General features: G+C 53.9%; 54 protein-coding genes (1 of these 54 cut by a window edge). 21 read left to right on the top strand and 33 right to left on the bottom strand.

Going from position 1 to position 57,262, the window contains the following annotated elements; genetic code table 11:
* From LWH94_RS12765 to LWH94_RS19620, 8 genes are all read right to left on the bottom strand, one after another.
* On the bottom strand, positions 1 to 615 hold the 5' portion of the coding sequence (locus LWH94_RS12765; protein WP_232902455.1) for a hypothetical protein. The gene continues 48 nt to the left of window position 1, outside the view; 615 of the gene's 663 nt are visible here — the first part of the coding sequence; the start codon lies at positions 613 to 615; its stop codon lies off the left edge, out of view.
* Positions 615 to 3,770, bottom strand: coding sequence for a type I restriction endonuclease subunit R (locus LWH94_RS12760; RefSeq protein WP_232902454.1), 3,156 nt, complete (start codon positions 3,768 to 3,770; stop codon positions 615 to 617). Before LWH94_RS12760 ends, LWH94_RS12765 begins: the two co-directional genes overlap by 1 nt.
* Positions 3,771 to 3,780: 10 nt before the next feature.
* Positions 3,781 to 4,788, bottom strand: coding sequence for a virulence protein RhuM/Fic/DOC family protein (gene rhuM, locus LWH94_RS12755; RefSeq protein ID WP_232902453.1), 1,008 nt, complete (start codon positions 4,786 to 4,788; stop codon positions 3,781 to 3,783).
* 76 nt (positions 4,789 to 4,864) lie between these two features.
* Positions 4,865 to 5,920 carry a restriction endonuclease gene (locus LWH94_RS12750; protein ID WP_232902452.1) on the bottom strand — a complete coding sequence of 352 codons (1,056 nt, stop codon included), beginning with the start codon at positions 5,918 to 5,920 and terminating at the stop codon, positions 4,865 to 4,867.
* Entirely contained in the window at positions 5,920 to 7,374 is a 1,455-nt protein-coding gene (locus LWH94_RS12745; protein ID WP_232902451.1) for a restriction endonuclease subunit S, read from the bottom strand. The genes LWH94_RS12750 and LWH94_RS12745 overlap by 1 nt, the downstream gene beginning before the upstream one ends.
* Positions 7,364 to 9,076 (bottom strand): class I SAM-dependent DNA methyltransferase, encoded by a 1,713-nt coding sequence (locus tag LWH94_RS12740; protein WP_232902450.1) that lies wholly within the window; start codon positions 9,074 to 9,076, stop codon positions 7,364 to 7,366. Before LWH94_RS12740 ends, LWH94_RS12745 begins: the two co-directional genes overlap by 11 nt.
* Before the next feature lie 115 nt (positions 9,077 to 9,191).
* Entirely contained in the window at positions 9,192 to 9,401 is a 210-nt protein-coding gene (locus LWH94_RS12735; protein WP_232902449.1) for a hypothetical protein, read from the bottom strand.
* Between the two features lie 94 nt (positions 9,402 to 9,495).
* The gene (locus LWH94_RS19620) at positions 9,496 to 9,630 is read right to left on the bottom strand and encodes a zinc ribbon-containing protein (RefSeq protein ID WP_232902448.1); all 135 of its coding nucleotides are present in this window, start codon (positions 9,628 to 9,630) and stop codon (positions 9,496 to 9,498) included.
* A gap of 598 nt (positions 9,631 to 10,228) precedes the next feature.
* Between LWH94_RS19620 and LWH94_RS12725 the strand changes: the two genes are divergently transcribed.
* The 5 genes from LWH94_RS12725 (at position 10,229) to LWH94_RS12705 (ending at position 15,374) form a co-directional block, all read left to right on the top strand.
* A complete protein-coding gene (locus tag LWH94_RS12725) occupies positions 10,229 to 11,482 on the top strand; it encodes a tyrosine-type recombinase/integrase (RefSeq protein ID WP_232902447.1) in 1,254 nt (417 codons plus the stop codon).
* Between the two features lie 296 nt (positions 11,483 to 11,778).
* On the top strand, positions 11,779 to 12,003 hold the full coding sequence (locus LWH94_RS12720) for a hypothetical protein (RefSeq protein ID WP_041656101.1): 225 nt from the start codon (positions 11,779 to 11,781) through the stop codon (positions 12,001 to 12,003).
* Positions 11,996 to 13,501 (top strand): YfjI family protein, encoded by a 1,506-nt coding sequence (locus tag LWH94_RS12715; RefSeq protein WP_232902446.1) that lies wholly within the window; start codon positions 11,996 to 11,998, stop codon positions 13,499 to 13,501. The genes LWH94_RS12720 and LWH94_RS12715 overlap by 8 nt, the downstream gene beginning before the upstream one ends.
* A 330-nt stretch (positions 13,502 to 13,831) precedes the next feature.
* The gene (mobV, locus tag LWH94_RS12710; RefSeq protein WP_011783949.1) at positions 13,832 to 14,986 is read left to right on the top strand and encodes a MobV family relaxase; all 1,155 of its coding nucleotides are present in this window, start codon (positions 13,832 to 13,834) and stop codon (positions 14,984 to 14,986) included.
* 148 nt (positions 14,987 to 15,134) lie between these two features.
* Entirely contained in the window at positions 15,135 to 15,374 is a 240-nt protein-coding gene (locus LWH94_RS12705; RefSeq protein ID WP_011783950.1) for a hypothetical protein, read from the top strand.
* Between the two features lie 39 nt (positions 15,375 to 15,413).
* Here LWH94_RS12705 and LWH94_RS12700 read toward each other — a convergent pair whose 3' ends face one another.
* The 5 genes from LWH94_RS12700 to LWH94_RS12680 form a co-directional block, all read right to left on the bottom strand.
* A complete protein-coding gene (locus tag LWH94_RS12700; protein WP_232902445.1) occupies positions 15,414 to 15,881 on the bottom strand; it encodes a nucleotidyltransferase domain-containing protein in 468 nt (155 codons plus the stop codon).
* A 4-nt stretch (positions 15,882 to 15,885) separates the two neighbouring features.
* Positions 15,886 to 16,125, bottom strand: coding sequence for a hypothetical protein (locus LWH94_RS12695; protein WP_232902444.1), 240 nt, complete (start codon positions 16,123 to 16,125; stop codon positions 15,886 to 15,888).
* A 76-nt stretch (positions 16,126 to 16,201) separates the two neighbouring features.
* Positions 16,202 to 16,525 (bottom strand): HipA N-terminal domain-containing protein, encoded by a 324-nt coding sequence (locus LWH94_RS12690; RefSeq protein WP_041656104.1) that lies wholly within the window; start codon positions 16,523 to 16,525, stop codon positions 16,202 to 16,204.
* A gap of 21 nt (positions 16,526 to 16,546) precedes the next feature.
* A complete protein-coding gene (locus tag LWH94_RS12685; RefSeq protein WP_011783954.1) occupies positions 16,547 to 17,152 on the bottom strand; it encodes a 3'-5' exonuclease in 606 nt (201 codons plus the stop codon).
* On the bottom strand, positions 17,149 to 17,838 hold the full coding sequence (locus LWH94_RS12680) for a metallophosphoesterase (protein ID WP_011783955.1): 690 nt from the start codon (positions 17,836 to 17,838) through the stop codon (positions 17,149 to 17,151). Before LWH94_RS12680 ends, LWH94_RS12685 begins: the two co-directional genes overlap by 4 nt.
* Before the next feature lie 222 nt (positions 17,839 to 18,060).
* Between LWH94_RS12680 and LWH94_RS12675 the strand changes: the two genes are divergently transcribed.
* Positions 18,061 to 18,420, top strand: a complete 360-nt coding sequence (locus LWH94_RS12675) for a hypothetical protein (protein ID WP_049756844.1) — start codon at positions 18,061 to 18,063, stop codon at positions 18,418 to 18,420.
* Between the two features lie 737 nt (positions 18,421 to 19,157).
* Here LWH94_RS12675 and LWH94_RS12670 read toward each other — a convergent pair.
* Positions 19,158 to 19,457 (bottom strand): type II toxin-antitoxin system TacA family antitoxin, encoded by a 300-nt coding sequence (locus LWH94_RS12670; protein WP_232902443.1) that lies wholly within the window; start codon positions 19,455 to 19,457, stop codon positions 19,158 to 19,160.
* A gap of 305 nt (positions 19,458 to 19,762) precedes the next feature.
* Here LWH94_RS12670 and LWH94_RS12665 point away from each other — a divergent pair, with 305 nt between their 5' ends.
* The 12 genes from LWH94_RS12665 (at position 19,763) to LWH94_RS12610 (ending at position 32,718) form a co-directional block, all read left to right on the top strand.
* Entirely contained in the window at positions 19,763 to 20,326 is a 564-nt protein-coding gene (locus tag LWH94_RS12665) for a recombinase family protein (RefSeq protein WP_232902442.1), read from the top strand.
* Positions 20,327 to 20,368: 42 nt separating this feature from the next.
* Positions 20,369 to 22,354, top strand: a complete 1,986-nt coding sequence (locus LWH94_RS12660) for a type I restriction-modification system subunit M (RefSeq protein ID WP_232902441.1) — start codon at positions 20,369 to 20,371, stop codon at positions 22,352 to 22,354.
* Positions 22,351 to 23,667, top strand: a complete 1,317-nt coding sequence (locus tag LWH94_RS12655) for a restriction endonuclease subunit S (RefSeq protein ID WP_232902440.1) — start codon at positions 22,351 to 22,353, stop codon at positions 23,665 to 23,667. Before LWH94_RS12660 ends, LWH94_RS12655 begins: the two co-directional genes overlap by 4 nt.
* Positions 23,664 to 24,605: a GIY-YIG nuclease family protein gene (locus LWH94_RS12650; RefSeq protein WP_232902439.1), complete on the top strand. Its 942-nt coding sequence runs from the start codon at positions 23,664 to 23,666 to the stop codon at positions 24,603 to 24,605. The genes LWH94_RS12655 and LWH94_RS12650 overlap by 4 nt, the downstream gene beginning before the upstream one ends.
* 31 nt (positions 24,606 to 24,636) lie before the next feature.
* On the top strand, positions 24,637 to 25,464 hold the full coding sequence (locus LWH94_RS12645; protein WP_232902438.1) for a hypothetical protein: 828 nt from the start codon (positions 24,637 to 24,639) through the stop codon (positions 25,462 to 25,464).
* 45 nt (positions 25,465 to 25,509) lie between these two features.
* A complete protein-coding gene (locus LWH94_RS12640; protein WP_232902437.1) occupies positions 25,510 to 28,698 on the top strand; it encodes a type I restriction endonuclease subunit R in 3,189 nt (1,062 codons plus the stop codon).
* 25 nt (positions 28,699 to 28,723) lie between these two features.
* Complete coding sequence (locus tag LWH94_RS12635) at positions 28,724 to 29,536, top strand: hypothetical protein (RefSeq protein ID WP_232902436.1); 813 nt, start codon at positions 28,724 to 28,726, stop codon at positions 29,534 to 29,536.
* Between the two features lie 457 nt (positions 29,537 to 29,993).
* A complete protein-coding gene (locus LWH94_RS12630) occupies positions 29,994 to 30,281 on the top strand; it encodes a hypothetical protein (protein ID WP_232902435.1) in 288 nt (95 codons plus the stop codon).
* Entirely contained in the window at positions 30,281 to 31,171 is an 891-nt protein-coding gene (locus LWH94_RS12625) for a TIR domain-containing protein (protein WP_232902473.1), read from the top strand. The genes LWH94_RS12630 and LWH94_RS12625 overlap by 1 nt, the downstream gene beginning before the upstream one ends.
* 114 nt (positions 31,172 to 31,285) lie before the next feature.
* Positions 31,286 to 31,447, top strand: coding sequence for a hypothetical protein (locus LWH94_RS12620; protein WP_232902434.1), 162 nt, complete (start codon positions 31,286 to 31,288; stop codon positions 31,445 to 31,447).
* Entirely contained in the window at positions 31,447 to 31,878 is a 432-nt protein-coding gene (locus LWH94_RS12615) for a hypothetical protein (protein ID WP_232902433.1), read from the top strand. Before LWH94_RS12620 ends, LWH94_RS12615 begins: the two co-directional genes overlap by 1 nt.
* Positions 31,879 to 32,118: 240 nt before the next feature.
* Complete coding sequence (locus LWH94_RS12610) at positions 32,119 to 32,718, top strand: HNH endonuclease family protein (protein ID WP_332875493.1); 600 nt, start codon at positions 32,119 to 32,121, stop codon at positions 32,716 to 32,718.
* 432 nt (positions 32,719 to 33,150) lie between these two features.
* Here LWH94_RS12610 and LWH94_RS12605 read toward each other — a convergent pair whose 3' ends face one another.
* From LWH94_RS12605 to gmtZ, 17 genes are all read right to left on the bottom strand, one after another.
* The gene (locus LWH94_RS12605) at positions 33,151 to 33,999 is read right to left on the bottom strand and encodes an EamA family transporter (RefSeq protein ID WP_232902432.1); all 849 of its coding nucleotides are present in this window, start codon (positions 33,997 to 33,999) and stop codon (positions 33,151 to 33,153) included.
* Entirely contained in the window at positions 33,996 to 34,781 is a 786-nt protein-coding gene (gene phnP, locus LWH94_RS12600) for a phosphonate metabolism protein PhnP (protein WP_232902431.1), read from the bottom strand. Before phnP ends, LWH94_RS12605 begins: the two co-directional genes overlap by 4 nt.
* Positions 34,772 to 35,341 carry a phosphonate metabolism protein/1,5-bisphosphokinase (PRPP-forming) PhnN gene (gene phnN, locus LWH94_RS12595; protein WP_011783450.1) on the bottom strand — a complete coding sequence of 190 codons (570 nt, stop codon included), beginning with the start codon at positions 35,339 to 35,341 and terminating at the stop codon, positions 34,772 to 34,774. The genes phnP and phnN overlap by 10 nt, the downstream gene beginning before the upstream one ends.
* Entirely contained in the window at positions 35,326 to 36,474 is a 1,149-nt protein-coding gene (locus tag LWH94_RS12590; RefSeq protein ID WP_011783451.1) for an alpha-D-ribose 1-methylphosphonate 5-triphosphate diphosphatase, read from the bottom strand. Before LWH94_RS12590 ends, phnN begins: the two co-directional genes overlap by 16 nt.
* A complete protein-coding gene (phnL, locus tag LWH94_RS12585) occupies positions 36,471 to 37,232 on the bottom strand; it encodes a phosphonate C-P lyase system protein PhnL (protein ID WP_011783452.1) in 762 nt (253 codons plus the stop codon). The genes LWH94_RS12590 and phnL overlap by 4 nt, the downstream gene beginning before the upstream one ends.
* 11 nt (positions 37,233 to 37,243) lie before the next feature.
* Positions 37,244 to 38,074: an ATP-binding cassette domain-containing protein gene (locus tag LWH94_RS12580; protein WP_011783453.1), complete on the bottom strand. Its 831-nt coding sequence runs from the start codon at positions 38,072 to 38,074 to the stop codon at positions 37,244 to 37,246.
* Positions 38,071 to 38,970 carry an alpha-D-ribose 1-methylphosphonate 5-phosphate C-P-lyase PhnJ gene (locus LWH94_RS12575; protein WP_011783454.1) on the bottom strand — a complete coding sequence of 300 codons (900 nt, stop codon included), beginning with the start codon at positions 38,968 to 38,970 and terminating at the stop codon, positions 38,071 to 38,073. Before LWH94_RS12575 ends, LWH94_RS12580 begins: the two co-directional genes overlap by 4 nt.
* Positions 38,960 to 40,099 (bottom strand): carbon-phosphorus lyase complex subunit PhnI, encoded by a 1,140-nt coding sequence (locus LWH94_RS12570; protein ID WP_011783455.1) that lies wholly within the window; start codon positions 40,097 to 40,099, stop codon positions 38,960 to 38,962. The genes LWH94_RS12575 and LWH94_RS12570 overlap by 11 nt, the downstream gene beginning before the upstream one ends.
* Positions 40,099 to 40,680 (bottom strand): phosphonate C-P lyase system protein PhnH, encoded by a 582-nt coding sequence (phnH, locus tag LWH94_RS12565; RefSeq protein ID WP_049756840.1) that lies wholly within the window; start codon positions 40,678 to 40,680, stop codon positions 40,099 to 40,101. Before phnH ends, LWH94_RS12570 begins: the two co-directional genes overlap by 1 nt.
* Positions 40,670 to 41,161, bottom strand: coding sequence for a phosphonate C-P lyase system protein PhnG (phnG, locus tag LWH94_RS12560; protein WP_011783457.1), 492 nt, complete (start codon positions 41,159 to 41,161; stop codon positions 40,670 to 40,672). Before phnG ends, phnH begins: the two co-directional genes overlap by 11 nt.
* A 64-nt stretch (positions 41,162 to 41,225) precedes the next feature.
* Positions 41,226 to 42,251, bottom strand: coding sequence for a phosphonate ABC transporter, permease protein PhnE (phnE, locus tag LWH94_RS12555; protein WP_011783458.1), 1,026 nt, complete (start codon positions 42,249 to 42,251; stop codon positions 41,226 to 41,228).
* Positions 42,251 to 43,072 carry a phosphonate ABC transporter ATP-binding protein gene (gene phnC, locus LWH94_RS12550; RefSeq protein WP_011783459.1) on the bottom strand — a complete coding sequence of 274 codons (822 nt, stop codon included), beginning with the start codon at positions 43,070 to 43,072 and terminating at the stop codon, positions 42,251 to 42,253. Before phnC ends, phnE begins: the two co-directional genes overlap by 1 nt.
* Positions 43,073 to 43,124: 52 nt before the next feature.
* Entirely contained in the window at positions 43,125 to 44,072 is a 948-nt protein-coding gene (locus LWH94_RS12545) for a phosphate/phosphite/phosphonate ABC transporter substrate-binding protein (protein WP_232902430.1), read from the bottom strand.
* A gap of 52 nt (positions 44,073 to 44,124) precedes the next feature.
* Positions 44,125 to 44,853: a phosphonate metabolism transcriptional regulator PhnF gene (gene phnF / locus LWH94_RS12540; RefSeq protein WP_232902429.1), complete on the bottom strand. Its 729-nt coding sequence runs from the start codon at positions 44,851 to 44,853 to the stop codon at positions 44,125 to 44,127.
* Positions 44,854 to 45,171: 318 nt separating this feature from the next.
* Complete coding sequence (locus LWH94_RS12535) at positions 45,172 to 45,438, bottom strand: hypothetical protein (protein ID WP_011783462.1); 267 nt, start codon at positions 45,436 to 45,438, stop codon at positions 45,172 to 45,174.
* Positions 45,431 to 46,066, bottom strand: coding sequence for a gamma-mobile-trio protein GmtX (gene gmtX / locus LWH94_RS12530; protein WP_011783463.1), 636 nt, complete (start codon positions 46,064 to 46,066; stop codon positions 45,431 to 45,433). The genes LWH94_RS12535 and gmtX overlap by 8 nt, the downstream gene beginning before the upstream one ends.
* Complete coding sequence (gene gmtZ, locus LWH94_RS12525) at positions 46,059 to 49,880, bottom strand: gamma-mobile-trio integrase GmtZ (protein ID WP_011783464.1); 3,822 nt, start codon at positions 49,878 to 49,880, stop codon at positions 46,059 to 46,061. The genes gmtX and gmtZ overlap by 8 nt, the downstream gene beginning before the upstream one ends.
* A gap of 229 nt (positions 49,881 to 50,109) precedes the next feature.
* On the opposite strand from gmtZ, the gene istA reads away from it, so the two are divergent.
* Both istA and istB read left to right on the top strand, forming a co-directional pair.
* On the top strand, positions 50,110 to 51,615 hold the full coding sequence (gene istA, locus LWH94_RS12520; protein ID WP_023011525.1) for an IS21 family transposase: 1,506 nt from the start codon (positions 50,110 to 50,112) through the stop codon (positions 51,613 to 51,615).
* Positions 51,602 to 52,342, top strand: a complete 741-nt coding sequence (gene istB / locus LWH94_RS12515; protein ID WP_011783606.1) for an IS21-like element helper ATPase IstB — start codon at positions 51,602 to 51,604, stop codon at positions 52,340 to 52,342. The genes istA and istB overlap by 14 nt, the downstream gene beginning before the upstream one ends.
* Before the next feature lies 1 nt (position 52,343).
* Here istB and gmtY read toward each other — a convergent pair whose 3' ends face one another.
* Positions 52,344 to 53,684, bottom strand: a complete 1,341-nt coding sequence (gene gmtY / locus LWH94_RS12510) for a gamma-mobile-trio recombinase GmtY (protein WP_232902428.1) — start codon at positions 53,682 to 53,684, stop codon at positions 52,344 to 52,346.
* 220 nt (positions 53,685 to 53,904) lie between these two features.
* On the opposite strand from gmtY, the gene LWH94_RS19615 reads away from it, so the two are divergent.
* The gene (locus LWH94_RS19615) at positions 53,905 to 54,666 is read left to right on the top strand and encodes an SOS response-associated peptidase (RefSeq protein ID WP_220269783.1); all 762 of its coding nucleotides are present in this window, start codon (positions 53,905 to 53,907) and stop codon (positions 54,664 to 54,666) included.
* 819 nt (positions 54,667 to 55,485) lie between these two features.
* Here LWH94_RS19615 and LWH94_RS12505 read toward each other — a convergent pair.
* A complete protein-coding gene (locus LWH94_RS12505) occupies positions 55,486 to 56,439 on the bottom strand; it encodes a DNA-binding protein (RefSeq protein WP_114435609.1) in 954 nt (317 codons plus the stop codon).
* Between the last annotated feature and the right edge of the window lie 823 nt (positions 56,440 to 57,262).

The raw sequence follows: 57,262 nt of genomic DNA, 5'->3' as shown, positions 1-57,262 counted from the left end.
GAATCGTTGCTTGCTGCTGAGCCCGTCCTGTTTTCGGTTCCACCACGCACAGGCTGGATGGTGTACGCCAACGGAGCTCTGGCTGAGATGCTTGCCCACGGTTCGCTTGGCTTTGGTTGAAACGAAAACGATGTGGTCGGGCTGTATGGCATCAATCACTTGGTTGATGGTCTCAACCGCCACTTCAACGTCCTGCTTCTTCTGCTTTATTGTGTCCCCGGTTTTCGCTGGCCGTTGGAACGCATTCATAAAGGCCACCTGGCGGAAAACACTGTCGTTAGCCGGCAAGCCCGCTTTGAGCAAGGCCGATTCGATGTTTCGGTAGATGGCGTGGCCCTTAGCCGTCCAGCCTTTCAGCGGCTTGGTCAGAATCCGCCTGGTGCGCATCCACTTCTGTTCTTCTGGCGTCAGAACATCCTCACGCCCCTTGTACCAGCTCGCTGGATCCCTATGCACGGTACTCTCTGGGGGCAGATAGTGGCTCTCAGCAATCAACAGAATCCTGGGGCCATTACGCCCATAGTCCGAGCCAACAAAGGGCTTCAGCGCCGGATAGCGCTGGTAGATCTCGATCTTGTCCAGCTGGTCGTCGTATGCCTCGGTGTAGTAATTCATTACTTCGTCCAGTGGTTAGATAGGGCTTCGGCTTGCTCCATAATCAATTCTATCGCCGCTGGCGCCTTATCCGGCGGATACTTGTATCTCTGCAACGTCCGCCGCACCAGAATCCTCAGTTTAGCCCGAACACTTTCCCGCACCTGCCAGTCCACGGTGGTGGATTTGCGCAGTTTGTCGGTGATCTCCACGGCGATCTTCTTCAGGATCTCGTCGCCCAGCTCACGCACGGCACTCTCATTGCTGGCCAGGGCATCGTAGAAGGCCACTTCGTCCGGGTTCAGGCCGAGGGCCGCGTCCCGCTCCATTTCGGCCTGGAACTGCTTGGCCATAGCGATCAGCTCTTCGATTACCTGTGCTGTTTCAATGCCACGGTTGTTGTACTTGCGCAGCGTCTCCTGCAGGCGGTCGGCGTATTTCTTTTCCTGCACCACGTTGTTGCGGGTCTTGGCCTTGATGTCGTCCTTGAGCAGTTTCTCCAGCAGCTCCACGGCGAAGTTCTTGTAGGGCATTTGCCGAACGTCTTCCAGGAACTCGTCTGAGAGCAGGCCGATGTTTGGTTTGTCCAGGCCGCACAGGGCGAAGACATCGGTTACCCCTTCGGCTACCAGTGCGTTGTCCAGGATCTGCTTCAGCGCCGTGTTTTTCTCTTCCTCGGTCAGCTTCTTGTCCACGCTGGTGAACTTGGTAATCGCGGTTTTCACCTGTGACAGGAAGGCCACTTCTTTCTGCAGGGTCTGGGCTTCGTCCAGGGTGGCGCACAGCGAGAACGCTTTGTTCATGGCCAGCACGGTATCCAGGAAGCGCTTCTTGCCGTCTTCCAGGCTGAGCACGTAGTTGGCGGTGGGCACCAGAAACTTGTGGGCCTCGGTTTCAAAACCGCTATAGCTGAAGCCTGTGCCTTTGGGGCCGGGGGCGAACATGCCGTGGATGATGTCCAGCTTTTCCAGCAGGATGGCGTAGGCTTCTTCCGCACTGTGGGTAGGTGAGCCCTTGCCTTTGGCGTCGGTATAGGTTTTCAGGGCCTGTTTAAGCTCGTTGGCAATGCCGATGTAATCCACCACCAGCCCGCCGGGCTTGTCCTTGAATACGCGGTTTACCCGGGCAATGGCCTGCATGAGGTTATGGCCCTTCATGGGCTTGTCCACATACATGGTGTGACAGCAGGGCGCGTCGAAGCCGGTCAGCCACATATCCCGCACGATCACCAGCTTGAGCGGGTCATTGATGTCCTTGAAGCGTTTTTCAAACCGCTTCTTGGTCTGTTTGTTGTGGATGTGCGGTTGCAGCAGGGCCCGGTCAGAGGCTGAGCCGGTCATCACCACCTTGATGGCGCCTTTCTCCGGGTCATCGTCGTGCCATTCAGGGCGCAGGGTGACAATCTCGTTATACAGATGAACCGCAATCTCCCGGCTCATGGCCACAATCATGGCCTTGCCATCGATGGTGCTGGAGCGGGTTTCAAAGTGGTTAACCAGGTCTTCCGCCACCTGCTTCAGGCGCGGGCCGGCCCCGACCAGTTTCTCCAGCCGGCTCCATTCGCCTTTGGTTTTCTCGCGGCTGCCAACGTCTTCGTCGTCTTCAACCACTTCCTCCACCTGATCGGACAGCTCTTCGATCTGCTCGCGGTTGATGTCCAGCTTAGCCAGGCGGGATTCGTAGAAGATGGGCACGGTTGCTCCATCGTCCACCGCATCCTGGATGTCGTAGATGGACACGTAATCGCCGAACACGGCGCGGGTGTCTTTGTCTTCGCTTTCGATGGGGGTGCCGGTAAAGCCAATAAACGAGGCGTTGGGCAGGGCATCCCGCATGTGGCGGGCGTAGCCGAACTTGTAGGTGCCGTCTTTTTTCAGGGTGGCTTTCAGGCCGTACTGGCTGCGGTGGGCTTCATCCGAGATCACCACAATGTTGTGGCGGTCGTTCAGCACCGGGTGGCCGGATTCATCGTTCAGCAGGGCGAACTTTTGCACCGTGGTGAAGATGATACCGCCGGACTCCCGTTCCGACAGCAGGCGCCGTAGTGTATCCCGGTCATCGGCCTGCACCGGTTCTTGCTTCAGCAATTCCCGAGCGGCGCTGAAGGTGGCGAACAGCTGGCCGTCCAGATCGTTGCGGTCGGTGACCACGATCAGAGTCGGGTTGTTCATCTCCGGCTGTTGCAGCAGCTTGCCGGCGTAACAGCACATGGAAATGCTCTTGCCGGAACCCTGGGTGTGCCACACCACGCCGGCTTTCTTGCTGCCCGGCAAAACCTGATCGCCGTAGGTGGCGCGTTTCTCGCCAATCCCATGCTGGCTCATATCCTGTGCAGCAATCACCGTGGCCTTCACGGCTTCACGCACCGCATGGAACTGGTGGTAACCGGCAATCTTCTTGATCAGCTTGTCGGAATCCGTTTCGAAGATCACGAAGTAGCGGATGTAATCCAGGAAGAGCTCCCGGTCGAAGAAGCCTCGCACCATGGTTTCCAGCTGCCATTCCAGCAGCGGCTTGTCGTCTTCATGCCTGAGGGTGCGCCAGGGCATATAGCGCTCCCAATTCGCGGTCAGGGAGCCGACTCTTGCCTTAAATCCATCGCTGATGATAGCGGCTTCATTGTAAGCGAAAAGATCAGCCAGTTCGTTCTTGTAAGTCTGGATCTGGTTGAAGGCATCTAAAATGTCAGCCTTCTCACTTACTGGGTTCTTCAACTCCAATACCGCCAGTGGCAGGCCGTTGATAAAGCAAATCACATCCGGCCGGCGGAGCTGTTTGGAGCCTTCAAGGGTGAACTGGTTGATGGCCCGGAACCGGTTGGCGGCGAGATCACCAAAATCCACTAGAAAGGCCTGGTCGTGAACCACCTTGTCGTCGTGCTTGTACTCAACCGGTACGCCGTCCAGCAGCAGGCGGTGGAAGGCCCGGTTACTGATCACCACATCCAGGCTTTCGGGTTTGCGCACCACGGCTACGGCTTGTTCAACAGCGCTTTGGGGCAGGTGAGGGTTGACACGCTGTATCGCCGCTTCAAGATCCGCCAGCAACAATACCTGACGGTAATCGGCCCGCTCCGGGGCTTCACCATCCGACGCCAGGTCTGGCCCGTGGGCGATCTCCCAGCCACCTTCGGCGAACCATTGCAGGCATTGTTGTTCCAGCTGATCTTCCGTCATAAACCAGTCCTTATTCCCCAATGGGCTCCTTCAGCAGCAGAAAATGCTCAATCAGTCGGATCATCAGGGTTTTCTGATCCGGCAGGCTTTCCGCTACCAGCAGGGCCAACGCCACCAGGGTGTTGTCATTAATCAGTTGTTCTACCGGCCGCGCCAGCAAAGCGGCGTTGCGGCGCAGGTACCATAAAAACAGAAACGAGCCGCAGCGCTTGTTGCCATCGGCCAGCGGGTGGTTCTTGATCACGAAGTAGAGCAGGTGAGCGGCACGGGTAGCCACGTTCGGGTAAAAGAGCTCGTCACCAAAGCCCTGTTCGATAGTGGCCAACGCGGAAGCCAGGCCATCTCCGCGTAACTGGCCGAACAGCTCGGTGGCTTCGCCCTTGGCCATAAGCGTTTGCTTCAGCTCGCCAATGGCTTTCAGGGCCTCGTCCAGTTCCAGCGGTTGCATGTCTGGCTGCTTGATACCCACCTCAGCCAGCTGCTGCTCGTCGTAGCCTTGGAGCAGGCTCCAGGAGCGGGCGTAATCGCTGATCACGCGGGCGACGGCTTCGCCTTCGTTGGATACCAGGCCCTGATTGGTGAGGGTACGGCTCAGCAGGTCAACGGCCTGTTCGAACTCGATGCCGCGCTCGGCCAGGCGGCGTTGATTGAGGGTGTAGCCCTGAACCAGGTGGTCTTTGAGAACCTGAGTTGCCCACTGGCGAAACTGGGTGGCGCGCTTGGAGCTGACCCGGTAGCCCACTGAAATAATGGCATCCAGGTTGTAATGTTTGATGCGCCGCCGCACCTGGCGCTTGCCTTCTTGGCGAACTACTAAGAATTCCTTAGTAGTTGCCGACTCGTCCAATTCATCGTCCTTGAAGATGTTTTGAAGGTGCATCAGCACGTTCTCAGGGCTGGTATCGAAGAGCTGGCCCATCTGAGCCTGGCTCAACCAGACTGTTTCCTGCTCCAGCGCCACTTCCAGCTGCGCTTGGCCATCCGTTGAGGTGAAGATTCGTACCTGTTGTTCAGTCATGACAGTTCCTTGTCGTTATCAGCTAACGGTTGAGAAGCCGGAAGCCCGGAGCATTCCATTGTGATTGAGCCAGGCATCAGTCATCCGCCGCAACCACCGTCCAGACTCGCTTTAGTGGCAGCTGGGCTTTTAGCTCATCGTCCAGCTTGTCATATACCGCGAACAGCTCATTCAGCAAGTCATCCTGAGACCATAACCGCAGACGGAAAAAGCTGCTGGCCATGTCCTTCTGCACATTCTGTTTGAACCCGCCCCAAGCGACAAACAGACCGTGGTCTGCGTTGAATTTGGACATGGCACCCAAGAGCTTGTCCACAGTGGGTCTGTCCACCGTTCCAGTGCCGGACTTCACCTCCACGCAGATGGTTTGGCTGCCAAAGCCCATCATGCCGTTGGAGGCTAGAATATCGGCACCCCCGTCTGCACCTTCGGGACTCTGCCAGATGGTGTAGCCTTGCGCCTTGAGTATTGCTCCGACCAATCGGGTCAACTCGTGGCCTTTGAACTTCTGCTCAATCAAGCTGACCACCTGTTGCTTGGCCAGGTCTGCCAGGTTGAAGTCAAAACCGTCATCACCGGATACATCATCGGCATCGTGGTTAGTAGATTGGCCGGTATGCTGAATCACTGACTTGGTGTTCTCAGCCTGCCAACCAGCCTTGTGCATGGCCTGCAGGCGTAGAAGGGCGTTGTTTCGCCGGATGCGGCAGATGGTCATGAACGCGCCGAAGCTGTACAGCAGATCTTGCCCAAAGTGAGAGCGGGGAATCTCCTGCCCAAACCACTCGACGGATCGCCAGTGGAAGAAAGGATCCGGGCCTTTGGCGTTATGAAGGTAGTCCCCTGTTATCTTCCCGACATACACCACAGGCTGCTTCTTGGAGGGGAGCACCACCCAGTCGCCGGCTTGCATGGTTTTGACGAACGGCCAGATTTGGCTGCTGTGGTTCTGTAATCGCTTGAGCTTTTCGTTCGGGTAAGTCTGCTCAAGGAGTTCCAGGAGGGACTGCCGGTTATCCAGTTTCGACAGATCCTCTCCAAGCTCATCCCAGGTCAGGTAGATTCGGCCCTCGTCGAGGAACTTTTGCTCGAACTCGCCGTGAGATCCTGCTCGGGTTAACCACAGTTCCATTAGTTGATTTCCTCTTGCGGCATCAGTTCTTCTTCCATCAGTTGATCCTCTGCATCAATGACAGAGAGTTCGCCGGAGAGGAGTTTGGGAAGCAAGGAATCCCGGAGTTTTGCTAGGGTGTCCGCCCCCCGGAGGTTATTCTCAATGGCTTTGTAGAGCGAGGATGCTTGTTTTGAGTAAACCGAAATCAGTGGTTCTGGAGGCTTCACAACCGGGATGATTTTGAAGTTCTTTTTACTAATCTCTGCGAAGGTGGTGCCGCTGGCCCGGCTTTTGATTTCGTCCATGTAAGCTGCGCACCACTGAATGACGAATTCGGGGCTTAATGCCTTTTCGCATTTCATCGCAATATAGCCTTGGTTTACTGCTACAGGTATCTTGGCCAGAGCCAGATAGCCAACCGGTGCCCGTGATGACATCAGTACGGTATCGACTGGCAACAGGCCAGAGCTAATCTTCGCAAGACCTGCTTCAGTTACTTTGCGTTCGGTTTCGACCAGTACCTTGTCTGAGAGATTTGATAGGTCTTTCGGGGAAGTCCAGTTGATCTCGCCGTTTTCCCAGAAGTCTGGGTTTTTGGTGGATGGAGTGCCACCGCCTACAACCGTTACCTCATCGCCAATTTGACTAACACTCCACCCCTCCGGAATCTCCCCCAACTCACTATCCTGCATAGCCGACGGAAACAGCTCGGCGGTGGCGCGTAGCTCGGCGTATTGCTCGGGCTGTTCGGTCTGGAGGCGGGTTAGCTCCGCTTCGTCTTTGCCGGAAATGGCCTGCATGGTGGCGAGCAGGGTGTCTTCTTCGCTGCCGCCGGCTTCCAGTGCGGCGATCTTGGCTTTGACCGGCTCGAAATCGACAAACCAGCTTTTGAAAATGGCCTGGGCCATCTGTTCGAGGGTTTGGTTGATTTGGTGGTTTAGACTGAGTTTGTTAGAGAGCGAGCTGATGATAGCCTCAATTCGGTTCTGAACTGATAGCGGGACTTTTGGCAGCTGGAACTTCTTCAAATCGCGGGCCGGAAGCTGCGGAACCGCTGATCCAGACGTGAGATTCGTTATCTGATTTTGAATGACCGGGGATGTCAGGACGTAGTATAAGAAGCGAGTGTTCCATGCCTCATGGTTCGCCCGAAAAATCATCATGCCAGAATTGATCCGTACGAGAGGATGGCTTACGGAAGAATCATAGTAAGCAACATTTCCTATTGTACCTCTGGTGGTCATGACAATGTCGCCACGCTCAAGCGTACCGGCGCGGAGCAAGTCATGACGTTCTTTTCCGATGAAAACAGGGTCCGAGAACTGAAATCCAGATGAGGTTACGTTTTTGGCTGATAGGAACAAGCAGTGCCCGCTAGCACTAAAGTCAGCTTGTTTGGGGTAGTTTTTCCCGCGGTCACCATCTATGAGGCGTATTTCAGCTTCCTCTAACGTCCATGTCTCAAAGCTCATACCCCAGCCCCCCAAGATTCTGTTTGATCTCAGCCTCTAACCGGTCACTCTCAGCAAACTGTTCCCGCAGCTGTCCAGTCAATCGCGCCATCTTCTCTGCAAACGGCTCCCCATCCTCTTCCTGCTCCTGAGCACCCACATAACGCCCCGGCGTCAGTACAAAGTCGTGCTTTTTGATTTCGTCCAGGCTGGCGGATTTGCAGAAACCGGCGACATCCTCGTAGCCCTCACCACGCTGCCAGGCATGGAAGGTGTCAGCGATTTTGGCGATGTCCTCATTGGTGAAGTCTCGCAGTACCCGATCCCGCATAAAGCCGAGGTTGCGGCCATCGATGAACAGGAACTCTTCCCGGCGGTCGCGCTTCTTCTCGTTGCGCACCATGCCGTTGGCTTTGTCCCGGGTCAGGAGCCAGATACAGGCGGGGATCTGGGTGTTGGTGAACAGCTGGCCGGGCAGGGCGACCATGCATTCCACCAGGTCTTCTTCCACCAGCCGCTTGCGGATTTCGCCTTCGTTGTTGGTGTTGGAGCTCATGGAGCCGTTGGCCAGCAACAGGGCCATGCTACCTGTCGGTGCCAGGTGGTGGAGCATGTGCTGCATCCAGCCGAAGTTGGCGTTGCCCTTGGGCGGGGTGCCGTACTTCCAGCGCACGTCGTCGGCCAGGGATTCGCTCCACCAGTCTTTGATGTTGAACGGTGGGTTCGCCATCACAAAGTCGGCGCGCAGGTCTGGGTGCTGGTCGTCCAGGAAGGTGTCGGCGTTTTTCTTGCCGAAGTTGAAGTCGATGCCCCGGATGGCCATGTTCATGGCGGCCAGCTTCCAGGTGGTGGGGTTGGACTCCTGGCCGTACACGGAGATGTGCTTTTTCTGCTCGCTGGCGTCGTAGTGCTGTTCGCTGGCGTGTTCTTCGATGAACTTGTCGCTCGAGACAAAGAACCCGCCGGAACCCATGGCTGGGTCGTATACGCGGCCGGAGTAGGGCTGCAACATTTCGACAATCAGGGTGACGATGCTCTTGGGAGTGTAATATTGGCCACCCTGTTTGCCCTCGGCCAGCGCGAACTGACCGAGGAAGTATTCGTAAACATGGCCGAGGATGTCTTTGCTGTGCAGGCTCAGCTTCTCGCCCTCGAATACCGGCCGGGTGAAGGAAGTGTCGGAGAAGGTGTTGATCAGGCCCAGCAGCTTGTCGTTGTCCAACTGGTACTGGCTGATGCGGTTGAGAATGCCCTTGAGCTTGGCGTTGCTCTTCTCGATCTCTTCCAGGGCGTTGTCGATCAGCCAGGACACAGAGCGCAACTTAACGTCGTTACCGGCATCGTCCTGCCAGAGCACGGTGCCCACGGGCAGCACGGCTTTCTCTTTCAGGGTGCTCCAGCGGGCCGGTTTGGGTACCCAGAACACGTTGGCTTCGCGGTAGTAATCTAATACTTCCAGCTCTTCCAGCAGGGCTTGCTGGTAGTCCTCGTCGCCGTCGTAGTCTTCCGGCGGCAGGTAGTAGATGTCGTCGTTCTCATCCTTGAACCGCTCCAGCAATTCTTCCTGGCGCTCCTCGAAGGCATCGGAGACGTATTTCAGGAAGATCAGGCCCAGCACCACGTGCTTGTAGTTGGCGGCATCCAGGTTGGCGCGCAGCTTGTCAGCGGCTTTCCAGAGCTTGTCGTCCAGGGCTTTGAGGAATTGCTGTTCCGTGTTGTTCATTGCTCGGTTGTTCCCTATGAGAAGTAACTGCTATCTATCGCAAAGCAGAGTGTCTCGCCAGAAGTGTCTGCTGAATGGTCGCAGGCCGTTAACGTATTTACGTCCTCTGTCGACGCTACTCGGATTCGCGAATAGAAGTGATGCTAAATCCAGCTGCTTTAAGCCTATAAACAGTAGGCTCATCCCAGTCACGACCTACAAATGGAAGCAGGCGCCCACCAACTAGCTCATCTTGAATGAGAACGGCTGCGATTTCGGAGTCTGGTGGCTCGGTTCCTCGTAACGTTTTGAAGAACGTGTGTTCTTTTTCGTCCTTGTCTTGCACGATAATTTTCTATGTTTTCTCATTTTTCATATCTAAAACTCCCAGGATGATTATCTACAAGGCTGCCAGATAGTCTGGCAGCCTCAAGCAACTGTTAAGGTGTGTACTCTGTTTCATGGCATCTGGGGCATGGCGGCAAGGTATCAGAGCTATCATCGAGCGTGACCAATTCACCACAGTTGTCGCAGGTGTACGTGCCCTTTCCAGGTTTTTCTCCAGTAGTCGACATATTGTTCTCCTATGCAGATTTCCCATTGGAGGACAGCACTCACTGAGTGGGAGTCTCAGCAAGATCCCCGTGATTCAACTTTAATAAATTATAAAGGCAGAGAGCGACAGCATGTGTCGGCTCGTGTCCTTGGTTGTTCCTAGGAGTGCGGAGCAATGCCAAAGGTGCATTGCTTGCTAACCACTCGATATAAGATTGTTTTACGTTACTTGGTGGGGTTAGGCAAGGCTGCGGGAACCTGTGCCCAAACCCGCTATGTGGGGAAACAGGGCAAAGGTCACAAAAAAGATTGGATGCTAATCTATGAAAAAATGGTGGGCACTGTCAGGGCACCATTTGGGCACAGACCAAAAAAAAGGACCTGCGTTTTCACGCAAGTCCTTGATATTCATGGCGCGCCCGAGAGGATTCGAACCTCTGACCTCTGCCTCCGGAGGGCAACGCTCCTATATCAACTTATATGCCTAGATATGCGAAAATAGCATTTAAAACAAATAGTTGTGTGTTTTCGTTGTCTCTCGTTGTCTATTGGAATATCGGTCTATACACTCAATTTGTGGTTACAAGTGTGGTTACAATTTGAGTGGAGGATATTCCGTTGCTCACGACCGATCGCCAGATTGCATCACTGAAACCCAGGGAGACCGTTTACTGGGAGTCGGTGAAATCCCCGCATGGTGGGGGGCTTGCTATCAGAATCTCCGTTCGTGGAACAAAAACTTGGTCATACCGTTTTAGGTTTCGCGGCAAGCAGGATGCTGTTTCTTTGGGACGCTACCCTACAACTTCTCTGCTACAAGCACGAGATGTCCATGGTGAGGCCTGTGCGTTGCTTGCCAAAGGGATTAATCCAAAGAAGGCTTTCAAGGAAAGTAAGAAGGTCGCTGAACAAACTTGGACCGGCCAAGAATTGTTTGACGATTGGATTCGTGTGTACTCGAGTACACCTTCTACACGCACGAAACGAACTCCCTCAGAACAGGTTGTACGGCAAACAACATGGCGCTGGAATAAATACCTACGGCGAACACTTGGCCAAATTCTGATTCCTACAATTACGAAGCAGGCAGCAGCTTCGCTTATCTCCGCAGTATCCGAACTGAATAGTCGTGAACAGGCTAGGAAGTGTTTAACGATACTTAACGGTATGTTTGAGCTCGCAGTTGCCAAAGGGTTGATTGATGAGAATCCCTGCTACGGCCTGCAACCGGCCAAACTGGGAGCGTCGAAGGGATCGCCACGTAGTCGCGTTCTGACACCGTCGGAAATAAAGTGGTTTTGGGAGGCGCTTGAGGACAGTTCCTTGGACACCTCCGTTCGCGCCGCACTGAAAGCGATTCTGCTGACTGGGCTGCGCAGGGGAGAAATATGCCAAGCAAAATGGTCAGATATTGACTTCAACACAAACGTTTGGAACTTGCCTCCAGAGATTACCAAGAGTCGCCGAAAGCACACCGTACCAATCTCCACAGCGCTTAAGAACCTGCTCCAATCGCTTGATATGGACGGTACCTACGTTTTCAGGAGTACCAGGGCACCTTGGCAACCCATTGGTTCAAACTCGCTCACAACCGCTATTGCTCGCTTGCAGGGCATAAAAACCCAACAGGTCAACGAGAAGGCGCCATTGTTTGGTTTAGAACGGTTCTCGGTCCACGATTTGAGGCGAACTGTGGCAACAGGTTTAGGAGAGTACTGCGAGACTCCGCCTCACGTGATAAGACGCATTCTGAATCATCTGAGTGATGATCGCCTGGAGGACATATATCAACGAGCAACACTATTTGACGAGCAGGCGAAAGCCTTGGAGCGTTGGAGCACGTGGGTGATGGAGACAGTAGAAGAAGGTTAAGGAGCCGGCTGTTTTTGCGAGTGTGTCCATCGCCGAAAACTGCCAATTTGGTCTGGTAAGATCTCAATAGATCTCGGGATACATCCGAGGCAAGAGAGGGAAGCTTGGCGCCATGGTTGGAGCCTCAACGCCAAGCTTCCATGTGTCAGCCAGTAAGCCGGCCTGAGCCAATTAGAATCTTGGTGCTGCAACACCATTACCTAAGAAGCTCTGGGACACTTTAAGCTTCAGGATGCCGTTGTGCAACGTCAGCGAGTGCCCAGTCGGTTTCTGGTATTTCAAACCAGGAACTATCCATGACCGATAATGTTATTTCTTTGGAACACCGTTTTTTGAATGAGCGTCAGGCTGCCGAATACTTAGGATTCAGCCCTTTAACGCTAAGGCAGAGTAGGTGGAATAATGAGTTGGCCGGCCTGCCGGCTCCGCAGCATGTCTATTTTGGACGCAATGTCCGTTACAAGTTTTCTGTTCTCCAGCAGTGGGCTATGGATGCTCAAAAAGGAGAGCTAAATGGCTGACAGTCCTCAGATTAATCGTTCTGCAGCGCCTTCCTCCAACGATGGGATTTTGCTAGATCCGACAAAAGATCTGGAATACCCGATTGACGCACTGGGAGAAGTGCTCGGGGAAGTCGCCGCTTCATTAGCCGGTGTTGTTATGGTGCCGCGGGGGATTGCTGCTCAATCAGTCCTGGCATCCGCAACGCTCGCTGGTCAGCCCCTTGTTGACGTCGCCCGTGGAAAAGCATTCCGGAGTCCTATATCACTTTTTTTCCTCTCGGTGGCTGATTCAGGTGATCGAAAATCTACGGTCGATAAGCTCGCCCTGCTTCCTGTTCATGAATGGCAAGAAGCGAGAGCTCGAGAGCTAAAGGCCCAAGAGCCGCATTACAGGGCCGGTAGAGAAGCCTGGGAGGCAAGCTATAAGGCACTTAAGCAGAAACATTCAAAAGCCGTTGAAGAATCTACAGGGAAAGACTTTGAGGCATTCGCGAAAGCTCTCACTGCGATGGAATTAAATCGTCCATCCCCAGCTCCAATCCCACACATTCTGATTCAAGAGCCAAATGCGGAAGGCCTATACGCGCATCTTCGCGATGGGATGCCAACGGCGGGGATATTCACCGATGAGGGTATAGGTTTCTTTGGAGGCCATGGGATGACCGACGAGAGCCGGGGGAGAATGCTAGCGATAATGTCTGCGCTATGGGGCGGAGATCCGGTAACGCGAACGCGTGCAAATGCTTTGGAGTCCGGCCAGCTCCGGAACAGGCGTTTGTCGGCCCATTTAATGTTGCAGCCTGTTGTGGCAGCTAAAGTCCTCTCTGACCCGTTATTAGACGGCCAGGGTTTTTTGGCACGTTTCCTCATATGCCATGAACAAAGTATTGCTGGTAGCAGGTTTGTGGATGAGCACAGTTTGAGTCGTGATATCCGATGTATTCCGGAGTATCAGCGATACAGCAAGCGGCTGTTAGAGCTCTTGAATACGCCAATTTCGATATGCCCCCATACGGGAGGAGTATTACCGGAGGTGCGAGAGATATCTGGTCCTGCTTTGCAAGAGTGGGTAAGGCATTACAACCGTATTGAGGCGGAAATTGGTCCGGGCGGGACGTTTTCGGGCATTGCGCGAGTCGCTAGCAAGGCGCCAGAAATGGCTGCACGAATTGCTGCCACGTTATCTCTATTTGATGGGGAGCCTGAAATTAACTCTGATCATGTCATGCGGGCCTTTACGCTCATTGATTACTACCTGTGGTCGGCCGCCTCCAGGGAGGAGAGTGTTTTCTTCGGACGACGAGCGGCTATGGCAGGAGAGCTCCTTGACTGGATCAAAGGTAAGCAGGGAGGGCAGATAGCGTCTGATGATTTTAAGAGGGTGCCTCGCAGGCTTTGTCATCGAAAAGCCGACGACCTGAGGAGGACTCTGGCCTATCTAGTTGATGAAGGCTATTTGAAAGTTGTTAGACGAGGGCGAAGCGATCGGCCTGTTGAGTGGGCTCTGATTAGTTGATCCCCAGTACGCCAGTGTGAGCGGCGGAAATGGCGGAATTGGCGGATCACCTTGAAAATCAGAAGGTTAAATGGCGGATCGGTTGGCGGAGTTTGGCGGATAGAGTCTATGCAATGTTCCGCCATGGCCCGCCATTCCCCCGCCAGGGGTTTCGTGCGGCAGCACGCTGATTTTTAAAGAATTTTATAGTTCTCCGCCACTTCCGCCATTTCCGCCATTGCATACTGGTTGAGTTTATAGGGACTCAGGCAACGTGCTGAGTTCGTTCTCCCATAAAGACATAAGTGTACTCACTACACCTATGTCAGGACCTGGGCCAGGTAACCCATTATGAATGTGGCAATTCTTAGACTGAAGAAACTCAAAAGGGCTAATGTCGCTGGCAGTAGCGCTCATGTGATGAGGGAGATCAGCACCCCGAATGCTGATCCTCAAAGGAGTCGGTTCAATCAGATTCTGAAAGGAAGAGGAAAAACGCCTGCCCAACAAATTTTGAGTCTGGTGTCGAAGATTTCGGATCAAAGATCTTTGTCTGGGAAGAAGCGTCTTCGGAGCGACGCCGTATGGGCTGTGGAGTTCGTGATGACCGTCGAACAAAGTCATTGGCGGGGTAAGGATGGGGGTTATGTAAAGGATTGGGCTAAGCGTTCCCTATCATTTCTCAACTCAAAGTATGGTGAAGCTCGCATAGTGAGTGCTGTACTTCATTTAGATGAGACCAGTCCCCATATTCACGCCTACATGGTTCCAGTATCGAAGGACAGTGACGGTATCCATACGTTATCGGCGAAAAGGTTCTTCGATGGGCGAGGCAAATTGGCCAAGCTCCAGGATGAATATGCGGAGTTCATGAGTTCATTCGACTCAAGTTTGCAGAGAGGCTTGAAGAAATCGCGAGCCCGGCATTCTGAGCTGAGGACATGGTACTCCAGATTGCCCACTGAAATTAAACGAGAGGAAATACGCCTTCCTAGTTTCAGAGTTAGGTGTCCGCCACCTGCCATCACGCAAACCGCGCGCAGAGCGTGGGCTGACGAGGAAACAGCGCGTTTGAGAAAGGCGCTATTGAGTTCTTTACATCGACTTATTCAAGCGCGGAGAGAGGCACTCTTTGTTGCACAGCAATTCCAACTTCGATATCAAACGGAGTTACAGCGCACGAAAGCATTCCGAGATATACGACTGGATCCAAATGGATTGAGAAAATGGGTGTTGGAGTATGATCAATACTTGGCTCAGCTCTCAACGCTGCGAGGAGTGGCAGAGCACTTTGAGCAACTTTATGTTGAAACGATCGATGAACTGGATGAGATGGAAACCTTGAATTCAAGGTACGGAAGGGTAATTGAAGTGATGTGCCATCGTCTTGATATCTCCCTGGAAGATTTGGAGTATCGGCTGGATCGGAGTGAAACTAAATCGAGAATATTTGCACAGTTAGAAGAGATGGTTGTTGTTGACGCTGATGGCCTGAAGAATGATTGATTTGTTGATTATTCGGCCCTCGCGTGAACTAGCCCGATGTTTTATTTCCGTGTAGGCGATGATCTTGGGTTTTGGAGTAATGATGTTGCCCAAAATGGAGATATAATCGTTGACACAGTGATAGGAGAGCCAGAGGGGGGAGCTAGCTATGGCTACAGTAAAGCGTCTAACTGAAAAAGAGTTGCTGGATAGTTTAGATGCATATACATCTCATGCTGACGAGTTGGCTGAACCGCTTCCTCAGGAGTTTGCTCCCCTCGAGCGCCTCAAGGGATCAGTAAAACATTATGAGCGACCAACTGATCCTGTGTGGGATGAGTTTTTTGACTCTGATGAGAGGGCAACGGATGACTTTATGTCGGATCGAGAGCAGCCTGAGCCAGATTGAAAGCAACATCTGATGTGGACCCTGGGTGAATTTTTGAAATCAAACGCTCCAAAGAACAATACCCTCACGGACAATGTTCTGAAGTAGAGCTGGATTAGAGTAGTTTTTCGGGTTATTCCACTCGCTCTCCCATATCGGCAGAGGCTGGATCAAAACGCCGGTCTCAACGAGCACATCAAACGCCACGCTTGCCATATCCAGCTTCGTCACCACGAAATCAACAGGCGATCCACTTAGGATAACTGCCAAGTCAGCATCACTCTCTGGCTTATAATTGCCACGTGCACGACTGCCATACAAGATTAGTTGAACTACCCCGAAACGATCAGCCAATTTTTCCGAAAAAGCTAGCGCCGCCTCCTGTATATTCGCCTGGCCGGCCAAAGTAGGTTGCTCCAAACCAACAGACCTCAACTGGTCCCACTCTCTCATGGCATCCGGCATCGGGGCACTTGGTTTACAGTGGGTCAGCAATTTTCGGAGGTGATAGCGCTTTCGTTTTTCCATGGCTTTACCGTCTGTCTCCCCTGCGCCCCCGGATCACTACAGCGTTTGGTGCACCGATTATCTGCTTTGCGAATCTGTTAGACTTCTGATACTCGCCATCCCATTCCTGAGCATGTCGGTACTGAACAACCTGTTCCATTGTAAGCTCGACGATGTCGTCGAATCCGGTTTCGTACCCCTCTACCAGAACTGGTGTTTCCGGTGGCAGTTCTTTCAGTTGCTCAATGAGCTCTTCCGCTGTCATTCCGACTCCCCGTTCAAATTTGAACAGATCAAAGACCTATCGCAATAGGCTCGTTCTCTGACGTTCTTCCTGGGTTTCAATCCGTTGGTTCAATGGTTACTGCGCCCGCGAGGTCTCTGCCATTGTTAATCAACAAAGTGAACTCGTCGGAGGGATCAATTCGCTGCTCAAAAGCCTGAATACGTCTCAACCAACCTTCGGAGCAAAGTCCGCTGAAGTAGGCAGGGAGCCCTTCCGATTCAAAAGGTTCCGAACGAAGAGGGAGGCTAAGGCTCAGCGGCTTTCCGAATTCGAGGTAGTTTGAGTCGTATTGAAATAGAACTCTATTTCCATGTCGCTCTAGGTGGCCTACGCGCTTGCCGTGCATAAAAACGATTGCTTTGTGTTTGACTCGATGCATAGATAACGCTACTCCCTGTATTTAAGGTAGGTCTGGATTCGCCAATAATTCTGCCTCAAGCGACCAATCCATAAATGGCAGAAGTCGGACGATGTTTCGGGCATCGTCGACGCCCCTGTGGTGACTTCCCTCAAAGGTTAGATCGTGAAAAGCTAGGGCGTTGGCAAGACCATTCTTTTGTTTCTGTCCGGTAGTGCGCCGCCAAATGCGCTTTAGGTTCAGATGAGGATATCGACTCATTGCTGGACGTGAGCCTGTTTGCTGGTTTTGGGCTTCTACATGCCGACGATCGTAGTTTCCCCAACTGCACCAGATGAACTCATCAGAAAGCTCACCCAGCCATTTGTTCAGCGCTTCAATAGCTTCAGGGTAGGTTGGGGCTTCATCAACCATTGATTGAGTAATTCCCGTCAAAGCTGTGCAGAAATCGCTAAGTTGAGGGAAACGGGTTGGCTTGACCAAGAAGCTAGCGCTTTTGAGTAGCTGCCCGTCTCGTGTCGCGAGTGCGCATCCGATTTCAATGATCTCCATGCTGTCTACATCTTGACGTTTCCCCTCGGGATTCAGATCCTCCCAGCAGGTTGATTCAAGGTCGACCACAAGTAGAGCTAGCGACTTGTCTCTCATGTACGTTTCATCCATTTAAAAATTTCAGCGGCTGGAATGAGGGTGATATTTCCAGTTTGCTCAAGGGTGTCTATCCAGAATTGATTCCCCCGTCGAACGATCTCATTCATACCTATGTGGCCCGATACAACCGCAGTCACGCCTTTGATGATTTGTGCCGGACCCTGAGCTCGATTCCAGGGCCAGGTACAATCAACGGCAAATCTTTCCGTAACTGAGGCGCGCTGCGCGTCTAGCCAGTCGTCTGAGGGACTCTGAGCATGGACCAGTCCCAAAGTACCTTGCTCACATTCCAAAGTGATGGTCAGTGGAAAGCTCTTGATGCAGAGCTGAGCTAATCTGCGGTACTCCTCAAACGCCAGTTGATCGGACCATTGACCTCCCATCGACAAGTGCCTTTGCCTATGCCGAGGACTCCACGCGCCGGCTGCGAAGGTCAGCTCATGGTTGCCCATGACGCTGTAGACGTTGCTGGTGAATAGTGCCCAGTTTAAAAGCTCTTTGGATTGGGGGCCCCGGTCTACTAAGTCGCCCAGCAGAAACACGCGATCAAGGAAGGGGTTAAACCCATTTTGCTCCATGGTATATAGCAATTCTTCATATTGGCCATGAATGTCTCCGCATAGCCAGTCTTTACCCTGGAGATTTTGTTGGATCGAAAGGTGGGCGGTTAATTCATTGATCATGACTCAAAACTCAAATCGTTTCTAAAGTTAGAATAACTCGTATGGAGTCACTGGTGGGGATGTAAGAACCATAATCTAATTAATTTTTGGCTTAATTATCAAATGGCCTATTATTTTTTTAAGATATTTTTGAAAACTGACAAAAACTTGTGAAAAGTGGTTTTTTTGATGGCTTTATTTCTTTCCTTGATGAAAGTGGGTTGGAATTCGAGGGTGAAATGAATGAGACAATGCCCCGAGCGTTCTAAGGAAGAAATTGGATTAGATGTCGCATTGAAAATTCTGGCCGAATGGGGATGTTCGGAGGACCAGAAGCTCAAGGTTCTTGGGGTTGGGGATAAAGAATCTGTTTCAGAGGAACTATCCTCAGATCAGGTATTGAGGATTAGTCACGTACTGAATATCCATGCCGCCCTTCGCCTACAGTTCGAAAATCCGGCCAATATATATGGGTTTATGTCGCTGGCTAACGATCATAGCCTATTTGGAGGTAAGTCGCCTCTGGAGGTGCTCATTACTGACGGCAGCCTGGATGTTATGCAGCGGATACAAAACTACATAGAGTTGGGCGCTGGGTGGTGAGTTGATGCGGGAAGTGGTTTTTCGTGCCTGGTGTTTTTCTTTCCTTGCTTTTAAATGGGGGGTTGTATTGCAGATATCCTGGTAGGTGAGCGCTGGTAGATCGCCGAACCATTGCTCTTTCCGTCATTCGGGCCTTCGGCCCGAGCTTTCCTTCACAGCCAGGCAAAGCCTGACTGCTCAGCAACGAGCTCAGCCATAGGCTGAGCTCTCAGCTACCGGCCAAATCCTCAGAGCTTCTGTTGAGAGGTGAGCAAGGAAAGAACCATGTTGAGCAAGGAAAGAACCATGTTGAGCAAGGTAAAAACCATTTCCATAATGTTGGATGGACTAGACGGTTAGGTGAGGGGCTTTTGAGAGGGTAATTTGCCGCTACTAATTGCCACAGACTTAGCATTAATGGTTTTTTGGATGACCAAAAGCCTTACAATGGTTTTTTGAGATGGTTTCTTTCTTACATTGCAGGAAATTATCAATTCTGGATTCGGAAGTAAGAACACTGAGATTTCAGCGTTAATAGTTTCGCAACAGGTTCAGCCATAAAAAAAGCCGCTCGAAAGCGGCAATTACGTTGTTCTGGATGAACGTGGAAATTCTTCCATAGTCGCAGAGTGAATGCAAATAGTCGTTTGCTACGGTGTTTGGTGAGAGGCGTAACTTTACGCGATCAATATTTATCGATTAGCCATAGAGTGACATTGAGTTCAGACGGACCTCTGTAGTCTAGAGAACGAAAGTGTTTAACGGCTATCTTTTGTTCTATATTGATGTGCAACCTGGCGATGTTTGAGTGCCGCTTTCCGAAGCTCAAGCGAGGCCGGTTTTGGATTTTCCAAATGTTGCAGTATTCGATCAGCCGTCTGATTTGAAACCGAGATATGAAGAGCTTCGATTTCGACAGCTAAAGCTTCTTTTGTTGCAGCCTGAATTAGAAATTGTTCCAGCGTGCTACCAGCTAGCTCGGCGGCGCGGTCAATGAGTGTTTGCGTTTCCTCATCGATATGTATAACCAGGGAAGCGCTATTTTGGTGTTTATCCATCGTATTTTTAACCGGTTCAACGTGAGCACTTTGATTAGAAGCCAAGCCAAAGTTCAGACAATATGCCCTATAGACTAGCTCAATGCTGACAAACTGCTACACCGCTCAATCTTCGCCCACCACATAAAGCCCAGGCCTGAAAGGCAAGATGGGCCACCTTAGTGGCCCCCTATGACGTCCAACGATAGTTAAAAAAACGGTCGTTTGTTGGACGCCTAGCCCCTTCGTACGAAAACCTGCAGTTTTTTGTTGTTTTGTGTCCAGAAATCACGTACAAAAAACTATGATTAGAAAAGGTGCGTTTAATGATCATAGGCTATGCGCGTGTCAGTACCCAGGATCAGAATCCTGAGTTCCAGGTGGATGCCCTGGAAAAAGCTGGGTGTGAGCAAATCTTTCAGGAAAAGTTTACCGGTAAGCTGCGTGAGCGACCTGAGTTGTCGCAGTGCCTTCGTACCCTCCGAAAAGGGGACATTCTCGTCGTCTGGAAGCTGGATCGGCTGGCACGCTCACTGAAGGACCTGGTTGAGATCGTTCAGGATCTGAATGATCGAGAAGTTGGCTTCAAATCGCTTACCGAAGCAATCGACACAACCAGCTCAGGCGGACGCCTGGTGTTCCATATCTTCGGCGCATTGGCTGAGTTCGAGCATGATCTGATTAGAGAGCGCACAAAGGCTGGTCTTGAGGCAGCTAGGGCGAGGGGGCGCAAAGGCGGCCGGAAACTATCTATGTCTGATTCGGACGTCCGTAAAGCAGCGGCCATGCTCTCCGACCCTCAAATCACGAAAACAGAAGTTGCGGCTCACTTCGGTGTGACTCGAACGACGTTGAACGCCTCACTTAAAAGAATTGGATTGGCTGCCTGAGATAGTCGCAGCCCGACAACATGCTGTAATGGAGCTCCACGGATGACCGACGACCAAACCAACCACTCCCAAACCGCCGCTTTTATCTGGTCGGTTGCCGACCTTCTGCGCGGTGATTTCAAGCAGAGCCAGTATGGGCGCGTGATTCTGCCGTTTACCCTACTGCGCCGCCTGGAGTGCGTATTGGAGCCAACCAAAGCTCAGGTATTGTCAGCAGCCCAAGAACATCAGGCCAAGCCGGATGCGGTTCGCGAGAAACTCTTGCTTCGAGCCGCTGGCCAGCAGTTCTTCAATGCTTCTCCGTTAAGCCTGGCTACCCTGTCTGACAGCCAAACCGCTGACGACCTGATGAGCTATGTTCAGTCGTTCAGCCAGGATGCCCGGGAGATTTTCGAGCATTTCCATTTCGAAGACTTCGTACAACAACTCAGTGCCAACAACTTGCTCTACCAGGTGGTGCAGCGGTTTGCCAGCATTGACCTGAGCCCGGTAACCATCAGCAATTTCGGTATGGGGATCATCTTTGAGGAGTTGATCCGGAAATTTGCGGAGAGCTCTAATGAAACGGCCGGGGAACACTTCACGCCACGGGATATCGTGCATCTGACCACTTCCCTTGTCCTGACCGGACAGGAGAGTCGGCTAACGCCTAATAGCATTGTGACCATTTACGATCCTACAGCTGGAACGGGCGGGTTCTTGTCCGAAGGCGACGAGTACATTCAGCAGATCAGCGAGAGTGTCACCGTCTCGCTACACGGCCAGGAATTGAACCCGGAGTCCTACGCCATCTGTAAGGCCGACATGCTGATCAAAGGACAGGAAGTCAGCAACATCAAGCTAGGCAACACGCTGTCGGATGATCAGCTGGCTACTAACAAGTTTGACCTGATGCTCAGTAACCCGCCGTTTGGCGTGGAATGGAAAAAGGTTCAGAAGCAGGTCACTGATGAGCACAAGCATCGAGGTTTTGATGGTCGTTTTGGGCCTGGGCTACCCCGCGTGTCCGATGGCTCCCTACTATTCCTGATGCACCTGGTCAGCAAAATGCGGGATGCCCGTGAGGGCGGTTCCAGGATCGGCATCATTCTCAATGGTAGCCCGCTGTTTACGGGTGGTGCTGGCAGTGGCGAATCCGAAATCCGGCGCTATCTGCTGCAGAACGACATGGTCGAGGCCATCGTGGCCCTGCCCACGGATATGTTCTACAACACCGGCATCTCCACCTATGTGTGGGTGCTTTCCAATAACAAGCCGGCTGAACGCAAAGGCAAGGTCCAGCTGATCGATGCTACCGATCGGGCGACTAAGATGCGTAAGTCCCTCGGCAGTAAGCGCCAGTTTGTCAGCGAGTCCGACCAGGACGAGATCGTGAGGATGTATGGGGACTTTCAGGAAACCAAAAAGAGCAAGATTTTCCCCATCGAAGCCTTTGGTTACCGGCGCATCACGGTTGAGCGTCCGCTGAAGCTTAACTTCCAAACCTCGGAAGACCGCATTGAGCGGATTGCGGACGAAAAAGCCATCCAGAAAATGGATCAGGAAGACCAAGACAAGATCCTCGCTGCCTGTCGTGCTATGGATGCCGAGACGGTCTACCGGAATCGCAAGCAGTTCCAGAAGGCTTTGAAGACCTCACTCACTGACCACCAGGTGTATCTGAGTGCGCCACAACTGAAAGCTTTGCTCAATGCCCTGAGTGAACGCGATCCAGAAGCGGATATCTGCATGGACAGCAAAGGCAATCCAGAAGCCGACACCGGCCTTCGGGACTATGAGAACGTGCCCCTCTCAGAGTCCGTGTACGACTACTTTGAACGGGAAGTGAAACCACATGTTCCCGACGCCTGGATTGATGAGTCCAAGCGCGACGAGAAGGATGGCGAAGTGGGCATTGTTGGTTTCGAGATTCCGTTCAACCGGCACTTCTATGAATTTACGCCGCCGCGTCCTTTGGAAGAAATCGATGCTGACCTGAAGCAATGTACCGACCGGATCAAGCAGATGATTGAGGAGCTGTCGGCATGAGTTTTGATAAGTATCCGGCTTACAAGAGTTCGAGTCTCAAATGGCTTGGAGACATCCCGGAAAGCTGGGAACTAAAGCGCCTAAAACACCTCTTTTCTCTTGTAAAACGTCCGGTACAAGAGGGAAATGGCATCGTAACCTGCTTCAGGGACGGGACTGTAACCCTACGTTCGAAGCGAAGAACCGAAGGCTTCACCAACGCGGTTCAAGAAATTGGCTACCAGAGGGTTTGTGCAGGAGACCTAGTAATCCATGCGATGGATGCTTTTGCCGGCGCTATCGGCGTCTCCGACTCTGACGGCAAATCATCACCTGTGTATTCTGTATGCGTTCCCAAATCACAACAAACCGTCCTGACAGAATACTACGGCAAGCTGTTGAGAAATATGGCGTTGTCAGGGTTTGTTGCATCTCTTGCGAAAGGCATTCGGGAAAGATCGACGGACTTTCGTTGGTCAGATGCTGGTGAGATCTTTTTACCGGTTCCTTCGATACATGAACAAACCCAAATCGCCCGCTTCCTAGACCACGAAACCGCCAAAATCGACGCCCTGATCCGCGAGCAGGAGCGCCTGATAGAACTGCTTCAGGAAAAGCGCCAGGCGGTGATTTCCCATGCGGTGACCAAGGGGCTGGATCCGGATGTGCCGATGAAGGTCTCCGGGGTGGAGTGGCTTGGGGAAGTGCCGGCACATTGGAATGTGATGCCTCTAAAATGGCGTGCCATTTCTCGAAGTGGTGATGGGTTAGCTTCGCAAACGATCGAGAGCGCAGAATCTCCTGAAAAAAGTATCCCGGTAATTGGTGGGAACGGGGTTATGGGCTACATCAGTGAAGCAAATTTACAGCCTCCCGCGATTGTTCTTGGAAGGGTGGGAGCACTGTGTGGCAATGTTCACACAATAACCGAACCTGCTTGGGTTACTGATAATGCTCTGATAATTCAGTTTGACGATTGGGCTTTTGATGGCTCTTATTTGAGCAACCTTCTTCGCGCCCGCAACCTCAATGAAATAGCTGATAGAACAGCTCAGCCTTTGATAACTGGAAGCAAAGTCCGCGACCAATTTATTGTCATCCCTCCGCTGTCAGAGCAAAAAGCGATCAATGTATGGTTGGAGGATAATAAGAAACGGTTTGACAATCTATTATCGGAATCTGATCGGCTCATCTCGGTTCTAAAAGAACGTCGCGCCGCCCTAATCTCCGCTGCCGTCACCGGAAAAATCGACGTCCGCAACTGGCAACCACCGTCAGATGAAAGTGCTTTTGATGAAGATGTACGTCAAGCCGGGATGGAGGTTACCGCATGAGCCACGGACGCGGCATCCGTCTGTTCCTGGTTGATGGCACTCCGAACGGTCTTTTGACTGCCGAGATCATGAACTGGACGGGCCATGCTCTGACTGGGCCTCGAACCAAATTGACTGAGTTGGTGCAACGTCCCGAGTGCGGCCGGACCGGCGTGTATTTCCTTGTGGGCCCTGATCCAGACAACGCCATGCGTCCTTTGGTCTACATCGGCGAATCCGATGATGTGGCCAAGCGCCTGAAACAGCACAATCGTCCTGAGCCCCAGGGCGGCAAGGATTTCTGGGAGCGGGTGTGTCTGATCACCAGCAAAGATCAGAATCTCACCAAAGCTCATGTGAAGTACCTGGAAAGCCAGCTTATCGCGATCGCCAAGCAATCCGGACGTTGTGGCTTGGTCAATGGCACTGCTCACGATTACACGGTGCTTCCGGAGTCCGATCAGGCCGATATGGCGTTCTTTATTGAACAAGTCCGCATCATATTGCCCGTGTTGGGCTTCGACTTTCTCCGTGATCGGCAGAAAATTGCAGCGCAGATCCAGGGGGAGCCAGGTTCTGAGGGTGCGGCTCCGAATTTTTACATGGAGCTGCCTAAATACGGCATTCGTGCCACCGCCCGTGAAGTCGATGGTGAGTTTGTGGTGCTTGAGGGAAGCCAGGCGCGAGATAAGTGGGTGAGCGGCAGTAGCTACACCAGTTATCGCCCCTTGTATGATCAGTTGACGGCAGATGGTGTGCTGGTGCCGGACGCCTCCGGCGCGGTGCGTTTCACACAAGACCAATCTTTCTCAAGTCCTAGCGCGGCAGCAGCAGTGGTATCAGGACGCTCGGCAAATGGCCGTATTGTCTGGATCGAAGAGAGCAGCAGGAAGTCATACGGCGACTGGCAAAGCTCGCTTGTCGAAGCTCAGATTACCAATGAAGAGCTCAAAGACTGAGCCAAAAATCACATAAAAAAGGCAGTACCTAATGAAATCACCGAATTGGTTGGGCTGTATTGCGGCCATTGGAAGCGTTTTCCTTGCCGGATGTCAGACGACAGGTGTCACGCAGAAACTTCATACCGAGATGTATCCACCTATAGGACAGGTCGTGAGCGCCGAGATTGGCGAATCGGTGTTGGAGCGTACCCGAGGATATGGAGCTCCCGGATTCAGAGTCAAAGACCTGGAATTCGAGCAGGGTGGCTACCGATTTTTCCTGCCAGGAGCCCTTTACCAGATCAACTACGAATCTCAGGCGGGAAAGAGTACCGCCTATGGATACGGCAATATTCGATCTCTCAACGAGGGTATTTCCATCTCGGGCTCGAATTTTCAGCTTATTTCAGGCCCGACAGACTCTGGATGTACCCTACAGGTTTCCAATCTGAATCTGATCGATCGAGACGGCAAGCTGATCACAAACTGGGTATCGGGAGATCAAAGTGAGCAGCAGGACGAGAATGCCATCGCGATAGGCGGTCGAACCATTTTGAGTGGCTCAATTCTTAGGGGCTCAAGTGCTCTATTTGCCGTTGATGTACCAGACGATCAGTGTACGAAGCGTTACAAATTCTCTGATTATGGCCAAACCTTCCGGCAAGAGTTGATTTATCTGGGACGCTCTGGCGACGAGCTGTCGTTTAAATACCGTGAGTTCTCGGGGAACCTTGCCAGACCAGCATTCTCTGCAGACCTGAAATATGATCTCTCGGAGAGCCAGACCATCGGTTATCGCGGAGCTCGCATTGACGTTATTGAAGCGGGCAACCAGGTCATCCGCTATCAAGTACAAAGCAATATTCAAGGTATTTAAGCGAAAATCGGGTACCAAGCGGGTCAAAGGATACAAGGAGTAGTCATGGCTGACAGCCGAGAGAGAGCGTTCCAGAACGACATCATCGCAGCCCTGCATGATCAGGGTTGGCTGGTCGGCAAGGCGTCTGAGTACGACAAGGTGAATGCCGTGTACCCGGAAGACCTGATTGGTTACTTCCAGGAGGCCTGGCCAGACCGATGGGAAAAGTTCTGCAAGGGTAACCCTCAGAACCCGGAAAAGGTGCTCATTCAGAAAACCGTTCGGGAGCTGGAGAAAAAGGGCACCCTCGATGTGCTCCGTCATGGCTTCAAAGTACCGGGCGTAAAAATCGACCTGTGCAGCTTTAAGCCGGATCACGGCATGAACCCGGACACAGAGCGTCGATACAACGCCAACCGGTTACGCGCGGTCGAGGAAGTCTCCTATTCGCCTCATGCCCGCACCGGTGACTACAATCCCCGGCTCGACCTGGTGCTTTTCGTGAACGGGATTCCGACGGCGACGCTGGAACTCAAAAGCGAGTTCAAACAAACCGTCGAACACGCCAAACGCCAATACAAAAAGGATCGTCCGATAAAGGATCCGGTTACACGGAAGCCGGAGCCATTGTTGACGTTCAAGCGTGGGGCATTGGTCCATTTCGCTGTCAGCCAGGACGAAGTGGCGATGACCACCCGGCTGAATGGAAAGGACACGTTCTTTCTGCCGTTTAACCGAGGCACGGCCGATGGTGGTGCCGGGAATCCCCGTGCCGAGGATGAGGGTAGCTACGCCACGGCTTACCTGTGGGAGCAGCTGTTCCAGAAGGATGCCTGGCTTAAGGTCCTTGGCCGTTTCCTACACCTGGAAAAGAAAACCGAAGAAGATTTCCATGGTAACCGGAAGACCAAGGAAACGCTGATTTTCCCCCGGTACCACCAGTGGGACGTGGTTAACCAGCTGATTCAGACGACCCGCGAAGAAGGTGCCGGCAAACGCTACCTCATCCAGCACAGTGCGGGCTCCGGCAAATCCAATTCCATTGCCTGGGCAGCCCATCAGTTGGCCCAGCTCTACGATAACGAGGGCAACAAGCTGTTCAGCTCGGTCATCGTCGTGACCGACCGAACGGTTCTGGATAGCCAGCTTCAGGACACCATCTACCAGTTTGAGCACGCTCAGGGCGTGGTTCGCCCTATCAACCGTGATTTGGGTAACCAGAGTAAATCAGAGCAGCTGGCTGAGGCTCTGGCCGAACAGACCCGAATTATTATCGTGACCATCCAGACCTTCCCGGCGTTGTTCGATGCGCTGGAGAAGTATCCCAAGCTGGCGTCAGGGCGGTACGCCGTGATCGCAGACGAGGCTCACTCTTCGCAAACTGGCTCTTCCGCAACCAAGCTGAAGGCCATCCTGGGTGGTGACTTACCCGAAGGTGAGGAAATCAGTGCAGAAGAGCTTCTGGATGCTGCCGTCTCTGCGCGAAAGCCTAGCCAGGACATCAGCTACTACGCCTTTACCGCGACGCCTAAGGCCAAGACCATTGAGCTGTTTGGCCGTGAGCCGGATCCGTCACAGCCTCGAAGTGAGTCCAATAAGCCAGAGCCTTTCCATGTGTACTCCATGAGACAGGCTATCGAAGAAGGGTTCATCATTGATGTGCTACGGCGCTACACCACCTATGCCGTCGCCTGGAAGCTCGCTCACCCGGACGCAGAGGACGATGAGGTCGATTCCAAGAAGGCCCGAACCACACTGGCCAAATGGGTGCGCCTGCACCCATACAACATCAGCCAGAAGGTTGAGGTCATCGTTGAGCACTTCCGGGAAAACGTCCGTCACCTGCTGGATGGCCAGGCCAAGGCCATGGTGGTGACCAGCAGTCGGCAGGAGGCCGTGCGTTACCAGCTGGCCATGCAGCAGTACATCCAGGACAAGGGCTATCTGGACGTTCACCCCCTGGTGGCTTTCTCAGGCAGCCTGCCACCGGATGATGTGATCCCAGAAGAGGTGACCGAAACCAGCAGCCTTTTGAACCCAGGCCTGAATGGTCGCGATCACGCCAAGGCGTTCGACACAGACGAGTACAACGTGATGCTGGTAGCCAATAAGTACCAGACGGGCTTTGACCAGCCGAAGCTCTGCGCCATGTACGTGGACAAGAAGCTCAAGGGGGTGGAGTGCGTTCAGACACTCTCACGGCTGAACCGGCTGTTTCCTGGCAAGGAAACCTTCATCCTGGACTTCATCAACGACGCTCAGGACATCCTCGAGTCGTTCCTGCCGTACTACAACAAGGCGGAACTGACCGGGGTTTCTGATGCCCAGGTGGTCTATGACATCCAGGAAGCGCTGGATGCCGAGCAGGTGTACCACTGGGACGAGGTGGAGGCCTTTGCCAGGGCCTTCTTCGACCCAAAAGCCGAAGCCTCCAAACTCAGCTATTACTGCCAACCGGCCCGAGAGCGCTTCAACAAGCGTTACAAGCTGCTTCGAGACGAGCGAGCCGAAGCAGGGGCTGCCCGAAAACAGGCAGAAACCGATGGCAACACTATTGGCCTTAAACAGGCCGACGCAACGCTGAAAGAAATCGGGGAGGGCCTGGATCAGCTGGACCTGTTCAAGAAGAACCTTGGTAGCTTTGTTCGAGCCTACGAATTTCTGTCCCAGATCGTGTTCTTTGAGGATCCGGAACTGGAGCAGCTGTGCGTCTTTGCCAAACACTTGCTGCCGTTGCTGCGTCAGCAAATCCTCGATGAGGACGAAATCGATATTTCAGAGTTGGAGTTGAGCCATTACCGGATCACCAAGCGCAAAGAGCATGAGCTCCGGTTAGAAGGTGAGAACGACCCGGAGGGACTGGACCCGATTACCGGTGTGGGTACTGGAAAGCCCCACGATCCTGAGAAGAAACGCCTGTCCGAAATCATCGAGAAGCTGAATGACATCTTCGGCGCCGAAGTTAGCGATGAGGACCAGCTGCACTTTGCCAACGGCATTGCAGATCGCGTTCGCCGGGATGAGGCGGTGATGGCGCAGGTAGACGGCCACTCACCGGATCAAGTGATGCACGGATTACTTCCGAAGCGGCTTACTGACCTGGTGCTGGACTCCATGACGGATCATGAAAAATTATCGATGGAAATATTGGAGAGTGAACCAAAACAGAGAGCGTTCGCGCTGCTAATTCTTAGCCTTCTCAAGAGTACGTCTCACAAAGGGACGTTTAACGACGCATCGTCACAATCGTAGCCTTGTGGCGATGGCAGGAATGACCATGCAAGAAATAGTGTTTGATGTAGGGATACTCGTAACTGCGGGGCTAGCCGTCATTGGTTACTTTTGGAAGCTGAGCCTGGAGCGCCGGGAGGGCTCTCGTGTCTTGCTTTTTCACTTGCTGGAAATACGGCACGAACTACTGATCGAACGCCCAAAGTTGAATGCAGCGGTTGATGAATTCCAGGACGAGTTCAAGAAGATACTTGGAGACAGACCGAATTTGAAAAGCATTATGGTCAATGAGTTTCCGAAGGAATACTTCGCCACTATTCTGACAACGCTGATGGATGGTTTGGTCAGGGCAGACCCAAAGTTGCTCGACAGCTATGAGACGGCTCTATACAACTACTCAAGAGTCAATCCTCTGTTGGCTCACCGCGTTCGCGGAATGAAGCTTCTCCCTAAATTATCGGAAAACCTGACGAACATAGCCGCTGCAATGACTGAGGTGCTGCCCGATAGCGATGAAGCAGCACTGGTAAACGCGATCGGACAAAAAGAACTCGAATCATCGAAAGAGAGAACACTCCAAGAACTGATTGTTGATCTCGAAAAAATCATACGCCGTGTCAGCTGGAGCGCAGGGTTGTGGCTTTGGGTCTGCAGTTGGTTTTTAGGGGTAAAGCGCAGAAAAATGGCTAATCAAGACGAAGGGGAAGCTTTCGATCTGCATGCGTTCATGGAATCTTTTTTCAGATCAATCGCACTGGCTACCAACCCTTCTGACGAGATCAAAGAACAAATCAAACACGCAAAGCTGGACGATATCTTGGATCAATGGGAAGCCTCCCTGGGCGAGGTGAAAGCATAGAAAAGTCTGTCTCAACAGGGTAGATCGTCCGGTTAACAATCATTGTTCCAATAATCAGAATCCAAAAACACAATATGTTGATAAATTTAGTTATGCACATAATTGTGGATAAACAATTAAGCATATGTTTTATCTGAAAATTGATATACACAGGCTTATTTCTTACATGATGACCTTCTTGTTTCCATCACCATATCTTGTATCATCGAGGTATTGCTTGATTTTCCGGCAATAAAAAACCCCAGAGGCGAAAGCCCTGAGGTTTTAGTCTGATGTAAGGGATCAATCTTGGCGGAAAGGCCCTTACCAAAACAACCAGCCGGTTCGACTAGTGGGATGAGAATACTACAAGATAGGGCTAATAGTAGCCAATATTATTTGGTTACATTTTCCCAGAAGTTGTGGTTCTCATCCTATCCTCGCCGGCTTGCTCGTATGCAGAAACGAGGAGCACGCAATGTTTAAAATTGAAGGTCTAGATGCTATTCAAAAAGAGCTATCAGAGGCTCAGGCGGTCCTGGAGTCCTTGGATGGAAAGCTAGGCAGCGTAACGTTCGATCCAGGCGATCCTGGTAGCATTGAGGCCGCGATCGCAGCTATGAATAGGATGATAGATGATGCTATCGGTGAGCACGGTTCTAATTCCTTGATAGGCCCCATGGCTGAAGAGATGAAGGAAAATTATCGTGAGGCAATCATTGAAAAAGCGGCGGAGGAGCGTTTAAAGGGAGGTGATCCAGAGTGATGGAATTGTTCACGGAGATAAATAATGCGGTACTGGACCTCCAATCCTCTCAACTCCAGACATATGCTAGACCGTTGAAAAAATTGTCACATTTGTTGAGCCACCCAGAGTTAAAAGACGTTAATGAGAGGCTTACTGAGGGCCTCGACTTAAACGATTTTCTGGCTAAAAGTGAGGAAACTCGTGGCGGGATGGTCGGGAGCAGTCAGCTGGCCTGGCCAGAGAGTCATGAAAAGACATTGGGATTGACGCTGCTACTAATCGAGAAGTTTGCTGAAGACCCGCAATTCGCAGCACAGTTCGGACATGAATATTTTTACTCAGGCAGGAAAATTATCGCGGGAATACATAGTATTACCAGCCAGCTAATAATTCCTTTTGTCAGAGATTACAGAGCCTATGTTCTTGCCGGGCCATCGACAGAGCCGGTTTTAGAGAAGGGTTGGTCGAAAAAAGTGTTCATTGTTCACGGACATGATGAAGGTGCTCGAGAGTCCGTTGCTAGGTTCCTTGAGAAAATCGGCTTTGTACCAATTATTCTTCATGAACAAGCGAACAAAGGCCGGACAGTTATCGAGAAAGTGGAGGCTAACTCTGACGTAGGCTTCGCAGTCGTTCTTCTAACCCCAGATGACCAGGGTGCTGCCACTGGTGGTAATCCGGAGCCTCGGGCAAGACAAAACGTGCTGCTGGAGTTGGGATTTTTTCTAGGTCGGTTGGGGCGTGATAGGGTTTGCGCTCTAAAAAGGGGCCATGTTGAAATACCCAGCGACTTCGCTGGTGTCGTCTGGGAGAAAATGGACGAAAGCGGAGGCTGGAAGCAGTCATTGGCCAGGGAACTCCAGGCTGTAGGTCACAATGTTGACTGGAACAAAATCATGAGACTTTGAGACAGTCATCCCTTCAATCGGGTAAAGGATTCGCTGCGCATAATCTGACGTTATGGTGAATGCCACCCTTCGCATGCTTGACTACTACTAGATAAAGACGGAGCGCATATAACCATGGCGAGCAAACGTCCGATCGAGGAGGAGCTTTTGAAAGGCCGGGGGAAGCGCTTCGATCGCCCCACCGACTCTGTGTGGGATATGTGGTTCGATACCGCGGCAGGCGTATGTGAAAGCATCAACGAAAACCGTAATCAGCCGTCGGAAGGGCAGAAATAGTGGGAACGGTCTATATTACGGCCCTGGCGGCCCTATGCATTCCCCACCCGGGCAGACCAAAACCATTCTGGCATAGCCTTCCATTATCCGACACCAAATGGACCCTATCTGGCCGGGATTATCCAGACACATCCTGGTTCTTTGGAAAACGCGAGCTTGTGAATGTGACAGAATACTTTGCTCTGGCCGGTATCAAAACCGACCTAGTCCTCTGTGCTAGTTATGAGCGCGCCATCTTTGACCTGCTCTACCGCCATATTGAAAAAGACAACGCAATGGTTCCCAATGTTCAACCGTCTGACATTAACGACGTTGTGAATTTCGAGCGTATTCTTACCTGGGTTTTGGAGTTGGAGCGGTCTGGCCAATTGAAACGTGCGGAAGCCATCCGGGCCTGGCTGACCTCTGCTGAGCCATGGGTTACGGCATAGTGATCACCTCTCAGCAGCAAGGCGTTCGCTCTACATAGAGATATTGTGACCAGTGATTGAATAAAATCGCTAGCCCAGATCCTGGGCTAAGCAGCGACGGGCTGCCATTGACGCATATTGAAAAAGAGCCCCGAAGGCAACGAAGTCGGGCGACTCATAGATGAGCATAGGCCGCTCTAGTTCCCCCAAGGTAATAAACCGCGACTGCAGACATTTTCACCTCTCGAACCAGATAGATCCATGAAGAACACTTTCCTTTTCTCTCGCTTAATGATCCTCGGTGTTATCTGCTTCGCTAGCAGTGGAGCGGCTGCAGATCTCGTTAAACAATCAACCAGCGGCCTATGCCATCCACCGCAGAGTAGTTGGTACGAAAGAACCTTAAACTACATACCCTTTAAGACCCTTGAGGCGTGTTTGGACGCTGGAGGGCGGCTGCCCAGCGGTGTTAGCTTGAGTGGGGCCCGAAAGTTGGCTGGGGAGCTCTCAGAGAACCGGAATCAGTATCAGCGATCAGCCTTTGGTCATGGTTGGGATGATGCTGATCGCGATTGTCAGGATAGCCGTGCCGAAGCACTGATTTCGACTTCGACGACACCGGTTCGTTTTGCTGATGGTAAGCGGTGTCGGGTGGTCACCGGCCGATGGATTAGTCCGTTTACTGGGGAGGTGATACAGAACGCTGCCAATATCGAGATCGACCACGTGGTTCCACTCGCTTTAGCCTGGGAGCGAGGTGCATGGAGATGGTCAGATGAGCGCCGCGAACAGTTTGCCAACGATCCGGTCAATCTTTTGCCTGTCGAGGGTAGCCTAAACAGCAGCACTATAACAATATAAAATATCCCAAATGATCGTATGAGTGAGTGAATAAGCGTTTTTAGGTTTAGTAAACATACTAATCTAAAATCCTAAAAGTTAGCTGAAAGAAACCATGGCGTGACTTCTGTTCATGTAGTAGCACGCAAAAAAATCACCCCACTTTTGCGTCCACTCGGTTTTCAAAGCGGACCTTTCTGGACGTTCAGTTAAGCTCAAGCTCTTTTAAACAAAAGCGAACATTCGAGTAGGGGCTTTTCTTCACAGACTCCATGCCAACCAAAGCCATTTCATCCAGTATAAATGGCAGAGTAAATTGCCGACGCTGAACGATTCCATGGCAGAGGTGTCTGTGCTCGGTTGGGCTATTGATTTCTCAATTCATCTGCAAGCTCCCGAGATCAGGTACTCACAGCAATACACATAAGGGATGGTTACAGATTATTTTCTGTATTAGAGCGCAAGCAATAAAAGGCCGGTGCAAATAATTGCAGAGCCTATAAGGCGCCTGCCCGTGTTCGATTTTTCACCAAACCAGTAAATGGACGTTAGCGTTGCGAGCACAATTCCCGTATTCGAATAGGCAACGACTTCCGCCGACGGTAAGAAGCGCATAGCATGGATAACCAATGCATAGGCCAGTCCGATGCACAGCCCACCAATCACGATGATCGGAACCGGCAGTCTTTGTGGCGGCGTCCAACGACCCGTCTGCCGTCGCAATGCCAAAGTCAGCACCAGAAAGGCAACACTGTATCCCACCGATACAAACCCGATGATTGCGGCGAACCCGGGCAATTGGCTGGTCGCCAGTTTATCGGAAATGGAATAGACACTGGTACACACCATCGCCACAAGCGCCCAGGGAATCGCCGCTTTCTCGCCGTGCCCGGGTTGGCTGCCCGCCAGAATCATCAGCCCGGCGACGCTGACCAGAATGCCCAGCCAGCCCATCGGGCCGGGCGATTCGCCGGTCAGTATCAGCCACCACAGGGCAATCAGAATCGGGGAGCTTCGCACCAGCGGGTACACCATGGCCACTGGCGCGTGTTTGTAGGATTTCCACAAACCAAAAAAATACAGGGCGTTTGCGCTGGCGGATATGGCCATCAACCCCAGAAAAGCGGTTGACCAGGCATTGGCCTGATACAGTGCATAGAACCCCCAGGGGGCCAGCAGTAACAGGTGCGCCAGCAATGCCCACCACAGCGGCCAGGCGGCGCCGGGCTGATGCCTGGCGATCAGGTTCCAGAGCACGTGCATCAGTACCGATGCAGCCAGCGCGACGGTCGCGCTGATCATGCCGGGGAGTGGCTGATTGAGATATCGAAGCCCAGACCATCCGCTGCCGGCGTAACATTTCCCGGCAGAGCGCTGGCGTTGGCCATCAGCCAGCAGTCGGTCTCGTGGCCCAGATGGGTCAGCCAGCCCTGTTCTGCGCCGCTTTGCTCAATCATGGCCAGTGCAGCGGTGACATCGTTGTGGTTCTGCGGTGCTTTGCCCGAGACATCGGCGGGTGGGTGGCTGCAATCCACCGCTATGTGGCCCGGGCGCCATTGCCTGAGATAGTCGGCCGACTCCTCCGGCAGCCCAAGGGTATCTGTCAGATAAGCGAACCGGGCGCCGTTGCGGTGGGCGATGGCGTAGCCGAAGGTGAGTTTGGAGTGGTTCAGCGGCATAGGGGTCAGGCTGAACTCTCCCAGTTCCAACGCCTGAAACGCGCTCAGATCGGAGATGTCCAGAATGCCGGGGTGCTTGAACAGATCGGTGAAGCCATCGGGATCTGGTGGCCCATAAACCGGTATTGACTCGCCTTTGCCCCAGCGCAGGTGCAGCAATCCCTGAACGTGGTCCGGATGGTAGTGGGTCAGCACAATGGCACTGAGCTCACCCGGCTCGAAGCGATCGTGCAGGTCCATCAGGCCGGCATCCAGCAGTATTTTGTGGTTGCTGTCTTCAATCAGTGCCGAGCAGGGCCTGCGAACGTGCCTGTGGTTAGTCTTTGCCCGCTGGCAGGCGGGGCAGGTGCAGCCAAAACGGGGCACACCGCCGGCGCCGCCGGTGCCAAGAAAGGTTACGCGCACGCGCCCTGCCTCCTGTGCTGGTTGATGATGGCCAGCAATCGCTGGCTGGCGGCCTCTGGTGAGTGGGTGTTGTCTACCCGCAGGCAGCCTTTCTCCGCATCCAGGTCGAACTGGCTGTTGCGGTTCAGCCGCAGCTCAATGTCTTGCAGTGTTTCGCGCCCACGCCGCGCCAGCCTTTCTTTGAGCACTTCCGGGGACACCTCGATCAGCACCGGGCACAGTTCCGGATAATTCTGCAACGCGGTCTTCAGATAGCCCCTTGAGCCGTTCATCACAACGGTCAGGCCCTTGGCCAGCCATTGATTGATCTCGATACCAATGCCGTAATGGCAGCCGTGGCTGGCCCAGCTCATGGCGAATAGCCCGGCACGCTGGCGCGCCAGAAACTCCTCTTCCGTCAGGGCAACATGGTTCTCACCACCGGCTGAGGCCGGTCGGGTGATGTAGCGGTGGGCAAAACAGACACCAGAGTCCTGCCCCAGCTGTTGCCGGGCCAGGTCGATCAGCGTGTCCTTGCCACTGCCCGAGGGACCAATAAGGTAGATCAGCGTGCCTGCCATCTCAGTACCTCCTGGCCACCGGACCATACCTGGCGTGCCTGCGCCAGCAGTCCGGTGCCTGCTATGGCAATCAGATCCGCCCGCTTGCCTGGGGCAATGATGCCACGGTCTTCAAGCCCTGCGGCTCTGGCCGGATTGCGAGTAACCAGGGCAAAGGCCTGAGGCAGCGAGATGTGGCCGTCTTCCACAAGTCGCAGCACCGACGGTAACAGCGCCGCCGGTGAATAATCGCTGCACAGGCAATCGGCTACCCCTTCTTTAACCGCATCCAGTGCCTTCATATTGCCAGACTGGGATGCATTGCGCAGGATGTTGGGTGCGCCAAACAGGGTGGACAGGCCGTTATCCCGGGCTGCGACTGCTGTTTCAAGGTTGACCGGGAATTCCGAGATACGGGCACCCAGGCCTTTCAGTACAGCCACTTTCTCTGCGCTGTCATCATCGTGGCTGGCCAGCGGAACCTTGTGTTGGCGTGCCTGGCCGGCAAGTTGTTCCATGCGGGCCATGGCACCGCGGGCAGCGGCACGTTTCTGGTCCAGAATGGCATCCACGTCATCCGCGGATGTCTTGTAGGTTTTGGCCAGGTAATTCCGATAGGCCTCTACATCCCGGAACTGGCCCTGACCGGGGCTGTGATCCATAAAGGACAACATCTGCAGGGCGCCCTCTGCCAGCAAGGCGTTCAGGATGTCCGGGGCGCTTTCATCGGTCACTTCGTAACGGGCATGCACCCGGTTGTCCACCATCCCGATTTCCCGGTGTCGGGCCATGGCCCGGGCCAGGTCGGCGGCCACCGCGTTGTTGCGAACGCCCAGTTCGTGGTTGGCAAACGACAGGGCGTGGTAAACGGTGGTGATGCCTGCCACGGCGTTGCGCTTGTCCGCCAGGGCGGCGGCCAGCTCGAACGGAAAATGCACGTTGGGCCGGGGCTCGGCCTCTTTTTCCAGGGCATCGCAGTGCAGGTCGATCAGGCCCGGTGCCAGCAGGCAGCCCTGAAGGTCCACTTGTTCTGCACCCTGGGTGTCCGCTGGCCCGATGGCGGCAATGGTGCCGTTTTCGATCAACAGGTCGGCCCGCTCTTCGACAGTGTCTTCCAGAACCATCCGGGCGTTGGTGAGTAATTGGCGTTTCATGATTGCATGGCCTCCGGAGCGCGGGTTGAATGTGTCAGGCTTTGGGGTGGAGCCAGCCGGTATTCGGCATCGGCCAGGGCAGTGACCAGTTCCGGGTCGTGGAAAATGGCGACCATGGCAACGCCGGCCTGCTTGAATTCCCGCAGCAGGTCGATCACCTGCCCGGTCGTGGCTTTGTCCAGGCTGGCCGTGGGCTCGTCCAGCAGGAGCAGGCGTGGTTTGGCAATGAGGCCCCGGGCCAGATTGACCCGCTGCTTCTCGCCGCCGGAGAAGGTGGCCGGTGGCAAGCGCCACAGGCGCTCCGGCACGTTCAGGCGCCGGAGCAGTTCACGGGCCTGTGCTACGGCGTCGGCAAGCGCCATGCCCCGCAGGATCAGTGGTTCTGCCACCACTTCTTCCGCCGGACGGCGGGGTACGCAGTGCAGAAACTGGGTCACAAAACCCAGTTCGCTGCGGCGCAGTTGCAGCATGTCCTGTTCGCTGATCCGGGCCAGGTCGACCACCTCGCCATTGACTTTGCGAAAACTGATGGTGCCCTCACTGGGCAGATAGGTGCGGTAGATGCACTTCAGTACCGACGATTTACCGGCGCCGGTAGGGCCGGTCAGCGCTGCCAGCTGGCCGGGAAAGGCGAGCATGTTGACGCCCGAACAGGACGGAACGATTTCGTTCTGTTCGTGCAGGCTGAACTGTTTGGCCAGGCCCTTTACGTCGAGAATGGGGACGTCGAGAATGGGTGTTTCAGAAATGGCTGTCATGGGGTTTTGCCTCACAAGGTGGATGCTACCAGTTGCTGGGTGTAGGCCTGCTGCGGATCTTCCAGTATCTGGTCCGTCAGCCCGGATTCGATCACCCGGCCGTATTTCATCACCAGGGTGCGGCTGGCCAGCAGGCGGATCACGCCCAGGTCGTGGGTGACCACGATCATGGCGGTGTCCAGTTCGTGCTGGATTTCCAGAATCAGGTCGAGAATCCGTGCCTGCACTGACAGGTCCAGTCCGGTGGTCACTTCATCCAGGTACAGCAGCGGTGGCCGCGTTGCCAGGGCCTTGGCAATCTGAACCCGCTGTTGCATGCCACCGGAGAACTGCTTGGGCGACTCGTCCATACGGCTGACCATGACATCAGTGCGGGTAAGCAGTTCGCCTGCCCGGCGGCGGATGTCGCCGTAATGGTTAAGGTCGTTCATCAGCAACCGCTCGGCAATGTTGCCACCGGCGGAGATGCCGAAATTCAGACCCAGATTGGGATTCTGGTACACCATGCCGAAGCGGTGATTGCGCAACCAGCGCTGTTCCGCGCCGTTGAGGTTGAACAGTTCGTGGTTCTGGTCGTCGTCCCGGAAGATGGCGCTGCCCCGTGTGGGCGCCTGGTCGAAATACAGGGTTTTCACCACTGTGGACTTGCCGCTTCCGGATTCCCCCATGATGCCGAGAATCTCCCCCGGCTGGAGGCTGAAGCTGACATTGGCGGCCGCGACGACCGAGCCGCAGGCGGGGCACACGTTGGTGTCGTGCTCCGGGCCGGTCATGTCCAGACAGGATGGGCATTCGGTGCCGTGGATGCGGGTCAGGCCCTTTACTTCAAGAATCGGCTTCATTGGGTCACCTCCCCGGCGTCTGTTCTGGCTGACTGTCGGTTGCAGTAATCGGTGTCGGAGCATTGCCAGGCTTTGCTGCCGTCTTCCAGGTTGAGCTCGTCCAGGAAGCTGTTGGTGCTGCCGCAGCGGGCACAGGCCCTGCGCTGGCCGTCAGCGGTGTCAAAGCTCTCGGTGCGGAATGGCACGTCATCAAACACCAGGGGATCGGCGTTGGTGTAGGGTGGCACCGCATAGATTTTCTTCTCCCGGCCAGCGCCAAACAGCAACAGCGCTTTGGACTGGTGCAGCCTGGGTACGTCATAACGGGGGATCGGGCTGGGGTCGATCACGTAATGGCCGTTGATCCGCGTGGGATAACGGTGGGAAATGGTGATCTCATCGAACTTCACCAGGTCTTCGTAAAGCTTGGTCAGCAGGCGCGCGTAATCCCCTTCACCGTGCATGATTTTTCGCTTGGCTTCGGACGGTTCCACAATCACCAACGGATCGGGATAGGGCACCTGTAAGTTCAGAACCTGGTCTTCCCGCAGGGCAATCTCCGGCACCCGGTGGCGGGTCTGGATCAGAGTCGCTCCGGTGGTGCTCTCGGTGGTGGATACCTCCGGGCAGGTCAGCTCCGCAAACTTGCGCAGATTGACGGCGTTGACGGAATCGTCCGAGCCCTGGTCGATCACTTTCAGGGTGTCATCCGGGCCGATCATGGACAGGGTCAGCTGTAAACCACCGGTGCCAAAGCCCCGGCCCATGGGCATTTCCCGGGAGGCATAAGGCGTCTGGTAGCCGGGAATGCTGATGGCCTTGAGAATCACCCGGCGGATCTCCCGCTTGGCGAACTCATCCAGAAAGCCAAAGCCGTAGCTATCCTGGCTGTCGGGCAGTTGGTAATTAGGATTCATGGCTTTCCTCCTGCGGTGTTTCGCCGCGTTCTCCGTGCTTTTCCCGGGTAGAGCGCAACCGGTCCATGTCGGACTGGAAGGTGACGTAGTGGGGCATCTTGTAGTGGTTGGCAAAGCCCATGGAGTCCACACCGTCGATGTGCATCAGCACGAACTCCGGGTCTTCGGAGGGGTTTTCCGGTCCGTCCCGCATGCCTTTCTGCAGAGCCCGGTCCAGGATCGCCATGCTGATGGCCTTGGTTTCGTTGTGGCCGAAGCAGGCTCCGTAGCCCAGGGTGAACTCGGGGGCCGCGCCTTTGGCGGATTCGGTGTCGTCCGGCTCGTACATGGCAATGACTTCGCATTCGGTCATCAGCACTTCACCGGCCTCTGTCAGTTCGCCGGTCACTGGATGGGGCAACATCACCGGCAGGTAACCGACCCGCAATTCGGCCACGGTGGGGTGAATGTCGCCGTAGCCGCGCATGTTGGAATAGGCAATGGCCAGCATGGAGCCGGTTTCTGCCCGCGCCATGGTGGCCAGTGCCGCTGACCGGCTGACCGGGAAAATCAGCGGGTCCCGGGTGATGTCGAACGCGGGATTTCGGTGCTCCGCTTTGGGCGGTAGCAGGCGCTCTGAGCGCAGCGCGTCCAGCACTTTTGGGAAGCTGTCGGGAAGCGCCTCCTCCGGCGCGTTTTTCAGAAACGTGGATGCCATTTTCCGGAACGGCTCCGGGGATTCCTCGGCCAGTTCAAACCGCATCAGGCGCAGGGCGTAATCGTGGGTTGGCCCCAGCATCTGGCCACCGGGAATGTCCTTGAAGGCACTGGAAATCCGCCGGATCAGCCGCATGTTGCCGGTGTCCTGGGGCGGGGTTTCCAGCAGTCTGGGTTTGGTGGACCGGTAGGCCCGTAACGCAAAACCGGCTTCCAGGGTGTCGCCCTGCATCTGTTTGATAGCCAGGGCGGCAAGCTGGGGATGATAGAGCCCGCCTTCGGACATGATCCGTGAAGTCAGCAGGCGCAGTTGATGCTCAATAGCGTTCAGGGACAGAGGCTCGGAACCCGACCCACCGGCTCGGAGCGCTTCCAGGGCTTCAGCGGCCCCGTCGATGGCTTTTTCGCCCCCTTTGATTGCAACGTAACCCATCAGTTGGCTCCTCCGCTGATTTGGGTGGTGCGCGGCAAGGCCACCACCTGAGTGTTGTCCACCAGAATCAGGTCAACACCCATGGGAAAATTCCGGTTCCAGTGGCCTCTTTTAATCAGCCATTCGTTGTGCAGGCCGCGAACCGCAAGAGACTGTGTGCCGTCGATGCCGGGACCCCGCAGCGTAAGCGGGAATGCTGTGCTGTCGTTTACGCTGGCGACGCGGATAATCAGGGTTGCGCCCTGCTCTGGCTCGGCCAGACTGCCCAGGGCTGGCTCCAGGGTGGGGGCGCGGCTACCGTCAGCAATAATAAATCCGGCGTTTTCGACGCTCGCATCGCCGATTCCAAGCCGCCGGATATCCTCCGGTTGAATCAGTTGGTCCGGGTCTGCCAGGGTTACTTCGTTGTCGCACAGCACGGCCGCAATACAGGTGGGGCCGGTGGCATCAACGCAGGGTGGAAGTTGCTGGGGCCGCCCCGGAAAGGAAAAAGCGGTCATCAGGGCCCGGAAGGCCCGTTGCTGAAAAAGCGGGCTCCAGGCGCTGTCATGCTGCAGGGCTGTATTTGGATTATTCATCATCGTCCTCACTTCCATCGCCCAGCAGGGAGAAGTCCACCCGGGTCGAGGTCAGAATGGCGTTGCGGCCGGCTTCGGTTTCCTGAAGCGCGACCCTGCCGGTTTCCAGTAAGCTGAGCGCCTGCTCGTGGTGGGGCAGCCGGGCGGCCAGTGTGGCATCCAGAACCGCCAGTGCCCGGGCCAGTGAACGCCGGTCATCCAGAAGACGGGCACCGCCCTCGGCGCGGGTTCCGTCCGGGGCAGTCACTTCCACATGGGCTTGGCTGACCGGCACTTCGCCGAGAAAATACAGATCGTTCAGGGCGGAATCCGGCAGTTTCAGCAGGCCAAGGCCGCTCTGGGGCAGGGTGACATCCCTGACGTCGCAGTGCCCGGCGACTTCAGCCGCCAGAGTTTCGGCCTTCTCGGCGGGAACCGCAGACCAGTATCGAAGCCACTGGCTGCGGGGCGGAGGCCAGCTTGCCTCGGTTACGTGAGTGTTCATGAGCAGTGCTCCTTATTGTTCAGATGTCTATACATGTTTGTTTTGAAATAAAAATAACCCATGCTCAGATCATCCGGGACCGTATGCGTGCTGAAAGCTGGTCTAGCAGAAAAACGAACAGGAAGATGGCAATCAGAATGGTCATGACATGGCCGTAGTCGTACATGTCGAAGCGGCCTTTCAGCTCCTGGCCAATACCGCCGGCGCCTACCAGGCCCACCACCGTGGCCATTCGCAGGTTCCGGTCCAGAATGTAGGCGGTATAGGCCACATACTGGGGCAGTACTTGAGGCATGACTGCGTAAAGGACGGTCTTGATCTTGCCGGCGCCAATGGCTTCCAGCGCTTCCTGAGGCTGCTTGTCAGCATTCTCGATGTCTTCAGCGTAGAACTTGCCCAGAAAACCGGCGGCATGAAGACCCAGGGCGAGCACCCCGGCAATGGGGCCGAAGCCATAAGCCAGCACCAGAAACAGGGCTACGATCAGCTCAGGCACCGAGCGCAAAAGGCTGATAAAGCCGCGGGCCAGGGTGTAGGTGACACGGTTGGGTGAGTAATTACTGGCGGCAAACCAGGCCAGGGGAATGGACAGGCTGACGGCCAGAAGCGTGCCCCAGAGTGCAATTTCCAGGGTCTCTATCATTTTGCCAAACACGGTTTTCACGTAGCCCAAGGGGTCGTAAAGCACTTCCGTGGTTTCGGTTGCGCTCTCCAGTTGCAGAGTGTCCTCATTGAGGCGTTGGGTGGTGGTTTCCTGGCTTTCCACGCGGGCGAACAGGGGCAGTTCGTCGGCGTTAAAATCGTTCATCCGGGCCACTTCTTCAGATGTCGCCATCTGTGGCGGCCACATGGAATCGGCCACCTTGCTAAGGCCGCGCACCACCTGGGATTCGTCGTTCAGGCCCACCAGGTTGCCAACGGCCTGGGTGGTCATGGAGACCATGCGGTCCATTTCGGTCCGGTGGCCGGTGACCAGAAGCAGCGCCAGAATCAGAATGGCGATTACAAGATGTTTCAGCCGGAACGGCTGATCCAGATGCCAGTGCAAACGGGTACCCTGGGGTGGCACGGGAATGGGTCGGGTGTTCATCACATACCTCCCGCCGCTTCGAGTTGCGGGGTGTCTTCCCGGGCCTGCGTCGGCTCGCCATCGCCCCAGTCGGCGTTCTGGTAGAGCCTGCCAAGGCGCTGGTCGTCGAATTCTTCCGGCGCGCCGTCAAAGACAACTTCGCCACTGCGCATACCGACAATCCGGTCGCCGAATTCACGGGCCAGATCCACCTGGTGCAGGCTGCAGATGACGGTAGCATTAAGCTCCCGGGCTGCGTCTTTCAGCAGGGTGAGAATATCCCGTGAAATCTGGGGGTCCAGGCTGGCCACGGGCTCATCGGCAAGCACCACTTTCGGGTCCAGCATGAAGGCTCTTGCGATACCCACCCGTTGTTGCTGGCCCCCGGAGAGTTCGCCGGCCCGACGGTGAAGGTGTTCGGGCTTGAGTCCCACCCGTTCAAGATAGTGGCAGGCTTTCTCGCGCTGCTCCGGATGAAACCACCCGCACAGTGCCCGCGCCAGGGACACTTCAGGCAAAGCACCGGAAAGCACATTGGCAGCGACACTGGCGCGGGTTGCCAGGTTGAAATGCTGGTGGATCATGGCCACCCGTTTGCGCAGTTCTCGCTCGCTCGTTTGTGTCAACTCAAGCCCATCAACCTGCACCTTCCCTGCTGTCGGTTTCATCAACCCGTTGACTGCTCGTAACAGCGTGGATTTGCCAGCGCCGGATGGGCCAAGAATGACGCAGAACTGCCCTTGTGGCACCTCCAGGTCAACGCTGTTCAGGGCACGGGTGCCGTCTGCCCAGGTTTTTTCGATCGCACTGAGCTTGACCATGGATGTTGGTGTCTGGCTCATGATTTTCTCCTGTTGACTGCCCGCCTGATGGGGCGGGCAGATATCCGTCCGTTCAGCGCTTGTTGCCGGCAGCAAGAATGGACTGTTTAACGTCACGGTTAACGGCGTTCAGCATGTCGCCGACTTCCGCCATGGTTTCTTCGCTGACATCGCTGGTGTAACGGTCCACCTGCTTGCCGCCATAGCCGCGAATCTGCTCGGGTTTGATGCCGGACATGGTATGAACGGTATTAAACGCATCCTGCAGGCGGGTCTTTATGCTGGCACCGACCTCCGGGTGGATGGCCAGCGGCGGGTAGGGCAGGGGTGCGCTTTTCGCAACCACCTTGATGTCGTTGCCGTCGATGACGCCTGCGTTCAGTGCTTTTTCGTAGGAATCGAATGACGCGCCGCCAACATCCACAAGCCCCTGAGACAGGGCAGACAACACGTTGGCATGGCTGCCAGCAATGATGACTTTGGCGGTATCCCTGGCCGGGTCAATGCCTGCACGCAGCATCATGGCCACCGGAATATTGAAGCTGGAGGTAGAGTGGATGTCGCCCAGGGCAATGCGCTTGCCGCGGATGTCGGCAATACTGTCGACACCGCTGTCTTTGCGGGCAAAAATACCGGAGTAATAGACGGATTCGCCTTTTCTGACCGCCATGGCCAGGAGGTTGGCGCAGCCTCGTTCGTGGGCCTGCAGATAACTGACCGGGCCAAACCAGGCAATTTCGGCAGAGCCATTGCACATGGCTTCAACAACGGCGCCGTAGCTCTGGCCGACTTTCAGTTCAAAGTTCAGACCGGTGGCCTCTGATATGGCAGCGAAAATGGGTTCAAAGTCTTTCCGGGTACCGTCCTCAGTGCCACCATCGGTAGGAATCAGTACAACCCGTAGAGGCCGCTCGCTTGAACCATCGTTGGCGGCGGCCATAGCGGCGGCTGAACCGAGCATGGCAATGGCGGTGATTACGGACACCGCGTATTTGAGAAGAGAGTGCAGTTTCGGATACATTATCAAAGCTCCCGTGGGGTGTTGATTCAGGTGTTCGACCGTTAGCAGACAGTCATGGGTTGATGCACAGTTGGATCCGGTCTGCGCGAAACCGGGTAATCACGTACTCGAGCGGGGTCAGATCCTGCTCATGCACGTTGGTACTCTTTACCCGCAGCACGGGCTGGGTTCTGGGCATGGCCAGAAGGCCTGCGTCGTCGCCCTGCGGGAGCATCGCTGTTACCAGACTCTGGACACGCTTGAGTGAGTAGCCGTAGTGCTCCGCCAGGAAGCCGTGCAGCGAGCCACCTTCGTATTCATCCCGGACTTTCCCGAACCGGGCTTCCGGCAGGAAGTGCGAAATAACGCAGAAGGGCGAGCCATCCACGGTTCGCACGCTTTCAATCCAGATCACCGGTTCGCCCACCTCAATGGCCAGGCGCTCGGCCACCCGCTCGATCGCAGGCAGGACCTGTTTGCGAACAACACGCCCACCAGTGGACGCACCCATGGCCGTCAGGTTTTCGGTAAATCGGGTGTCGGAACTGAGGGGGTAATCGATCTGGTTATTGATCACGAATACACCGCGACCGTGCTGGCGCTCCAGAAGACCATCGGCAACCAGAAGATCAATGGCGCGCCGGAGTGTGTGACGATTAACGCCAAAACGATCCGCCATCTCGTTTTCCGAGGGCAGCATGTCGCCGGGGGCGTACTGGTTCAGAACATCACGTTCCAGGTGCCGGGCAATCTGGCGGTACAGTGCGTGGCCGGTTTCGCGTTGCAGGGTGTAGAGGCTCATGGGCATGTCTATACAAGTTGATTTGTAAGAGAGCCTAAAGGACTAATGTGACAAAGTTGTGATGGTTTAGTGACGAGACTGCCGGGACCGAATGAGCTTTACTGAAACTTAAATTCCATCAATGTGGCTTGCCGGATTTGGGGAATGCCTACCGGGCGAATTTTTCGGACATTGGGAACAAGATTGGACTTACCCCCTTACGAACGACACACCCGAGCCTCAAACAGGGGCTTTGCGACTCGGATCTGAATGTCCGCTTTGCGACCTCAGCGTGCTTAATCTCCCGGAATCTCGGCGACAAAAAAGGTCCGCTTCTTATCAAAAAACGGACGTAGCCTCGATTTCAATTGAGGGCTCTGCCCTCTCGCCGCAAGCGGCGATTCGCCCGAGGTATTTAAGGACCAGCGATTTTATCGCCGGATTCTGGCGCACGGCGCTCTCTCCGATACCGATAGCGTTGGCGACTTCGCCACGGTTTAGCTGGCCCCGAAAGACGATTTGCTTTAAATCGTCATCGGTTTTCGTAGCGGCCCAACGCTGAAAGGCAACAAGGTTTTCGCGAGCTTTTTCTTGTCCGTTAGTCATTCCCGATACTCAACGCTTTTTCAAGGGCATCCACAAAACCGTTTCTGAGGACAACCTTGCCGTTTTGGTCCTTGATGCTGCCGCGTTCTGTTTTAGTCCAGCCCTTTAATTTAAGGGACTCCTCAGAGATGGCGTCTCTCAATGCATCAATCTCGTGACTCAACAGGCTCGGTAACCTCGATTCAGATTTGTCTTCAGCACCCGCTCGGTAGTCAATTTCCAATTTCTTGATCGATGCAAACCTTTTATTTTCGGCCCTCAATTTACGGACCTTCGAAATCAGGTCGAGTATGAGGAAGCGGTGAGTTTTATTGCTTACCTCATCAACCCAATCGTACTCGCCCGAGGGCGTGGTCTGTGCTTTGATCGCTTTCTTTTTCTGGTCTCCAAGCGCCTGCCAAGCCTCAATGACCGCTCTATAATGTTCTCCGGTTTTGTTTCGGATGGTCTGCTCGCTAGGAGCGCCACGACTGGCCCCAAGCTTCGCAATCGTTGAGATTCTGAAATCAACCGAGCCTGACTCATGATGTTCCTTGCAAACGGCGTGAAGGGCCTCCAGGGACTTCCTGGAACGAGAATTTTTCAGTTGGCCCAGTATGGCCTCGTAGACTTCGTTCGGTTCACTCATTGCAGCTCTCGATTTCTAGCGGGAATTTCAAAGACCCGTTCATGGCTGACTCGATCTCTTGGCGCACATCACCTAGCTGTAGTGGTTCGGCGAGATCTTCCAAGGTGATTTGCCCATTGATCAACTGGTCAGCGACGTGCCAGTTATTCTGTGTCACTTGCATAATCAGCCGGACGACCTGATTGGCAGCTTTGAGCTGCTGATCCTCGGTCAACCGAAATATCGCGGGTGCAATCCCATTGGTGTCCGCCAATTTGTCGAGCATCTGACTGAGCAGGGGGCGTGCTCTGGAGGCACTGGCGCTCTCGTAAATCTCAGCGTTGGCACAGACCTCAGCGAGCAACCGAAATTCGCTGCTTTGCTCCTCCAAATGCATCTCCATTTCCACGTAATTGCCGCTGACGATCAGCTGGTGCTGGCCTGTCTCGGAGGTCTTCAGCAGTTCGGTAGATTGAGAAATCAGGCGGTATAAGTGCTGGAGATCCGTGAGAAGCATGTCGAGCTTTTTGGCTTTTTCCTCATACGCCGAGGTGATCTTTTTCAGCGTTCGCTCTTTACCAAAAAACTGTCCCGAAGACTCGGCATCGTACCGCTCGTCATCGAGCGTCTGCCTTTTTTCTTCGAGTTCGTGGTATTCATTGCGGGTGACATTGATTTCCAGAATGATTTCGTTGGCAATGGCCGACAAACCGCCCAGAAACGCCGGGCCGGTAATGAAGAAGCGGCACTGGGGACAATTTCGAGTCCCAAGGTAGCCATTGGGCACGGGCGCGTACTGTGCTTCAACCTTCCGCTCAACCAGTGCCATGCCACCTTCGTCACACTTGTTGCCGCTCATGGGGCAGATTCCGAAACTCATAAGTTGGAAGGCTCCAGAGGGCCAATTAGGTGTCAGACACTGATCCATGATGCTTCGGTCTGTGGCGATTAATTCCGGACGCGCCTCTTCGATTTTCTTCTGGAGGATGAGGTCTTCGTAACGATAATGACTCTGCTCAAGTGCCCGTTTTTCAGCCGCCGCCATCTCCAGCCGCATTTTGCTGGCTCCTACCTTTGTGTAGTAAATCGTCATCACCAGAGAGGAATGACCAACCAGCTTTGAAATCACGGCTATGGGCGCTCTGCCGTCGACAATGTAGGCAGTGATAAGGCTGACGCGGAGAGCATGAGGTGTAAATTGGCTCTTGTAATCCACGCTGCTCTTTTTTTCGATTTTCTCAGCGAGGTCCGCGCCTGGCCTCTGACTATGGAACAACAGAGCAGGCAGGGTTCGTGTAAACGCGGTTGTCGTACGCATGGGCGACGCCTTCTCATCACAGGCGTGTGAGGCCGGGTCGCGGAACAGGAACGATTGTTTACCGCGCCTTTTGAGGATGTCTTTGTGTATCCTTTGCTGCGGGTTGATTTGCGTCCACAGTGTCAGTTCTTCGATTGGGTTGTATTTGGATTGCCACTCCCGAAGCTGGATAATCCAATACGCCAGATCTTCCGGCATGAACGGAATATCGTAGCCGCCCAATTTCTTTCCGGTTTTGTTCGTCGTGATGTAGGCGCTCAACTCACCGTCATTGTTCCCTTTCTGAATAAAGCCCTTATTCCGCTTTCGGGTCGCAAGCGGACTTGGATTTTCGATCCAGTGAACCTTCCCATCACGCCATAACGGAACGAATTCATCTCCCTCTCCGCTGTCGAGCCAACAGATTTGCTGTCCTCGCAACGGAATGGATAGCAATGTGTAGTTTGCGACAATTTTTACGGGCGACCATAACTCGTGCATCTCTTCAAAATAGCGCTTGCGACCTCGCTTCCGCTCTTTTTTGACCACTCGATAAATGCAGTTTGGGTCATTGTCATCAATTAACTGTGGATCAACCCCGAACCAGCAGTCTTCGAGGAAGGGATGCAATTGATAGAGATCGCGAAACGACGTCGCCTCTAGCGGAATCAGATGCTGCTTGGCTCGTACAATGGCATCCATGGGCAATGGAGGCTTGTCTGATTCACTGCGCTTGTAACTGGGTAACTGATCTAACAAACCCTTGAGAACGGTTCTAAGAGGATTGCGGTAGCCGGGCAGAACTATCAACTCACCGTTCTCGTCCTCGTCAGAGCAATAAGTCTCCAAAATCCACTCGAAAAAAGCGGAACAGGCGTTATGCCGTGGTTTTTTTACAGTATCTGCGGTGACATTTATGAAGTTTTCGTACGCTCGCTCATCAAACGGGATATCCCTTGACAGCATGGCTCCCGGGTCGTCAACCAAGCCCAGCTTGTCCACGTAAAATCTAAGGAGTGCTCTCAAATGTGAGTATTTGTTGGATTGGCCTGTACCAGCCTCTACATAACACTGAATGGCTTTCCAAAACTCGGGGTATTTGCTGGTCAGTTCTCGATTAATGGCGTTTTCGTTGCCCAGGAAGTGAGGCCAAGATATCCAATGTTCGGAATAAGTTTTATTCGGCTGCGATGGCAACTTCGGGTCTTTTTCGTAGCCCCTGAAGTATTCCGCACCTGTTTTTAACCCCAAGCATTGAGCGGCTTCGGACGCCTCGGCGAGCGTCGCGTACCTCTTAACGGGGCGCTCAATGCCAAGGTAGCTGTACCAATCATCCCAATCTTCGGCATAGAAGTCGAAGGGACTTACTGTCAGCTTCGGGTCTTGTTTGTAGCCCTCGTAGAATTCCTTCTGTGTTTTGAATCCCAAGCGCTGGGCTGCTTCGGACGCCTCGGCGAGCGTCGCGTACTTTTCTTTGGGACGCTCATTGCCAAGAAAACTGTACCAATCAGCCCAATTTCTGCGATACATTCCGTCGGGATGGCGTGGCAGCTTCGGGTCTTGTTTGTAGCCCTTAAAGTATTCTGTGGACGTTTTGAATCCCAAGCGCTGAGCGGCTTCGGACGCCTCGGCGAGCGTTGCGTACTTCCCATCGGGGCGTCCAGTGCCAAGGAAGTTGTACCAACTACTCCAATCTTCGGCATAAAAGTCGTTGGGAGAACCTGGCAGCTTCGGGTCTTTTTGGTAGTCCTCATAGTATTCCGCCTGTGTTTTTAACCCCAAGCGTTGAGCGGCTTCGGACGCCTCGGCGACAGTGGCGTGCTTCTCACTGGGGCGTTCAGTGCCAAGGAAGCTATACCAATCATCCCAATCTTCGGCATAGAAAACAGAGGGTTGTGATGGCAGCTTCGGGTCTTTTTGGTAGTCCTCATAGTATTCCTGCTGCGTTTTGAACCCCAGGCGCTGAGCGGCTTCGGACGCCTCGGCAAGCGCCGCGTACCTCTCGGGGCGCTCAACGCCAAGAAAGCTATACCAATCATCCCACTCTCCGGCATAACTTCGTTGGGGATTCGATGGCAACTTCGGGTCTTTTTGGTAGCCCTCATGGTATTCGGTGCGTGTTTTGAAGCCCAATCGCTGAGCGACTTCGGACGCCTCGGCGAGCGTCACGTATTTTTCTCTAGGGCGCTCATTGCGAAGGAAGTTGGGCCAATCAGCCCAATCTTCGGCATAGTGTTTGTCGGGAGCTGCTGGCAGCTTCAGGTCTTTTTTGTAGCCCTTGTTGTATTCATCTCTTATTTCGAATCCCAAGCGTTGAGCGGCCTCGGACGCCTCGGCGACAGTGGCGTACTTCTCACCGGGGTGTTCAGTGCCAAGGAAGCTATACCAATCATCCCAATCTCCGGCATAGAGTTGGTTGGGATTTGCTGGCAGCTTCGGATCTTGTTTGTAGCCCTTCTTGTATTCCGGCTGCGTTTTGAATTCCAAGCGCTGAGCGGCTTCTGAGGCTTCGGCGAGCGTGGCGTACTTAGTTGCCATGAGTGAGTCCTTTCTTGATTGGAGAAATTAAGCCGTGCTCGGGCGACAATCTGCTCAAATGCGCACGCATCTGCTTATCAGTGAGTTCGGTGTTGTTAATGGCCAATTAAAATGACCCACTACTGGCCATTAATTTTGACCCACCTCCGAGTGGCCGTCAGGCCACAGAACCAGCTACTGTCCCCAGCTTTTATCGATGGCCGGGGGCATGTCAGTGAAGGAGTGGGTTGTGATACACAAGATCAAGGCACTGCACGATAACGGCAAAGGGTTGTCGATCCGCGCCATCAGTCAGGAACTGGGGTTGTCCCGCAATACCGTTCGCAAGTATCTGCGGATGGATGAGAACGCGATTTCGGAACAGATAGAAGATCCCTCACGCACCAAGCGCCTCGATGATCACCGGGATTATCTGATCCATCTTCTCAAAGAATTCCCCAAGCTCAGCGCCGTCAAAATTGCCCGCAAGCTGCAAGCGAAGGTTGGTGAGTTGCCAGCTTCGGATCGTTCCATTCGCCGCTATGTGCGAACGCTCAAGGGGGAAGTGGCCTCAGCCCAGATGCGCTATTACGAACCCATTCTGGACGATGTGCCGGGTGTTCAGTGTCAGGTGGACCCGGGTGAGTTGCGCGGCGTGCTGATTGGTGGCGAAGAGCGCACGCTGCACTTCGTGGTGTTCGTGCTGTCCTACTCGCGGTTGATGTACGTGGGTCTGGCCTTCCGCCCACTGGATACCCAGACCTTTATCCAACTCCATAACGAAGCCCTGCGTTACTTCGGTGGCCTGCCGGAGGAATGCGTCTACGATCAGACCAAGCTGGTGGTCATCAACGAACAGTACCGGGAGCTGACCCTCAACCAACGGTTCCACGAGTATGCCACCACGGCCGGGTTCCGGATCCATGCCTGCGAAGGTTATGACCCGGAGAGCAAGGGCAAGGTGGAAGCTGGCGTGAAGTACGTCAAGCAGGATTGCCTTTACGGTGAGGTCTTCCGGGACCAGGAGCACGTGCGCCAGCACGTGCAGGACTGGCTTGAGAGCGTAGCCAATGTCCGCATCCACGGCACCACCGGAGAGCCACCCCGGGAACGCTTCGAACGGGATGAGCGAGAACACCTGGAGGCTTACCTGTCACCAGCTTGCGTGCAATCTGTGGCCCACGAGACACGTCGAGCCGACAAGACCGGCCTGATCGCCTGGAAGGCCAACAAGTACTCTGTGCCCATGGCCTGGCAACAGGCCCGGGTGGGCGTTCTGGAGTCCGGCGGCCAACTCCACATCAGCGACCTGAACACAGGGGAAGTCATTGCCAGCCATGCTCTGTGTGCCGATAAAGGCAAGGTGATCAAGAACACCCACCACTACCGGGATCATGCCCAGCGGGTGGCCGCCCTTGAGGGTAAGATCAACGACCTGATCGGCAGTGACATCGGGCCACGGTTGTGCCAACAGCTCAAGCGTTCCGAGCCCAAGATCTACAAGGACCAGCTGGTGGCTGCCCGTGACCTGCTCAAGCGCCATGCGCCCGTGGATCCGGCATTAATTACGACGCTGGCAGAGCGTCCCGGCATGACCGCGACACGGCTGCAAAGTTATCTGGAAGCAGCCCAGGCCGCCGTTCTCCGGGAGCGACAGCCGGAACCGCTATCGGAACCAAAAGAAACACTGGATCTGAGCGCTTACCGCCATATTGGCCGCTCCAGTGGCCAGGGGGTGACCCATGAGCCAGCTTGAACAGACCGAGGCCCGTTACCGCAGCCTGCGCCTGAGCGCGGCCGCCGACGAACTGACCAACCTGCTGGCCGAGGCTGAAGCCAACGAGATGTCCTATCTCAGCTTCGCGGACCGGCTTGCCGAGCACGAACTGACCCAGCGCCAGGACAAACGCATCCGCCGGAACCGGAAAATGGCTGCGTTCCCAGCGGAGAAGCGCCTGGAGGGCTTCGACTACCGGCACCAGACCACCATTACCAAACGCCAGGTCAATGCCTTGCTGGACTTCCAGTTCATCGACGAGCGAAACAACCTGGTGTTCATCGGCCCGCCCGGTGTAGGCAAGACCCACCTGGCCATCGGCATTGGCCACAAAGCTGTGGAGGCCGGCTACCGGGTACTGTTCCGCAACGCTCTCGATCTGGTGGAAGAACTAGAGCTGGCCGAGATGAAGGGTGAGTTGAAAAAGCGGGTCAGCCAACTGGCCAAGTACGACCTGCTGATCATTGATGAACTGGGCTATCTACCGATGACCCGGCAGGCCCGATACAACCTGTTCCAGTTGATCAACAGCCTATACGAATACCGTTCAATCATCCTGACCACCAATAAGGACTTCACCAGCTGGGGCGAGTTCTTCCACGACGACAACGTGGCGGTGCCGATCATTGACCGGGTTATCCACCATTCACACATCTTTATGTTGGGAGGAGAAAGCTATCGGCTAAAGCAGAAGACAACAAGCTAGACTATGAAAGGTGGGTCAATTTTATTGGCCAAAGGTGGGTCAAAATAAATGGCCATTGACAGGTGTAGACCTGCTGACTTTCTATCGATTTATGGTGTAGGGCGTTTTTAATGATCAGAGAATCAGCGTTTGCATCAGCCAGAGCTTGCCCATACGAGTGTCGGTGGGCGTGTGCTGTCGTTCCCGCTTCTTTTGAAAACGGTAAACCAATTCTCTCAACGGCTCTTTTAAGCGATTGGTTATAGCCTTTGATTGAGTGCGGAGCGCCTGATTGCGTCGTGAATGCAAACGGATGTTTACCGCCATCGGGGTATCGCTGGTAGGTCAGGTAAAGCCGCCAAAGGTCGTTAAAGGTTTCACCAGCACTTCTTGGAAACCACCAAACCTGAAGAAAGTGGCGACTTTCATTGTCCTCTTTGGGCGCTTTCCAACCTGCATGCAGCGTATGGGATTTCGAATATTCAAATCGCGGTTGCATCCCATACTTGTTGAGCAACTCTTCGCGCCTGCTGGGGCCGTTTGGACGGGGCCGCCCTTTATCGGGATGAAAAATTTTGACCAGTGCGGTTCCGTCCTCCCACGGCACGACATCTTCTACCCAAAGGTGAAAGCACTCGCTGAGCCTGAGTCCGCCGTAATGCATCAGCATGGTAATGAGCACATTCTTCAGGTCCAGGCGCTCATAAACTACGTCGCTCGTTTCAAAGCCATATCGCGTAAGGCCATTCCACAAGAGGTCGTCAATTCGTCCAGGAGGAAAGCTTTTCTTACCCTCATTGCCGTTAGAACGCGACACCGTCCTGGGCATAACCTTCCGGAAATAAGCAGGGGCTGGTTTGTTAGCCCAAAGGTGGGAAAGAAAAGCCCGCCGTTTCTTTTGGTAGAAGGCTGCGAGGCCCATCCACTCCTCGTAACGAGTCGGTTTCACCGTTGGGTTTATCTGAAGCTTTTTCTCTTCATACTGCTCAGAGAGCCAGTCTGTGTATTGTGTTATCAGGCTGATTAGAAAGTTCGCGTCCTTATCCTCGCGTGGTTTCCACCGCAGCCAACTCGGATCGCTACCGTCCTCGCCAATCGTTCCGGTGTAGAGGCTGTTTGAAAACTCCTGAAACAGTTGGTGAGGAGTTTCAAAGCAGTCTTTATTCTGATTCGTGTAATCGATGAGGAGTCGAACCGCAAACGCGCTCCTGTCTTTCCAGCTCCGAGATTTGTATCGATGAACGATCAAATAATCCAAATAACTTTTCAGCAAACCATCTTGGGTGACGATCACCGGAAGACTTATCTTCGTCCCCGTGTTGTCTACTTTGATATTTGCCTCTATACAGACGCTGTTCAGCACGCAATTTCCAATTGGTAAAATAGTATGTTCGTAATTCCACTATATATGCATGTATGCTCAAGAAAAACCAGATTTCGATTTCTGGCATAGGTTTTTGATGCTTTTTAGGATATTTTTTCTATTCCACTAAGCAGCAAACAAGATCGCGGGCCAGATGAATGGTTGCCGCCGTCAGGCCGGTGTGGATATGTGGCAAGATTTGTGCGGGTCGTGAAAAAATATGAGCTATCTCCTACACCCGATGAAAAGGCGTGGGCGACAAGGTTTCTACAAGGCTGCCGGTAGGATTTCAAGCGGGCAAAGACTCAATATGTGCGGACGTTTTGTGTTCCATACACCCCTAAATCTCATTGCCAGGCGATATTGGGATTACCAAATGGCTACCGGGAATATGGTGGCCCGTTACAACATTGCTCCAGGTACCCAGATTGCGAGCATTCGACAGACTCCATCTGGGGAGCCTCGTTTTGACTATGCCTGGTGGGGATTTCGACCTTCCTGGGCCGATAAGAAGGCGCCAGCGCCTATCAATGCTCGCATCGAGTCAATCAAAACGTCCCGCTACTTCCAAGAAGCTTTCAACCACCAACGCTGCGTTATTCCGGCCAATGGCTGGTATGAATGGAAGCGATTGGAGAATGGCCAGAAACAACCCTATTACATCACGTGCCCAGATCTTGAAAGAGGTGAAGCGCTATTCTTTGCTGGCCTCTATACGCCAACAGGGGAGGGTACTTCCCTTCGGGTGGCAATCATCACTGAGCCAGCAACTAAGAAGATTCATCACATACACGACCGACAGCCAACGCTTGTCCATCCAGGCTCCTTGAGTCAGTGGCTCGACCCCGCCCAAACGGCTGATGAACTGAGGGGGAAAATAAGGAGGACCTCAGGGGATAGCCTGGCTTACTGGCTGGTCTCAACAGACGTTAACCGGTCTAGTCCTGATAACAATGGGAGTTCTCTGATCGACCCACTCTGATAGCAGAGCTTCACTCAACAAAATTGGGGCAAATGTGGTCTGCGGAGACCGAGCCAGTAATCTTTTTAAAACAAACGTGTGGCAGGTGATGGAATAGTTTGATGGGCGGATGCTCTGGTGGGACCGATGTGGTGGAGGCGGCTATCTCGCTGGCGAGATAGCCGCTTTGCCAGAGCGGTTGGTAAGGCCGCCATGAGCCACACAGATTGCGCAGAACAATCCTAATCCACTTAACCTTTGAAACCAAATTTAATCGTAAGCATTTCGCATTGGGAAGCCCAGGGCGTTGTTCAGCATGATTGTTGGTGATTTTTCTGAAGCATGGCTTTTAGTTTGTCATAGGATCGGGGAGCCATAACTCTGCACTGGCAGAGCTTGGGCCAGTCGAGGCAATGGGGCCCAGCTAGGACCAGCTAGGACCAGCTAGGACCAGCTAGGACCAGCTAGGACCAGCTAGGACCAGCTAGGACCAGCTAGGACCAGCTAGGACCAGTGAGGACCAGTGAGGACCAGGGTGGACCAGGGTGGACCACACCTGTGGATAACTTTTATATTCATCGATTGAACCGAGTGATCGGTGCGACAGTCTTTAACTGCTTCTTTTAGATCGGAGAACGGCTTCAGGTAGGTGGCTGAGTGAAATGGAAATGATTGTCGCGGGGTCTGGAGTGGTATCGCGTGGCGGGCCTGCGGCCCTTGCTTCCGGCCGTAGGCCTCCCTTCACGACTAGGCGGAGCCTAGTCGCTCAGTTATCGACTCAGCCATTGGCTTCGTCTCAATTCTGTGCTGGAACCAAAGCGCAATGGTTGTGGTCGTTGATTACTGTCGAGTATTGGCGTCTGCGGATACTTCTTCCGCTAAATTAGGTATTAGTTTTGGCGCGCGCGGCGCTGCCGGTGAGATTTGAGCAACGAGCGCATCCCGTTCCAGTTCCGCATTGCGTTCTCGTTCAAGTGCGATCTGCTCTCTCAACTTATCGGAATCTTGCGCGTGGTTTTGATAGGTTTCTTTAAGTTCGCTGCGAAGATTTTGAATCTCGTTTCTCGACTCTAGTAGTTGAGCTCGTAAATCATCAAGCTGCGATTTCAGATCGAGAGCTTTTTCGTATTGTGCTCTGTATTTTTCCTCAGCGATTGCAGCCTCTCGTTCTGCATTTTGCTGGGAGGCTTTCGAGCTCTCCATTGTTTGTTGGAGTTCGTGTAGTTTGGTTTTAGTTTCTGAAGCATGAGCTTCGGCCTCCTTTTGGAAGGCGGCGAGTCTTTCGCTGAGGCTTTCGCATTTCAGCTGTGCAGTTGCTAGTTGGGTCCTGGTTTCTTCCGAGGCCGCATGTGTGTGGCTCAGTTGGACTTCGAGTCGTTTGATCTCATCGAGTCGAGCCGTGGCCATCGTTTTATATTCATCGCGCTCCCGTTCGAGAGCCTCGATGCTAGATGTCAGTTCTAATATCTGACCCTCAAACTCAAGGCCCTGTTCGACATGATCATCCATATCTGAGCGTGTAACAGTCAACTCAGCTCTGATGCTTGAAGTAGCTTCGTCTACCTGACGATCGATTTCTTCCGCGAAGGAATGAATAAGGGTCGGAGGGAGTTGGTAGTCGGTTACTACAGTCTGTCGGCGATTTTTTCTCCATGTTTGAAGATGCTTTTGAATCGTTGCGAAGCTCCCTGTTCCTAGCTTCGCCCTGACTGCTCGCATGCTGGGAACTTCTCCGGATGCTGCAATAGTGTCAGCGGCGGTGAACACTTCTAACTCCGTTAGACCTTTTGACATTTAAAATTCCCCATAACGTGATTGATCGATGCATCAACGCTGATACAAATCGGTATGCCTGGCCTGTCAGGCGATCATCTAAAAGTATACGGCCGGAAAATGGCCAATTTGGGGGGTGTACACGCTTGTACAGGATGTCCAGACAGGTTGGGGTGTCAGTCGAGATGAGGTTGGTTTATTCCATGAATGTGAGAGGCTGCAGTCTCGAGCTGCTACTGCTTGGAGCTCCGGGCAGTAGTGCGAAGGATGGATCCGGTGCGGTGATTAGGACTTCGATTCGGCGCCTACCCCATAACTTTAGCCTTCACCGTCTAGGCCCCTTTTTAAACAAAAGCGGACATTGCGCCGGAGGGGTCTCAGATGGCTTCGGGTGAGTTTGCCTGTTCTGGGCGGATCAACGACAAATGTCGCAAAAATTCGTCTATTTTCACCACCTGGGCTTGCAAGCCTATGAAAGTTAAGAAATAGTGGGTTTCATAAGATGCGGGATAAGCAATCAGATGCTCCGCCCAAATTGGACATTTTGCGTTTATGTGCCATTTGCTAACGGTGGATCGTACTCTAAGCTATCTGAAATAGAACGATAAAAAATATGGGTGACACTCTGTTTGGTGCGAATAAGCGCTCGGGGAATAGTTGTCATTTGTTGTTGAATTAGCCGTTATAACTTAGTGGGAAGGGAGTGGTGATATGGATTGCATATTCCGGCCCATCGTGACCGCCCATTCCGTTTGAACGTGACCGCCTGTTCCGGGTGATCGTGACCGCTCATTCCGTTTTATCGTGACCGATTTTGGACGTTTTTCCGGAATCGCTGGTCACG

Source organism: Marinobacter sp. G11 (genome assembly GCF_021282325.1).
Lineage (GTDB): Bacteria > Pseudomonadota > Gammaproteobacteria > Pseudomonadales > Oleiphilaceae > Marinobacter > Marinobacter vinifirmus.
This window is presented reverse-complemented; position numbering and strand designations above follow the sequence as displayed.

Coding starts and splice junctions, on each gene's coding strand:
- LWH94_RS12760 (WP_232902454.1), bottom strand. CDS start 3,770: ATGACGGAAGATCAGCTGGAACAACAATGCCTGCAATGGTTCGCCGAA.
- rhuM (WP_232902453.1), bottom strand. CDS start 4,788: ATGACTGAACAACAGGTACGAATCTTCACCTCAACGGATGGCCAAGCG.
- LWH94_RS12750 (WP_232902452.1), bottom strand. CDS start 5,920: ATGGAACTGTGGTTAACCCGAGCAGGATCTCACGGCGAGTTCGAGCAA.
- LWH94_RS12745 (WP_232902451.1), bottom strand. CDS start 7,374: ATGAGCTTTGAGACATGGACGTTAGAGGAAGCTGAAATACGCCTCATA.
- LWH94_RS12740 (WP_232902450.1), bottom strand. CDS start 9,076: ATGAACAACACGGAACAGCAATTCCTCAAAGCCCTGGACGACAAGCTC.
- LWH94_RS19620 (WP_232902448.1), bottom strand. CDS start 9,630: ATGTCGACTACTGGAGAAAAACCTGGAAAGGGCACGTACACCTGCGAC.
- LWH94_RS12720 (WP_041656101.1), top strand. CDS start 11,779: ATGACCGATAATGTTATTTCTTTGGAACACCGTTTTTTGAATGAGCGT.
- LWH94_RS12715 (WP_232902446.1), top strand. CDS start 11,996: ATGGCTGACAGTCCTCAGATTAATCGTTCTGCAGCGCCTTCCTCCAAC.
- mobV (WP_011783949.1), top strand. CDS start 13,832: ATGAATGTGGCAATTCTTAGACTGAAGAAACTCAAAAGGGCTAATGTC.
- LWH94_RS12705 (WP_011783950.1), top strand. CDS start 15,135: ATGGCTACAGTAAAGCGTCTAACTGAAAAAGAGTTGCTGGATAGTTTA.
- LWH94_RS12700 (WP_232902445.1), bottom strand. CDS start 15,881: ATGGAAAAACGAAAGCGCTATCACCTCCGAAAATTGCTGACCCACTGT.
- LWH94_RS12695 (WP_232902444.1), bottom strand. CDS start 16,125: ATGACAGCGGAAGAGCTCATTGAGCAACTGAAAGAACTGCCACCGGAA.
- LWH94_RS12690 (WP_041656104.1), bottom strand. CDS start 16,525: ATGCATCGAGTCAAACACAAAGCAATCGTTTTTATGCACGGCAAGCGC.
- LWH94_RS12685 (WP_011783954.1), bottom strand. CDS start 17,152: ATGAGAGACAAGTCGCTAGCTCTACTTGTGGTCGACCTTGAATCAACC.
- LWH94_RS12680 (WP_011783955.1), bottom strand. CDS start 17,838: ATGATCAATGAATTAACCGCCCACCTTTCGATCCAACAAAATCTCCAG.
- LWH94_RS12675 (WP_049756844.1), top strand. CDS start 18,061: ATGAGACAATGCCCCGAGCGTTCTAAGGAAGAAATTGGATTAGATGTC.
- LWH94_RS12670 (WP_232902443.1), bottom strand. CDS start 19,457: ATGGATAAACACCAAAATAGCGCTTCCCTGGTTATACATATCGATGAG.
- LWH94_RS12665 (WP_232902442.1), top strand. CDS start 19,763: ATGATCATAGGCTATGCGCGTGTCAGTACCCAGGATCAGAATCCTGAG.
- LWH94_RS12660 (WP_232902441.1), top strand. CDS start 20,369: ATGACCGACGACCAAACCAACCACTCCCAAACCGCCGCTTTTATCTGG.
- LWH94_RS12655 (WP_232902440.1), top strand. CDS start 22,351: ATGAGTTTTGATAAGTATCCGGCTTACAAGAGTTCGAGTCTCAAATGG.
- LWH94_RS12650 (WP_232902439.1), top strand. CDS start 23,664: ATGAGCCACGGACGCGGCATCCGTCTGTTCCTGGTTGATGGCACTCCG.
- LWH94_RS12645 (WP_232902438.1), top strand. CDS start 24,637: ATGAAATCACCGAATTGGTTGGGCTGTATTGCGGCCATTGGAAGCGTT.
- LWH94_RS12640 (WP_232902437.1), top strand. CDS start 25,510: ATGGCTGACAGCCGAGAGAGAGCGTTCCAGAACGACATCATCGCAGCC.
- LWH94_RS12635 (WP_232902436.1), top strand. CDS start 28,724: ATGCAAGAAATAGTGTTTGATGTAGGGATACTCGTAACTGCGGGGCTA.
- LWH94_RS12630 (WP_232902435.1), top strand. CDS start 29,994: ATGTTTAAAATTGAAGGTCTAGATGCTATTCAAAAAGAGCTATCAGAG.
- LWH94_RS12625 (WP_232902473.1), top strand. CDS start 30,281: ATGGAATTGTTCACGGAGATAAATAATGCGGTACTGGACCTCCAATCC.
- LWH94_RS12620 (WP_232902434.1), top strand. CDS start 31,286: ATGGCGAGCAAACGTCCGATCGAGGAGGAGCTTTTGAAAGGCCGGGGG.
- LWH94_RS12610 (WP_332875493.1), top strand. CDS start 32,119: ATGAAGAACACTTTCCTTTTCTCTCGCTTAATGATCCTCGGTGTTATC.
- LWH94_RS12605 (WP_232902432.1), bottom strand. CDS start 33,999: ATGATCAGCGCGACCGTCGCGCTGGCTGCATCGGTACTGATGCACGTG.
- phnN (WP_011783450.1), bottom strand. CDS start 35,341: ATGGCAGGCACGCTGATCTACCTTATTGGTCCCTCGGGCAGTGGCAAG.
- LWH94_RS12590 (WP_011783451.1), bottom strand. CDS start 36,474: ATGAAACGCCAATTACTCACCAACGCCCGGATGGTTCTGGAAGACACT.
- phnL (WP_011783452.1), bottom strand. CDS start 37,232: ATGACAGCCATTTCTGAAACACCCATTCTCGACGTCCCCATTCTCGAC.
- LWH94_RS12580 (WP_011783453.1), bottom strand. CDS start 38,074: ATGAAGCCGATTCTTGAAGTAAAGGGCCTGACCCGCATCCACGGCACC.
- LWH94_RS12575 (WP_011783454.1), bottom strand. CDS start 38,970: ATGAATCCTAATTACCAACTGCCCGACAGCCAGGATAGCTACGGCTTT.
- LWH94_RS12570 (WP_011783455.1), bottom strand. CDS start 40,099: ATGGGTTACGTTGCAATCAAAGGGGGCGAAAAAGCCATCGACGGGGCC.
- phnH (WP_049756840.1), bottom strand. CDS start 40,680: ATGATGAATAATCCAAATACAGCCCTGCAGCATGACAGCGCCTGGAGC.
- phnG (WP_011783457.1), bottom strand. CDS start 41,161: ATGAACACTCACGTAACCGAGGCAAGCTGGCCTCCGCCCCGCAGCCAG.
- phnE (WP_011783458.1), bottom strand. CDS start 42,251: ATGAACACCCGACCCATTCCCGTGCCACCCCAGGGTACCCGTTTGCAC.
- phnC (WP_011783459.1), bottom strand. CDS start 43,072: ATGAGCCAGACACCAACATCCATGGTCAAGCTCAGTGCGATCGAAAAA.
- LWH94_RS12545 (WP_232902430.1), bottom strand. CDS start 44,072: ATGTATCCGAAACTGCACTCTCTTCTCAAATACGCGGTGTCCGTAATC.
- phnF (WP_232902429.1), bottom strand. CDS start 44,853: ATGAGCCTCTACACCCTGCAACGCGAAACCGGCCACGCACTGTACCGC.
- LWH94_RS12535 (WP_011783462.1), bottom strand. CDS start 45,438: ATGACTAACGGACAAGAAAAAGCTCGCGAAAACCTTGTTGCCTTTCAG.
- gmtX (WP_011783463.1), bottom strand. CDS start 46,066: ATGAGTGAACCGAACGAAGTCTACGAGGCCATACTGGGCCAACTGAAA.
- gmtZ (WP_011783464.1), bottom strand. CDS start 49,880: ATGGCAACTAAGTACGCCACGCTCGCCGAAGCCTCAGAAGCCGCTCAG.
- istB (WP_011783606.1), top strand. CDS start 51,602: ATGAGCCAGCTTGAACAGACCGAGGCCCGTTACCGCAGCCTGCGCCTG.
- LWH94_RS19615 (WP_220269783.1), top strand. CDS start 53,905: ATGAGCTATCTCCTACACCCGATGAAAAGGCGTGGGCGACAAGGTTTC.
- LWH94_RS12505 (WP_114435609.1), bottom strand. CDS start 56,439: ATGTCAAAAGGTCTAACGGAGTTAGAAGTGTTCACCGCCGCTGACACT.